The sequence below is a fragment of the Bradyrhizobium sp. YR681 genome, assembly GCF_000282615.1.
In the GTDB taxonomy this organism is placed as follows: Bacteria; Pseudomonadota; Alphaproteobacteria; order Rhizobiales; family Xanthobacteraceae; genus Bradyrhizobium.
Genome location: NZ_AKIY01000217.1, coordinates 1 through 49,876, shown reverse-complemented (window position 1 = coordinate 49,876; position 49,876 = coordinate 1). Strand labels below are relative to the sequence as shown.

Here is a 49,876-nt window from a genome sequence, read left to right as displayed (position 1 = left end):
TGTCCCGGCCATCCACGTTCTCTTCCATCAAACAAGACGTGGATGCCCGGGACAAGCCCGGCATGACGGCCTGCCGGAATGGCTATCCCCAGTTTACGTCATGGCGCGCCAGAACCTCGCGCACTTTTGAAACGAGATCGGCTTCGCTGCACGAGAACTGCGCCGGGCGCGTCTCGCGCCATTCCTGGTTGGAGGCGATCGCGGCCGCAGCCTTCGCACCCTCGATCAGGTCCTTGATCTGAAGCTCGCCGCGCGCCTTTTCATCAGAACCCTGGATGATCACGCAGGGTGAGTGGCGGCGGTCGGCATATTTGAGCTGGTTGCCCATATTCTTGGGATTGCCGAGATAGAGCTCGGCGCGGATGCCGGCGGCGCGCAAGCTTGCCACCATCTTCTGGTAGTCGGCGACGCGGTCGCGGTCGAACACGGTGACGACGACGGGGCCGAATTCGGGCCGCGTGTCGAGCTTGCCGAGCAGCGTCAGCGCGGCCTGAAGCCTGGACACGCCGATCGAGAAACCGGTCGCCGGCACCGGCTCGCCACGGAAGCGCGAGACGAGGCCATCATAACGCCCACCGCCACCGACGGAGCCGAAGCGCACAGGACGGCCCTTCTCGTCCTTGGTCTCGAGCAACAGCTCAACCTCGTAGACTGGGCCGGTGTAATATTCGAGGCCGCGCACGACGGAGGGATCGATCTTGATGCGGTCCGCGCCATAGCCTGACGCCGTCACCAGTTTTGCGATTTCTTCCAGCTCGCTCACGCCGGCCTGACCAACTTCGCTCTTAGCGAGGTAAGTCTCTGCAGCGGCAATGGCCTCTTTCCAGTCGTCGCGCGGCTTGGTGATGGCGAGAACAACGTCGGCCTCAGCCGTGCTGAGATTGGCGCCCTTCGTAAAATCGCCCTTGCCTTCTTCGCCGCCATCCCATCGTCCCGGGCCGAGCAGCTTGCGCACTTCGTCGGCTGAGAACTTGTCGAGCTTGTCGATGGCGCGCAGCACCGTCAGCCGGCGGCCTGCATTCTCGTCACCGCCGAGCCCGATGGCTTCGAGAACGCCGTCGAGCACTTTGCGATTGTTGACCTTCACGACATAGGAGCCGCGCGCGATGCCGAGCGCCTCCATCGTGTCCGCCGCCATCATGCAGATCTCGGCATCCGCCGCCGGCGTCGCCGAGCCGACCGTGTCGGCATCGAACTGCATGAACTGGCGGAAGCGGCCGGGGCCGGGCTTCTCGTTGCGGAAGACGTAGCCGACGCGGTAGCTGCGGTAGGGGAGGACCAGACCGTCGGTGCCGTAGCGCTCGCCGACATAGCGGGCGAGCGGCGCGGTCAGATCGTAGCGGAGCGAAATCCACTGCTCGTCGTCGTCCTGGAACGAGAACACGCCCTCGTTCGGGCGGTCCTGGTCGGGCAGGAACTTGCCGAGCGCGTCGGTGTATTCCATCGCCGGCGTTTCCACCGGCTCGAAACCGTAGAGCTCGTAGACGGCGCGGATCTTCTCGACCATCTCGCGCGTCGCCCGGATCGCGGCGGGATCGCGATCCTCGAGCCCGCGCGGCAGGCGCGCCTTCAGTTTCTGGGGTTTTTTGGGTTTCTCGGCCATGCGCGGCGTTTACCAGCCGACGCGGGACGCGGCAACCGCCGGCTTTTCCCCTCTCCCCCTGCGGGAGAGGGTGGCTCGCCGCGTTAGCGGCGAGACGGGTGAGGGGTTCTATCCGCGAACGCCACACTGAGTTCGGGGAGACAACCCCTCATCCGGCGCTTCGCGCCACCTTCTCCCGCAAGGGGAGAAGGAAGACAGCCCCTACGGCTGCTCCATCCGGGCCCTCAGCGCGTCCGCGTCCGCCTTGGGCAGCGACTTCAGCGTCGGCTTGATGGTCTCCCCGCCGACGATCTTGCCGTTGCGCATGAACATCCAGTCCGAGATGTCGGCTTCGCTGAACTTGACGGGATCGCCTGCCCGTTTGCCGGGCAGATCGCGCGGCTCGTTGGCGAAGACACCGGTATAGGTCCCGCCCGGCTGCTTCTTCACGTCGGCAATCCAGATGTGCTCGCCGCCCTTGCGGGTGGAAAAGCGCACTTTCAGCGAATGCCCGGCTTCGGAAGGTTTTGGCGCCTCGTAGGACGCCCAGAAGGTCGGCAGCGTACCGCGGGCGCGCGCGATCGCCGTGTTCATTTCCGGATCGGTGGTGCGCACGTCGACGACCGGCGAGTGGTCATCCGCCGAGACCTCATGCACGGGACCGATGGTCAGGATGCCGAAGACGGAGATGCCGGTGATTGCGGCGAGAACGACCCATTTCATGGGTTGGGAGAGCCTTGGTGCCATGATCGCGATGTCCGGATGCTTGATAATCTCCGGGCTTTGTCGCGGGATCATGGCGGGCCGTTCATGGCGCGCGGCTGGCTCCGTTCCCCGGATGCTGCGCAGCGCGCCGCCTCCTGGCGGCGTGGTGCGCTGCTGATCCGGGGTCAAGTGGCGGCGAGATGGGTCCCGGCTCTGCGCAGCAGCGTTTCACGCTGCAGCACGTCCGGGACACGAGACCTCAAAACACCTTTTTGATCCAGTTGTGCGGATCGTTGGTGCGGCCGTACTGGATGTCGACGAGCTGCTTGCGCAGGCCCATGGCGACCGGGCCGGCGGCGCCGCCGCTGATCTCGAAATCGCCGCTCACCGAACGGACCTTGCCGATCGGCGAGATGACGGCGGCGGTGCCACAGGCGAAGGCTTCCTTCAGCCTGCCGCTCGCTGCATCCTTGCGCCACTGGTCGAGCGAATACGGCTCCTCGCGCACGGTCTTTCCGGCATCGCGGGCGAGCGTGATGATGGAGTCGCGGGTGATGCCGGGCAGGATCGTGCCGAGCGGCGGCGTCGACAGCGAGCCGTCGTCGAACACGAAGAACACGTTCATGCCGCCGAGCTCCTCGATGTAGCGGCGCTCGATCGCGTCGAGGAAGACGACCTGGTCGCAGCCGTGCTGGATCGCCTCGGCCTGCGCGCGCAGGCTCGCGGCATAATTGCCGCCGCATTTGACGGCGCCGGTGCCGCCGACGGCTGCGCGCGTGTAATTCTCCGACACCCAGATCGAGACCGGGGCAGGCCCGCCCTTGAAATAGGAGCCGACCGGCGAGGCGATCACCGCAAAGATGTATTCGGACGACGGCTTGACGCCGAGGAAGGTCTCGCTCGCGATCATGAAGGGCCGCAGGTACAGGCTGCCCTCGCCGCCCGGCATCCAGGCGCGGTCGATGCGCACGACCTGCTCGACTGCATCGATGAAGATTTCCTCGGGGAGCTGCGCCATCGCCATGCGGTCGGCCGAGTCCCTGAAGCGGCGCGCATTGGCGTCGGGGCGGAACAGGTTCACGCCGCCGTCGTCGCGCTTGTAGGCCTTGAGGCCCTCGAAGATTTCCTGGGCGTAGTGCAGGACGGCGCCGGCCGGATCGAGCTGGAAGTTGGCGCGCGCCTCGATCTTCGCCTCGTACCAGCCGCCCTTGGCCTGGTTGTAGCGGACGATCGCCATGTGATCGCTGAAGACGCGCCCGAAACCGGGGTCCACCAGCTTGGCGACACGGTCCTTCTCTGGAGTAGGATTGGATGCGGGCTGGATGTCGAATGTCATGCTCATGTCCTTGGCTCCCGCTGCCGATGGCGGCGCTGTTCTGGCGCCTGCCGACCCTGTTTCGGGCCCGGCTGGCTTGATGTGGTTTCTGGCCGGACCACCGCCAGCCTTGTTACGGCCGGTTTCCGTGGCCAGCATGCCGCCGAGGACATGCTTTTGCGGAAGGCGGAAGTCCAGTATGTTTTGTCGAAATGCCGCTCGACAATCGCACGGTAGATCTGCTCCGGCCGTCGCCGCCTGTCCGGCTCACTCCGGCCGCCCTGCTTCGATGCCACCCGACGCGAAACGATCTAAAATTTCGTGCGGGCTGATCGTTTTGTAACATTGAACCCAAGATACGTCAATATGCCTGACATAAATTTCGCGACTCCCCCTCAAGACGCTGCCGAGCCTCGGCCGGCGGCAGGCGATGGAGGCAATTTGCGCTGGGATATCATCGAGCTGCTGTTCTTCGCCTATCGCGATTTCGTCGGCGATCCCGACCAGGAGCTGGAGGCTTTCGGCTTCGGCCGGGCCCATCACCGGGTCATGCACTTCGTCTATCGCTATCCCGGCCTCAAGGTCGCCGACCTGCTCGACGTCCTGCGCATCACCAAACAATCGCTCGGCCGGGTGCTCAAGCAGCTGCTGGACGAGGGCTACATCGTGCAGAAGACCGGCGACAATGATCGTCGCCAGCGGCTGCTCTTTGCCACGCCCAAGGGCGAGGCGCTGGTGCAGAAGCTCGCCGGTCTCCAGACCACGCGGATCACCAGGGCGCTCGCCGAGATGGCGCCGCAGGATGCCGAGACCGTCAAGCGCTTCCTGCGTGCGATGATCGACCGCGACGATCCGGACAAGGTGCTGGAGACGATCTTCGCCAACGTCAATCAAGACGGAAAGGAGTGACCGTGCCGCTCGCTGCCACGCTCGCCCGCCCGCCGGTCGAACCGGCCGACGATGCCCCGCATCTTCTCCTGGTCGACGACGACCGCCGCATCCGCGATCTGTTGTCGCGCTTCCTCGCCAGCGAAGGCTATCGGGTCACGACCGCGGCGAGCGCCGGCGATGCGCGTTCGAAGCTGCTCGGCCTGCATTTCGACCTCCTGATCCTCGACGTCATGATGCCCGGCGAGACCGGCTTCGACCTCGCCCGCTTCATCCGGACCTCGTCCTCGGTCCCGATCGTGATGCTGACGGCGCGGCACGAGGCGGAGGCCCGCATCGAGGGCCTCCAGATCGGCGCAGACGATTACGTGGCAAAACCGTTCGAGCCGCGCGAGCTTGCGCTGCGCATCAACAACATCCTCAAGCGCGCCGCCCCGCCGCCGCAGACCATCGCGGTGGAGAAGATCGCATTCGGCCCCTACATCTACCATCTCGACCGCGGCGAATTGCGCCAGGGCGAGGAGGTCATCCACCTCACCGACCGCGAGCGCGAGATGCTGCGCATCCTCTCGGAAACACCGGGCGAGACCGTGCCGCGCAGCGCGCTGACCGGCAATGGCAGCGTCAACGAGCGCGCCGTCGACGTGCAGATCAACCGCCTCAGGCGCAAGATCGAGACCGACCCCGCCAATCCGCTGTTCCTCCAGGCGGTGCGCGGCATCGGCTACCGGCTGGTGGCCTCGCCATAGATCAAGTGAAGCGCGACCGATGAGCACGATCGATACCGGCCTGACGCTGCTCAAGAGCGCGGCCGGCCGCGTCTCCGCCGCCAATGGCTGGATGGGCAACGCGTTCAAGGGCTGGATGCCGACCGGCCTCTATGCCCGCGCGCTGCTCATCATGATCGTGCCGATGGTGATCCTGCAATCGGTCGTCGCCTTCGTGTTCATGGAGCGGCACTGGAACACGGTGACGCGCCGCCTGTCGGCCGCGGTGGTGCAGGACATCGCCGCGCTGATCGACGTCTACAAGGGCTATCCGCAGGACAAGGACCGCAACGAGATCCGCCGCATCGCCCAGCAGCGGCTCGGCCTCGTCGTCGACTTCCTGCCCGCCGGCGACATGCCGCCGCCGGGACCAAAGCCGTTCTTCTCGCTGCTCGACCAGACGCTCTCGGTGCAGCTCGGCCGCCAGATCGGGCGCTCGTTCTGGATCGACACGGTCGGCCGCTCCAATCTGGTCGAGATCCGCATCCAGCTCGACGACGCCGTGATGCGCGTGTTCGCGCAGCGCAGCGCCGCCTATGCCTCGAACTCGGAAATCTTCCTGTTCTGGATGGTCGGCACGTCCTCGATCCTGCTGATCGTCGCGGTGCTGTTCCTGCGCAACCAGATCAAGCCGATCCTGCGCCTTGCGGACGCCGCCGAAAGTTTCGGCAAGGGCCGCGAAGCCCCGAACTTCCGCCCGCGCGGCGCGCGCGAGGTGCGACGCGCGTCGATTGCCTTCCTTGAAATGAAATCGCGAATCGAACGCACGATGGAGCAGCGCACCGCGATGCTCGCCGGCGTCAGCCACGATCTGCGCACCATCCTCACCCGCTTCAAGCTCGAGCTGGAGCTGATCGGCGACAGCCCCGAGCTCGAAGGCATGCGCAAGGACGTCGACGAGATGTCGATGATGCTGGAGGACTACCTCGCCTTCGCCCGCGGCGATTCCGGTGAGCAGTCGCAGCCGACCGACATGGCGCAGGCGCTCGAAGAGCTGCGCAGCGACGCCGAGCGCCACGGCCATGCCGCGACGGTGGCATTCCACGGCCTGCCCGTGGTCACCGTGAAGCCGGCCTCGTTCAAGCGCTGCCTCGCCAACCTCGTCACCAACGCGGCGCGCTACGGCAAGAGCATCGCCATCACCGGCCAGCGCGATCACCGTTATTTGACCGTCACGGTCGACGACGACGGGCCGGGGATTCCCGCGCACTTGCGCGAAGAAGTGTTCAAGCCGTTCCTGCGCCTGGACAACGCCCGCAACCAGGACGAAGGCGGTACCGGCCTTGGCCTCGCCATCGCCCGCGACATCGCCCGCTCGCATGGCGGCGATATCACCCTCGGCGACAGCCCGATGGGGGGATTACGGGCGAGCGTGCGGATTCCGGTGTAGCTGATGACGTAGCCCGGATGGAGCGCAGCGCAATCCGGGATTCTGTCTTCGCGATCGATGCAAGGCCCCGGATTTCGCTTCGCTCCATCCGGGCTACGGTCTCAAGACGATCCAACTCTACTTCGGCAGCAACGCCTTCAGCTTGTCGATGTCGCGCACGTTCATCTTGAAACCGCCGGGCATCACGATGTCGCCGGGCTTCTGCTCCGGCTTGCAGGCGCCCAGCCATTTCGCTTCGAGCTGCATCGTCGTATCGCGGCCCGCGCTGCCAGCGGCGCCGCCTTGCGCGTGCATGGTGGTCTTCACAGTATAGGCCGAGTTGAAATCGCCCGTGATCTCGGCATGCGAGGTGGTGCTGACGCCGGCGACGCTGCACTCGGAATCGGTGACATAACCGGTCGCCGTCTTCTTGATGTCCTGCTTGGCGCAGATCTGCTTGGCCATCGGGGAGACGTTGTTGTTCATCTCCTTGTCGACGGTCTCGTCGGTGCAGTGCTGCATGGTCATTTCCGGCATCTGCGAGCCGCTCCTGACCATCTTCATTTCCCACAGGCCGGCCTTGCGCACCGGCAGGTCGTCGGCGCAGGCGCTGGCTGCCGACAACACGAGGCAAACGGCCGAGCCGAGCAAAGCGAGCTTGCGCGTCATGTCAAAGGCTCCCGGCTGAGAGATTGCGGCGCTACGACAGCGCCTCAGTACAGCGTGCGGATCGGCCGGTCGGCGGCGCCATAGGGCACCCAGCGGCAGGAAAACGAGATGTAACCGCCCTCATAGGCCTGAACGCCGAGGAATTTGACGACCTTGCCGTAGCGCGCGCAGTGATCGACCGCGACCTGCCGCGCATCGACCTGGGTCGCCATCGAATAGGCGATGATGCCGCCGGTGTCGTTGCCCTTGAACGGAGGCACCGGAAGGATATCGGCGCGCGCCGACTGGCTCGCCGTCCCCCCCAGAAAAACCAGGCCGGCAAGAAGGCCCGCGGCCGCAATGATTCGCATTCCCGTCACTCCAATTGGTTGGCACCAGTTTACGGTGCCGGACTGGCCATGAAAAGAACTGAAGCCCGGTTGGCTGCGACGTCATGGTCAACTCCTGGCGAAGTGTTGCCGCGCTGCACTTGACCTCCCCCGGCCTTCGCGGCACCGTCCGCCTCTCGCAGATCATGCTGTCTGGATTGCCCATGCGCGCCCTCTTCCTCAAATCGTTCCGCTTTGCCGCCATGCTCGGCCTGATGTTCGGAGCGCTGTCGCTCGGCGAGGCCAAGGCCGCCAATCCGCTGGAGCTGAACTTCTGGCTGAGCGGACCGCGCTATGACGGCGCCGTCGCCGATTGCGACAAGGCACTGCCGACGATCGCCACCCAGTTCTGGGAAAAGGAAAGCTCGTTCTGGAATTCCTCGTTGAAGATCACCGGCTTCGCTGCCGTGCACGAGGTCGCGTTCCGGCCCTGGCAGTCCGACAACATTCCGCGCCGCTATTGCACCGGCGAGGCCATGCTGACTGACGGCAAGATGCGCAAGGTGCATTTCTCGATCATCGAGGACGGCGGCTTCGCCGGCTATGGCAATGGCGTCGAATGGTGCGTGGTCGGGCTCGACCGCAACTGGGCCTACAATCCGGCCTGCCGCGCCGCCCGGCAGTAATTCGACAGCCTTGATTCGGACTGCTCAAGCGGCCAACCGATGGCCGCCTGAAATTTGTTCTTGAAATGTTCTTATCGCCTGCTAGGCTCGATGCACAGTCTAGTTGAGGGGCGTCGCCATGTTTCATTCCAGATTGCATTCGTTCTCCCGCCTGGTGATCTCGCTGACGATCGCCGCCGGCCTGGCCGCGCTCGCCGGCGGCGCCAAGGCCCAGGACAGGCGGCAGAACGCGCCCGGCGAATTCGATTTCTATGTGCTGTCGCTGTCGTGGTCGCCCTCGTTCTGCGAGGAGGCGGCCGAGCGCGGCGGCCGCTCGCAGATCCAGTGCGGCGGCCGGCCCTATGCTTTCGTCGTGCACGGGCTGTGGCCGCAATATGAGAACGGTTTTCCGGAATATTGCCAGCGGCCGGCGCCGCGGCTGAACCGCAGCATCGTCTCCTCGATGCTCGATCTGATGCCGGCGCCGGGCCTGATCTTCAACGAATGGGACAAGCACGGCACCTGCGCGGGGCTGACCGACCGCAACTATTTCGAGACGATCCGCAAAGCGCGCGCCGCGATCAAGATTCCGGCCGAGTATCTCGACCTGTCGCAAGCCAAGACCGTGGCGCCGGCGGAGGTCGAGGAAGCCTTCATCAAGGCCAATCCGGGCCTGAGCAACGCAGCCGTCTCGGTCACGTGCAACCGGACGCGCCTTTCCGAGGTGCGCATCTGCCTCAGCAAGGACCTTCAATTCCGCGCCTGCGAGGAAACCGATCGCCGCGCCTGCCGGCGTGACCAGGTGACGATGCCGCCGATCAGGGGTGGGTAGCCGCAGCTCTCGTGCCCCTTTGCTCGGGCCGTCACGTGGCGTAGTGCTCTTCCCATGAATTACCGCCACGCCTTCCATGCCGGCAGCTTCGCCGATGTCATCAAGCACATCGTGCTGGCACGCATCATCACCTATCTCCAGGACAAGCCGGGGGCGTTCCGCGTCATCGACACCCACGCCGGCGCCGGCCTGTACGATCTGGAAAGCGACGAGGCGCAGCGTGGCGGCGAGTGGCTGACGGGGATCGCACGGCTGCTGCAGGCGCGCCTGTCGAACGACGCCATCACGCTGATAAAGCCGTATCTCGACATCGTCCGCGCCTTCAATCCGAAGGGCGAACTCAAGGCTTATCCGGGCTCGCCGCTGATCGCGCGCGGCCTGATGCGGCCGCAGGATCGCCTCGTCGCCTGCGAGCTCGAGCCGAAGGCGCGCAAGGCGCTGATCGCCGTGTTGCGCCGCGACGAACAGGCCCGCGTGGTCGATCTCGACGGCTGGGTGGCGCTGCCGGCCTTCGTGCCGCCAAAGGAGCGGCGCGGCCTCGTGCTGATCGACCCGCCCTTCGAGGCCAAGGACGAGTTCGAAAAGCTGGGCGAAGCCTTCTCGGCCGCTTTCACGAAATGGCCGACCGGTATCTACGTAATCTGGTATCCGGCCAAGAGCCGGCGCGCCACCGACACCCTGGCGCAATCAGTGGCGCGGCTCGCAGCCGCAGCAAAACCGCCGGGAAAATGTCTGCGCCTCGAATTCAGCGTCGCACCGCAAGCCGACGGCGCAGCCCTCACCTCGACCGGCCTCTTGATCGTCAATCCGCCCTACACGTTGCACGGCGAGCTCAAGACGATCCTGCCGGAGCTGGAAATGCCGCTCGGACAAGGCGGCGCTGCCAGATTCCGATTAGAGGTGCCCAAGCCTTAACACCAGGCCGTAACACTCCGGCATTCTTGGGAAAAATATGCAGGAGCGGTAGTCAATCCGCAACGAACCGTATTATGCTGTTTCCGTGACTGGCTTTACGTTCCGCTTCCGCGAATGGTTGCGGCGGAGTGAAGGCCTAAGAAAGATCCGACCGGGCCGAAAGGTCCGCCCAAGGATGGCCAGCTCCCGGGCTTCGTAATGCCCGGTCATGTCGTGACGTGAGTCTGCGTCACGACGGAGGAGCAATGAGGGGGAGTTTCCCGATGGCCATGACGGGAACGGTCAAGTTTTTCAACGGCGAGCGCGGCTACGGCTTCATCAAACCGGATGACGGTGGTCGCGATGTTTTCGTGCACATTACTGCTGTAGAGCGGGCCGGACTAAAGGACCTTGCCGAAGGACAGCGCATCACTTTTGAAGTCGAGCCGGACAAGAAGGGGAAGGGACCCAAGGCGGTCAATTTAGTCATTCTCTCCTAGCGTATTTCCAAGCGAACGCTTCGCGAAGAACACCTGGCGCAAAAAAAGTCCCGGCCGCGAGCGGCCGGGAGGTTGTTGTCCGGTATTTTCTTCTTCAGCTATCAGAAGTGATAGTTCACGCCTGCGCGCACAACGCTGGCGCTATAGCCGTTTGACACGCCCGTAATTGCGAACTGGCTCGTCGACAGATCGATGTAGAGATATTCGAGCTTCACGCTCCAGTTCGGCGCGAGGCCGAGTTCGGCACCGGCACCGATGGTCCAGCCGGCGCTGGTGTGCGACTCCGTCCAGCCGAAGGTCTGCGCACGCAGCTCACCGAAGGCAAGGCCCGCGGTGCCGTAGAACAGCACGTTGCTGAAGGCATAGCCGGCGCGGCCGCGCAGGGTGCCGAACCAGGGATTTGAGAACTTCCACGGCGCGAAGGTGTCGTCGGCGCCTGCGGCCTGGATGTCGCCCTCGACACCGAACACCCACGGACCGTTCTGGAAATTGTAGCCGGCCTGCACGCCGCCGACGAAGCCGGACGGCTTGGCGGGATTGTTGTCGACCGAGCCCCACTCGTAACCAACGTTGCCGCCGAGATACGGGCCAGCCCAGCTATAGGCGTTGAGCGGCTGGTTGACGGTGTAGGGCGCACGCCCTCCGTAATTCATATCGGCGGCCTCTGCCGAAGCTGTCCAGCCGGCAGCAACCAACGCGGCTGCGCCTACAACGAACCTCTTCATCGGTACTCTCCAACGCAACTGCCGCCCCCGCGCGTGCCCGCGCCGCCACGCAAGGCAAAACCGCATGGTTACGGAACCAAGAACTTTTCGCGTAAGATTTATCGAGAGTTTTAAGTTAAAGGCCTGTTAAGCCGGGTTACCGCGCTGTTAACAGGCTTAAGCAAGCGTTACCGGGAACCACGCCGCCATTGCTGTGCGTGCCGCACAGCCGGAACTTCAAATCGGCCCCCCCAGCGCCTAAATTCGCATCATGGCTCACGATTCCACCGACAATCCCGACGACCGCGCGCGCAAAGCGCTGCGCGGCGCTGGGGCCGACGCCCCGCCCGAGGGGCTGGCGACGCCGGACGTCGATCCCGCCACCGGCGGCGACGACGAGGACGACGCGCTGCTGCCCGATATCCTCGAAGAGAGCGGCGCCATCGGCGAGGAGCCGCTTGCGACCGGCCATGAGGCGATCGAGCGCGCGGTCCGGCTCGCCCCCACCTCGCCCGGCGTCTATCGCATGCTCAGTGCGAATGCCGACGTGCTCTATGTCGGCAAGGCCAAGAACGTCAAAAAGCGCCTGTCCAACTACGCACGACAGAGCGCGCCGCAGCCCGCGCGCATCCTGCGCATGATCGCCGCCACGGTGACCGTCGAGATCATCTCGACCAATACCGAGACCGAGGCGCTGCTGCTGGAAGCCAACCTCATCAAGCAGCTCCGGCCGCGCTTCAACGTGCAGCTGCGCGACGACAAATCGTTTCCCTACATCCTGATCACCGGCGATCATTGGGCGCCGCAGATCCTGAAGCATCGTGGCGCGCAATCGCGGCCCGGACGCTATTTCGGCCCGTTCGCCTCCGCCGGCGCCGTCAACCGCACCATCACGGCGTTGCAGCGCGCGTTCCTGATCCGCTCCTGCACCGATTCCTTTTTCGAGAGCCGAAGCCGGCCCTGCCTGCTCTACCAGATCCGCCGCTGCGCCGGCCCCTGCACCCGCGAAATCGATTTCCCCGGCTATACGACGCTGGTGCGCGAGGCGACCGACTTCCTGTCCGGCAAGAGCCATGCGGTGAAGCAGGAGCTCGCCGGCGAGATGGAGAAAGCCTCCGGCGAGCTCGAATTCGAGACCGCCGCGCTCTACCGCGACCGCCTCGCCGCGCTCTCCGCGATCCAGTCGCAGCAGGGCATCAATCCGCGCACGGTGGAGGAAGCCGACGTGTTCGCGGTGCACCAGGAGGGCGGCTTCTTCTGCGTCGAAGTGTTCTTCTTCCGCACCGGGCAGAACTGGGGCAACCGCGCCTATTTCCCGCGGGCGGAAAAGACCTATACGCCGGAAGAAGTGCTGGGGTCCTTCCTCGCCCAGTTCTACGACGACAAGCCGCCGCCGAAGAACATCCTGCTCTCCCACGAGATCGAGGAGAGCGAGCTGCTCGCCAATGCGCTGTCGATCAAGGCCGGCCACAAGATCGAGGTCACCACGCCCAAGCGCGGCGAGAAGAAGGAGCTCGTCGCCCACGCGCTGACCAATGCGCGCGAGGCGCTCGGCCGCAAGCTCGCGGACACCGCGACGCAGAGCCGGTTGCTGGACGCCATCGCCACGACGCTGAGCCTGCCCCACGCGCCCAAGCGCATCGAGGTCTACGACAACAGCCACATCCAGGGCACCAACGCGGTCGGCGCCATGATCGTCGCCGGGCCCGATGGCTTCGTCAAAAACCAGTACCGCAAGTTCAACATCAAATCGGAAGGGATCACGCCGGGCGACGACTTCGCCATGATGCGCGAGGTGCTGGAGCGCCGCTTCAAGCGCCTGATCAACCCGCCCGAAGAGGGCGCGGCCAAAACCAAGGACGACGATTTCCCGCAATGGCCCGACCTCGTCATCATCGACGGCGGCCGCGGCCAGCTCAATGCGGTCAGGGAAATCTTTGCAAATCTCGGCCTGACCCAGGTATCGCTGATGTCGGTCGCCAAGGGGCCGGACCGGGATGCGGGCCGCGAGACCCTGTTCATGCCGGAGCGCGAGGCGATCAAGCTGGAGCCGCGCGACCCCGTGCTCTATTTCATCCAGCGGCTGCGGGACGAGGCCCACCGCTTCGTCATCGGCTCGCACCGCAAGCTGCGCAAGAAAGACATCCGCGAGGCCGGTTTGCAGGAGATTCCGGGCATCGGCCCGTCACGCAAACGTGCCTTGCTGCATCATTTCGGAACCCTGAAGGAGATCGAACGGGCCTCGATCGCCGATCTCGGCAAGGTTCCGGGGGTGAGCGCCGAGAGCGCCCGCAGGATTTTCGACTATTTCCATCCCCAGCCGGGGTGAACTAAAGGGGGCTCAAAGGGAGCCCGGTCATATGGTCGTCGCATGCCGCACCCCATTTGGGGAGCGGGACGGTTGACCTTCAGGCACGAGCGGTATTGGTAGGACGGATGAACATCGCCACGACACGAGGGACGACCAGCCGCGCGATGTCCCTCCCGAACATCCTGACCTACGGCCGGATCGCCGCGATTCCGGTCGTGGTCGGGTGCATCTATGCGCAGTCGATCATGGACTACCCGCTGTGGCTGCGCTGGGTCGCGGTCGCGATCTTCATCGGCGCGGCGGTCACGGATTATCTCGACGGCTATTACGCCCGGATCTGGAATCAGCAATCGGCTTTCGGCCGGATGCTCGACCCGATCGCCGACAAGCTGCTGGTCGCCTCGTGCCTCCTCATGCTGGCCGCCGACGGCATCATCCATGGCTGGTCGCTGTGGGCCGCCATCGTGATCCTGTGCCGCGAGATCCTGGTCTCGGGCCTGCGCGAGTATCTCGCCGCCCTCCGCGTCAGCGTGCCCGTGACCAAGCTCGCCAAATGGAAGACCACCGTTCAGCTCGTCGCCATCGGCTTCCTGCTCGCGGGCGAGGCCGGCGACCAGGTGGTGCCTGTCGTGACCCAGATCGGGCTGCTGCTGCTGTGGGCCTCGGCGATCCTGACCATGTACACCGGCTACGATTATTTCCGCTCCGGCATCCATCACCTCATCAAGGAGGATGAGGCATGAAGGTGAAGTATTTTGCCTGGGTGCGCGAGCGCGTCGGCAAGGCCGAGGAGACGATCGAGCCGCCGGCGACCGTGCGCACCGTCGAGGAACTGATCGCCTGGCTGTCCGGCCGGAGCGAGGCCTATGCCTATGCGTTCGAAAAGCCGAAGGTGATCCGGACCGCGATCGACCACACCCACGTCAAGTCGGACACCGCTATCGCGGGAGCCCGCGAGATCGCGTTCTTCCCGCCGATGACCGGCGGCTAGGCCATGATCTGCCCTGTCGCCATCCGTATCCAGACGGACGATTTCGACATCGCGCGCGAGATCGCGGTCCTGACCAGGAGCCGGACCGACATCGGCGCGGTCGTGAGCTTCTCCGGCATCTGCCGCGCCGACGAGGACAGTGCGAACGTTTCGGCCCTCACGCTCGAACATTATCCCGGCATGGCGGAAGGCGAGATCAAGCGCCATGCCGACGAGGCCGTGTCGCGCTGGCCGCTCAACGGCGTCACCGTCATCCACCGCGTCGGGCGGTTCGTGCCAGGTCAGAACATCGTGCTGGTGCTCACAGCCTCGCAGCACCGCAAGGCGGCCTTCGAGGCTGCCGAGTTTCTGATGGATTACCTCAAGACCAGCGCCCCCTTCTGGAAGAAGGAAGAGAGCGCCACCGGCTCCGGCTGGGTCGAGGCCCATGCCCGTGACGACGAGGCCGCCGCACGCTGGACGAAATCGTGATGGCAAAGGCCTCGAAAAAGACCACGCGCGGCCGCGCCGCGCCAAAATTCGCCAAAGTCGGCCCCGGCGAACTTGTCACGCTGCTCGATTTCGTCCGCTATGCCGTGAGCCGCTTCCTCGAAGCACAGCTCGCCTTTGCCCATGGCACGACCGACCCGGTCGCGGAAGCCGCCTTCCTGGTTTGCGAGGCCCTGCACCTCAATCCCGACCAGTTCGAGGCCTTCGCCCACGCCCGCGTCACGGTTGCGGAAGGCAAGACCATCCTCGATCTCATCCATCGGCGCGTCACCACGCGCAAACCGGCCGCCTATCTCGTCAACAAGATCTACATGCGCGGCCTGCCCTTCTATGTCGACGAGCGCGTCATCGTTCCCCGCTCCTTCATCGGCGAGCTGCTGGAGTCGCATTTCGGCGGCGAGGATGAGGCCGGCTCGCTGATCGACGATCCCGCCGCCGTCGCGCGCGTGCTCGATCTCTGCACCGGATCGGGATGCCTCGCGATTCTCGCCGCGTATCATTTCCAGAATGCCACGGTCGATGCGGTCGACATCTCCAAGGGCGCGATCGAAGTCGCCGCGCGCAATGTCGGCGAGCACGGCCTCGATGAGCGGATCACGCTCCATCGCGGCGACCTGTTCGCCCCGCTCGGTGACAGCAGATACGACCTGATCATCACCAACCCGCCTTACGTCGATGCCGAGGGCATGGCCGCGCTGCCGCCGGAATGCCGGGCCGAGCCGAAACTCGCCTTCGACGGTGGGGCCGACGGTCTCGACGTGGTGCGCCGCATCCTGCGCGATGCGCCCGATCATCTCACGCCGGATGGCGGATTGATCTGCGAGATCGGCCGCGGCCGCGAACTGGTCGACGAGGCCTTCCCCGAGCTGCCGCTGCTCTGGCTCGACACCGAGGAGTCCGAGGGCGAGGTGTTCTGGATCGCGGCCGCCGATCTGGCCTGATCCGGCCCGGCAACACACGGTCCGGCGGAACTAGTCAAATCCCGTCACGTTCATCCCCCGACGACTTTTCTCGTTCCTGGAGGATGTCCGCATGCTCGCGCCATCGGGCGAATTGCTGCGCGCCGGCATGGCGCTGAAACTCAACCATCTCAAGCGCGCCGCCCAGTCCTACCTGCGCGACCGCACCAATCAGGCTACCGGACACGTGACCTCTTATGCGGTCGCCGCGGGATTGTTTGCGGCGGCCGGGCTGTTTGTGGTCGCGACTTTCTTCGTCGGCCTGATCGCTCTCTACCGCTGGGTCGCCATGACCTACGGACAATTCTGGGGTTTTGGCGCGGTCGCACTCGTGCTCCTGGTGCTGGCAGGAACCTGTGCCGGGGCAGCAATGGCGCAGATGAACCGCAAGACCAGGCCGATCGTGCCACTTGCCAGCCGCATGCGCGTCGCGATCGCGACCCCGCGCATCCCGCGCGGAACCGTCAAGCAGGCGGTCAAGGAAGTCGCGACGGCGATCCCGCTGGCGCCGCTCGCGCCGGGCGAACGGAGCCATGAACAGAGCTTTGGCGGCAATACATCGTCAGCCAGGACCAACCGACCCGTGCAGCTTGGCCTGATGCTCGCGGCCGTCGGGCTGTTGGGGTTCACGGTGGCACGCCGGAGGCACCAACGCCCCGGATTGGACGCCTGAAATGCCGGTGCGGCGCCCCGAGCAGCTCGACAGCTGGCTGCTGGTTGCCGCCACCGCCGTCCTGGTGTTGACCGCGGAACGCTACTTTCAGGAGTCCGGCCTGATCCCGTCGGGGACTCCGCATGACCACCGCAGCAGCGCGGTGAACGCGCCGGAAACGAGCCCGGCAGGCGCCGCCGCGCAGCCTGGCCATGGCCGCCGCGCGACAGGCCCGTTCGCGATCCCCTGGACCGGCTGGAAGGACATTTTCCGGCGCACGTATCAGCGCATCGACGACGATCGTCTGCTCGCAACCGCCGGCGGCGTCGTCTTTTTCGGATTGCTCGCGATCTTCCCGGCCGTGACCGCGCTGGTCTCGTCCTACGGACTGTTCGCCGATCCCGCGACCATCAGCGGCAATCTGCGGACGCTGGCGATGATGCTGCCCGCGGGCACATTCCAGATCGTCGAGGACCAAGTCGCGCGCGTGGTGTCGAACGGCAATACGGCCCTCGGCGCCGCCTTCCTGTTCGGCCTCGTGCTCGCAATCTGGAGCGCTAATGCCGGCGTCAAAGCCATCTTCGACGCCCTCAACGTCGCCTATGAGGCGCGCGAGAAGCGCGGCTTCATCAAGCTGAACCTGATTTCCCTGACCTTCACGGTCGGCGCCATCGCCGCGCTCCTGCTGATGGTCAGCGCGGTGGTCGCCTTCCCGCTCGCACTCGACCATCTCGGCCTCGCACCGGAGAGCAGGCTTATCGTGGCGCTCGCACGCTGGCCGTTGCTGCTCGTCATCCTGCTGGCCGCGCTCGCCATCCTCTATCGCTTCGCGCCCAGCCGCGATGCGCCGCGCTGGCAATGGCTGAGCGTCGGCGCGGTGACGGCCGCCCTGCTCTGGATCGCCGGCTCGTCGCTGCTGTCCTGGTATCTTTCGGCCTTCGCCAATTACAACGCAACCTACGGCTCGCTCGGCGCGGCGATCGGCCTGATGACGTGGATGTGGATGTCGGCGATCGTCATCATGTTCGGCGCCGAGCTGAACTCGGAGATCGAACGGCAAGCGGTGCGGGACAGTCAGGCCGGATCTCGTCCGGCCTGACCCAAGCTTCGCCTCAACGCCTGGTGATCACGGCCTCCAAATATTCGCTGTGCACGACGATCGTGCCGTCGTCGGCATGGTTGAACTCACCGAGCAGCGCCAGGAGATCGCGCTTCAGCGCCGCCTGACCGCTCTCGTCGAGCGCGGCGAATGCCTTCAGCGTTGGCCCGTAGAAGGTCTTGAAGACATCGAGCCAGTGATCCGGCGAGCGGTAGCGGAACACGAACATGCGCGGCTCGGCCACGATCTCGGAGGCCTGGCTGCCGAACATTTCCTCGAGCCGCGCGGGCGTGCCCCAGAGCGCTGGCGACTTCACGCCGGCCGGCGGCGGCAAATGCCTGCCGATGGTCTTGAAGAGCTGACCGATGAAGCCTTGCGGCGTCCAGTTGGCGAGGCCGATCTTGCCGCCTGATTTGCAGACCCGCGCGAGCTCGGAGGCCGCCTTGTCCTGATCCGGCGTGAACATCACGCCGAAGGTCGAGACGACGACATCGTAGCTCGCGTCTGCAAACGGCAGCGCCTCGGCGTCCGCCTCGCGGAACTCGACCGTCAGATGGTCGGCAGCCGCGCGCTCCTGCCCGCGCTTGAGCAACGCCGGAACATAATCGGTGGATGTGACGTCACACCAGCGCCGTGCCGCGGCCAGCGTCGCGTTGCCGTTGCCGGCCGCGACGTCCAGCACCTTGCTGCCGGCGCGCAGGTCGAGTGCCTCGCAGAGCTGCTCGCCGACGATCTGCAAGGTGGTGCCGACCACGGCATAGTCGCCGGACGACCAGGCGCCGTGCTGGCGCTGCTTGACGGCGGCAAGATCGGGTTGAGCGAGGGCCGGCTTGAGCGCGGCGGATGTCGACATGGCAATTCTCCTGCGGTTGAAAACACCGGGACGATAGGGCGCATGTGCATCGCTGGCCTTGAGAGCGGCGTTATTTTACGCTGAGAGCACCTTGATTTCCCAAGCGAAGCCGAGGCGCAGCGTGACATTTCATTTCGAGGATTTCGTGCTCGATCCCGAGCGCCGCGAATTGCGGCGGGCGGAGACGCTGATCCCGCTCGAGCCCCAGGTGTTCGATCTCATGCTTCATCTCGTCCGCAATCGCGAGCGCGTGGTGACGCGGGACAATCTGCTCGACGCGGTCTGGAACGGCCGCGTCGTCTCGGAATCGACGCTGACGAGCCGGATCAACGCCGCAAGGCGCGCGCTGAACGACAATGGCGAGGAGCAGCGGCTGATCCGCACCATTGCGCGCAAGGGCATCCGCTTCGTCGGCGAGGTGACAGAACTTTCCTCAGGCGCCGTGCCGGACAAGGCGGCCGCACCGGCTGGCTTGCCACTGCCGGACCGCCCCGCCATCGCCGTTCTGCCCTTCACCAACATGAGCGGCGAGGCCGGGCAGGATTATTTTTCCGACGGCATCAGCGAGGACATCATCACCGCGCTGTCCAAACTGCGCTGGTTCTTCGTGATCGCACGCAACTCCTCCTTCATCTACAAGGGCCGCCCGGTTCATCTGCGACAGGTCGCCGAGGAGCTCGGCGTGCGCTACGTCGTCGAGGGCAGCGTCCGCAAGGACGGCGACCGGGTCCGCATCACCGCCCAGCTCAACGACGTCGCCACCGGCAGTCATCTCTGGGCCGAACGCTACGACCGGGAGCTTGCCGACGTCTTCGCCGTCCAGGACGAGATCACCGAAGCCATCGTCGCCGCGATCGAGCCGCAGCTCTACGCGGCGGAGAACTTTCGCGCCCAGCGCAAGCCGCCCGACAGCATGGACGCCTGGGATCTGGTGATGCGCGCGCTGTCGCACTATTGGCGTGTGACACGGCAGGATCACCTCGCGGCCCAAGCCCTGCTCGAAAAGGCCATCGCGCTCGACCCCAACTACGGCAAGGCGCTCGGCCTGCTCGGCACCAGCTACATGTTCACGGCGCATATGGGCTGGATGGAGATGGCGAGCGCCATTTCCGCCGCCGAGCCCGCGGCGCGGGCCGCGATCCGTTCCGACGACGAGGATGCCTGGGCGCACAATGCGCTCGGCCACGTCAATCTGTTTGTGCGGCGGTTCGACGATTCGCTCGCCGAATTCGAGACCGCGCTGCAACTCAATCCGAACTTCGCGCTCGCACAGGGCTATTACGGGCTGGCGCTGGGCTATTGCGGCCGCTGGCAGGACGCCGACGCGGCGGCGCGGCGGGCGATCCGGCTCAGCCCGCGCGATCCCTACACCCCCGTCTATTTCGGCATCGCCGCCTATGCCCGCTTCCTCGGCGGCGACGATTCAGAGGCGATCCGGCTCGCCCAGGAAGCCCTGCGCCAGCGCAGCGATTTCGTCGGCGCGCATCGGGTGCTGACCGCAGCCGCCGGCATGGCCGGGCATACGGAGATCGCCCGCGCAGCCCTGAAAGAACTCCGCCGCGCCCAGCCGAACGTCTCGCTCGCCTGGATCGCCGAGTTCATGCCGGTCAAGCTCGCCGCCGACCGCGAGCGCTACCTCGAAGGCTTTCGCCGGGCCGGCCTGACTTAGGTCGTTTGAGCATGATCTTTTCGGAAAACCGCTGCACACTTTTCCGGATCATGCTCCGAAGCCGCAACGAGGCCGCTATCCCCTCGAATCAACAATGATGTTAGGGTCATGCGGCCAAAGGGGGAGCATGAGGCGCGACGGGGTCGCACAACGGCCCGTGTTTTCCCGGGTGAGGCAGTAGCTCTTTGAGGCGTAACGCGCGGCATGATTCGCATTTCGACGATCTTCATCGCCATCTGCATGGTTCTGGTCGCGGCCTCGCTCGGGCTTGTCCTCTACTCGGTCGCCGGCATCAGCGGAACCGAATCCGCCATCGTGGCGCTGACCGCGCTGACCTTCCTGATCCTCTACAACGCAGTGTCGATGCGGCTGCGCGACCGCAGCGACGTCGGCGGCCAGATCGCCGACCTCTCCCGCGGCACCGCCGACCTCGCCCGCCAGGTGGCCGAGTTCGGCCGCCGGTTGGCCGCGATCGAGGGACGCATCGCCTCGTCCAATTCGACCAACGCCGACCGCATCCAGTCGGTGGTCGGCGAGATCAACGAGCTCGGCGGCCTGGTCAGGCAGCTTGCCACCACCGTATCGACCCATGAGGATCTGCTGGCCGGCAACGCGCCGACGCCGGCCCCCGCGCCGACCGCCAGGCCGGAGCCCGAGGCGCCGATCGACCTGATTGCAATGCCTGAGGAGCGGCCGGTTGCCCCTCCCCCGATCCCGGCAGCGCCGCCGCGGCCGGCGCCGGCAGCGCCGCCGCGGCCGGCGCCGGCGGTTCAGACCGCCCATGCAGCTCAGACGGTCAACGGCCGCAACCAGACCCAGCTGCTGGCGACGCTGCGCAACGCGATCGACGAGAACCGCATCGACATCTTCCTGCAGCCGATGGTGACGCTGCCGCAGCGCAAGGTGCGGTTCTACGAGGCCGTGACCCGGGCGCGCGACGAGCGCGATCAGCTGCTCGCCGCCGAGGAATTCATCAGCATTGCGGAAGCCTCCGGGCTGATCGGGCGCATCGACAACATGGTGATGCTGCGCTGTGTGCAGGTGTTGCGCCGCCTGATGGTGCGCAACAAGGATGTCGGCGTGTTCTGCAACGTCGCGGCTTCCACGCTCGGTAATTCCACCAGTTTCGCGCAGTGCCTCGACTTCCTCGAAGCCAACCGGGCGCTGGCACCCTCGCTGGTGCTGGAGTTCAAGCAGGCAACCTTCCGCAATCTCGGCCCGGCCGAGACCGAGAACCTCGCGGCGCTGGCCCAGCGCGGCTTCCGCTTCTCGATGGACCATGTCACGGATCTGCGCATCGAGCCGCGCGAGCTCGCCGACCGCGGCGTACGCTTCATCAAGGTGCCGGCCTCGCTCCTGCTCGATCCGAGACAGGCGTCGACCTCGGACATCCATCCCTCCGACCTCTCCGACCTGCTCGGCCGCTTCGGCATCGACCTGATCGCCGAACGGATCGAGGGCGAGCGCGCAGTCGTCGATCTGCTCGACTATGACGTGCGGTTCGGCCAGGGGTTCCTGTTCGCGCCGCCCCGGCCATTGCGGCCGGAAGGGGCATCTGCTACCGGCGGGGCCTCGCCGAACCAGGCGCAGGATATTCAGGGATCAAATGGCTCCGCTTCCCCCAGCCAAGGCACCACATCTGGCGCGACGTCAGCTGCGCCTCCAGCCCAACGCATCACCGGCAACGCTGCGCTCGCGCGCCGCATCTGATCGGCCCCGCGCGTCATGACCACGCTGCATTTCGCCGAAAGCCTGCGCGAGCTCGTGGGCGGGGTCGACGTCGTGCTCAGCGACATCTGGGGCGTGGTCCATAACGGCCTGGAATCCTTCCCCGAGGCCTGCGAGGCGCTGCACACCTATCGCAGCCGCGGCGGTACGGTGATCCTGATCACCAACGCGCCGCGTCCGGCCGACTCCGTGCAGCGGCAATTGCGCAAGCTCGGCGTCGCCGACGAGACCTATGACGCGATCGTCTCCTCGGGCGATTTGACCCGGCTCTATGTCGCCGAGCATCCCGGCCGCAAGATGTTCTGGCTCGGGCCCGAGCGCGACAACTCGATCTATCGCGGCCTCGATGCGACGACCGCGCCGCTCGAAGAGGCCGACTACATCGTCTGCACCGGCCTCTATGACGACGAGACCGAGACCGCGGAAGACTATCGCGGCATGATGCTGAAGGCGCGCGAGCGCAAGCTGACGCTGGTCTGTGCCAATCCCGATATCGTGGTCGAGCGCGGCGACCGGCTGATCTATTGCGCCGGCGCGATCGCGGAACTCTATCGCGAACTGGGCGGCGAGGTCATCTTCTACGGCAAGCCGCACCGGCCGATCTATGAGCGCGCGATGCGGCTGGCCGGGGAACGCCAGGGCCACCCGATCGACCGGAAAAAGGTGCTGGCGATCGGCGATTCCGTCCGCACCGACCTCACCGGCGCGCGGGAATTCGGCATCGACTGCCTGTTCGTCACCCGCGGCATCCATGCCGAGGAGTTCGAGGGCCTCGACCAGCTCGACCCGAATTCGGTGATGGAATTGTTCGGCCACCCGCCGAAGGCGCTGATGCGCGAATTGAAGTGGTGATCTCCGCCGTTCCGAAAGGACGACGCAGCGACACAGAAAGCCCGGGACAACCGCCCGGGCCTTCCGAAATCAACCGATGGCTTCGATTGCGCGCTTACGCGCTCGCCATGTCCGGGAAGACCGCTTCGATCTTGGTCTTCAGCGTCGCCGCGTTGAACGGCTTGACGATGTAGTTGTTCACGCCGGCCTTCTTGGCCGCGATCACGTTCTCGGTCTTGGATTCCGCCGTGATCATGATGAAGGGCGTGGTGGCGAGGTTCGGATCCGCACGCACTTCGCGCAGCAGGTCGTAACCCGTCATCGGCTCCATGTTCCAGTCGGAAATCACGAGCCCGTACTTCTTGCCGCGCATCTTGTTCAGCGCTGCCGAACCGTCGCTGGCATCATCGATATTCTCGAAGCCAAGCTGCTTCAGCAGATTCCTGATGATACGGATCATGGTGCTGTAGTCATCAACCACCAGAACCGACATCGACAAATCAACCGCCATCTCGACTCCCCCAACGCAAACCCAGGAATGTTACAATCGGACCTGCCGGGACTCTGGCCCTGCAGTTCCACATTCCAAGCACTAGCACCAAGGCGTTAAACAGCGCGTTAATCGCGGGCGCCCCGGAAGGATTGAATCACGTTCAATCCGCCCCGCGCCCCTGCCGCTTGACTTCATCCGGCCGGTCAAGCCACGGTCCGAACCGGTCCTGCCGCTTCGAGAATTCCCCTGATGGCCCCGCATTTTACCGTTATCCGCGACGCAACGCCGGATTCCGCGATTTTAAGGGGTGCCGTGGTCGCCATGGGCAATTTCGACGGGGTTCATCTTGGCCACCGGGCGGTGATCGCGGCGGCCCTGGAGATGGGCCGGCTGCATGGCCGCCCTGCATTGGCGCTGACCTTCGAGCCGCATCCAAGGCGGTTTTTCAGCCCGAACACCCCGCAATTCCGCCTGACGGACGAGCGGGCCAAGCTGCGGCTCCTGGCCGGCACCGGGCTTGCCGGCGCCGTGGTCATGACCTTCGACAAGGCCCGTGCCGGCACCAGTGCGCAAGACTTCATTCACCATGACCTGATCGGACGCCTCGGCGTCAGCGGAATTGCGGTCGGCTACGACTTCCATTTCGGCAAGGGACGGGTCGGGTCGCCGAGCCTGCTGGTCAACGAGGCACCCCGGCTCGGCATCGAGGTCGACGTCCAGCCGCATATCGACATCGACGAGCGGCCGGTTTCCTCCAGCGCGATCCGGATCGCGCTCGCCGAAGGCCTCATCGACGAGGCCACCACCATGCTGGGCGCCCCCTGGTTCATCACCGGCGAGGTGATCCATGGCGAGAAGCGCGGCCGCGACCTCGGCTATCCCACCGCCAACATCCGCCTGGATGCCAATTGCGGCCTCAAGCATGGCATCTACGCGGTGCGGGTCGGCCGCGGCACCGAGCGGCTCAACGGGGTTGCAAGCTTCGGCCGCCGCCCGACCTTTGATAATGGCGCGCCGCTGCTGGAAATCTTCCTGTTCGACTTCAAGGGCGACCTCTACGGGCAGGCGCTCGACTGCGCCTTCGTCGGCTTCATCCGCGAGGAGCTGAAATTCGACAGCCTGGAAGCCCTGATCCGGCAGATGGACGACGATTCCGCCCGCGCCCGCGCCATGCTGGCCGCCGCCCCGGACGCGTTTCCGCGGCTTGGCGCCGTCGATTGATCGAACATCAGGCGAGCAGGCGCGGATCGAATGGCGCCTGGATCACTTCAGCCACGCTGACGCGCGCGGCATCGAGATGCGTAGGGTTGAGGAGAAAATTGGCTCCCCTGACACTGATCGCGGACGGCACCTGCAAGAGCGCACTCGCTGACCGGTCGAGCCAACGGTCTCCGATATCGCGGCAGACCATCGTCTGGGTCCGCCAATCTTGCGGCAATTCCGGCCCGATGGCTTCAACGACAATGTCGTCAGGGACCGCGACGCGCAGCAATTGGTAGGTCGGCGGGATGAGATCCCGATCCATGTGGACCAGCATCTCCAGCAACGCGCTTGATGGATGATCGGCGAGATAGACGATCCGCCGGCCCTACGAATGCCATCGGCCTGCGGCCCTCAAGCCGCCTACCCCGGAAAGATCGACGTAGTTGGAAATTCGCCAGAGCACCATCTTGCGGGCTCAGGCAAAAATTCCGTGATCGATCTGCTCCAGCATCTCACGCACGACCGAGGCGCCGAGTTCATCCTTTACCAGGTCGAGCGGTCTCTGACCGGAGAGTGAAGCATTCGGGCGGGTCAGCCAGGCTTCAGCCCTTTCCGCGCCACCGAAAACGCGGGTCGCAAGCGTGCTGATATCGAGCAGCCGAACCAGCGCCTCACGCCCCGGAGCGCCCACGGCAGAAGCCATCTCAACCGAAAAAACGCGCAGACGCTGCTCGGCCTTGGAGAGCACGTCGCTATCGGCTCCCCCGTGCCTTCGAAGCTCCTTCAGCTCTTCCAACACCTCGGCTAGCGGCGCGGCGTTCATGGAATTCTCTCCTCGCTTCAATAAATTAGCCTCTTTGAAGAAAACCGCAACCGCCCCTTGTCCGGCATCTCACCCTTTGCGCTTCCCCCGCCCGGCTGCTATGGAGGGCCCATGTTTGCGCGGCGCATCATAGGGATTAGCGGCCCGGCTTCCGCCTGAGCTTTCGGCTCGGCGCAAGACCGGGATTTCGCCGTTTCACCCCGCGATTCCGCATCGCCATCCGTTCCCGCGCCATTCCGAGCCAGTCAGCCCCATGTCCGAAAAGCCGCAGAAGTCCCAAAATTCTGAAGTCAAAGACTATTCGAAAACCCTGTTCCTGCCGCAGACCGAATTCCCGATGCGCGCCGGCCTGCCGCAGCGCGAGCCGGAAATCCTGAAATACTGGAACGACATCGGCCTGTACGACAAGCTGCGCAAGGAAGCCGAGGGCCGCGCCAAATTCGTGCTGCATGACGGCCCGCCCTATGCCAACGGCAACATCCATATCGGGCACGCGCTGAACAAGATCCTCAAGGACGTCGTGACCAAGAGCCAGCAGATGCTCGGCTTCGACTCCAATTACGTGCCCGGCTGGGACTGCCACGGCCTGCCGATCGAATGGAAGATCGAGGAGGAGAACTATCGCAAGAAGGGCAAGCAGAAGCCGGACTTCCGCGACTCCGCCGCGATGGTGGCATTCCGGAAAGAATGCCGCGCCTATGCGACGCACTGGATCAACGTGCAGCGCGAGGAGTTCAAGCGGCTCGGTATCATCGGCGACTGGGATCATCCCTATCAGACCATGAGCTATCCGGCCGAGGCGCAGATCGCCCGCGAGCTGATGAAGTTCGCCGCCAACGGTACCCTGTATCGCGGCTCCAAGCCCGTCATGTGGAGCGTGGTCGAGAAGACCGCGCTTGCGGAGGCCGAGGTCGAGTATGAGGATCACACCTCCGACACGGTGTGGGTGAAGTTTCCCGTCACGTCGCCGGCACACGGCGCGCTGGCCTCCGCCAGTGTCGTGATCTGGACCACCACGCCATGGACGCTGCCCGGCAACCGCGCCATCTCGTTCTCGCCGAAGATCGCCTACGGCCTCTATGAGGTCACCGACGCGCCTGCGGATAACTGGGCCAAAAACGGCGATCTCCTGATCCTGGCGGATGCGCTGGCCGAAAGCGTGTTCAAGCAGGCCCGTGTCACCACCTACAAGAAGGTGCGCGACATCCCGGCCGACACGCTCGATGCGGTGGAATGCGCCCATCCGCTGAAAGGCGTCGGCGGCGGTTACGAATTCACGGTCCCGCTGCTTCCCGGCGATCACGTCACCGACGATACCGGCACCGGCTTCGTGCACACCGCGCCCGGCCATGGTCGCGAGGACTTCGACGTCTGGATGACCAATGTGCGCGAGCTCGATGCGCGCGGCATCAACACCACCATCCCCTATACCGTCGACGAAAATGGCGCGCTCACCGATCACGCACCCGGCTTCACCGGCAAGCGCGTGCTCAACGACAAGGGCGAGAAGGGCGACGCCAACGAGGCCGTGATCAAGGCGCTGATCGAGGCCGGCAAGCTGCTCGCGCGCGGCCGCCTCAAGCACCAATATCCGCACTCCTGGCGCTCGAAGAAGCCGGTGATCTTCCGCAACACGCCGCAATGGTTCATCGCGATGGACAAGGACATCAGCGAGAACGGCCATGCGAAGAAGGGCGACACGCTGCGCGCCCGCGCGCTGCATGCGATCTCGGTCACGCAATGGGTGCCGCCGTCGGGCGAGAACCGCATCAACGGCATGATCGCCAACCGTCCGGACTGGGTGATCTCGCGCCAGCGCGCCTGGGGCGTGCCGATCGCCGTGTTCGTGCGCGAGAAGAGCGACGGCTCGGCCGAGATCCTGCAGGACGAGATCGTCAACCAGCGCATCGGCGAAGCCTTCATGGAGGAAGGCGCCGACGCCTGGTACATGGACGGCGCCCGCGAACGCTTCCTCGGATCTCGCTCAGCTGAAGACTGGAAGAAGGTCGACGACATCTGCGACGTCTGGTTCGATTCCGGCTCCACGCACGCCTTCGTGCTCGAGGACCGGCAGAACTTCCCGCAGCTCGGCAACATCGTCCGCAAGGTCGACGGCGGCCAGGACACCGTGATGTATCTGGAAGGCAGCGACCAGCATCGCGGCTGGTTTCATTCCTCGCTGCTGGAAAGCGCCGGCACCCGCGGCCGCGCGCCCTACGATTTCGTGCTGACCCACGGCTTCACGCTCGACGAGAACGGCCGCAAGATGTCGAAGTCGATCGGCAACACCATCGAGCCGCAGAAGGTGATCAAGGATTCGGGCGCGGACATCCTACGCCTGTGGGTCTGCGCCACCGACTATGCCGACGACCAGCGCATCGGCCCGGAGATCCTGAAGAACACCATCGAGACCTATCGCAAGCTGCGCAACACCATCCGCTGGATGCTTGGAACGCTGCATCACTTCAAGGCGAGCGAGAAGGTCGCCTACGCCGAGATGCCCGAGCTCGAGCGGTTGATGCTGCACGAGCTGGCCGGCCACGCCGAAACCATCCGCAAGGCCTATGCCGCGTTCGACTACAAGACCGTGGTCGCAAGCCTATCGGCCTTCATGAACTCCGAGCTGTCGGCGTTCTACTTCGACATCCGCAAGGACACGCTGTATTGCGATCCGCCGTCCTCGGTGGCGCGCAAGGCCGCGCTCACCGCGATCGAGCTGCTGTGCGATGCCCTGCTGAAATGGCTCGCACCGATCCTGAGCTTCACCACCGACGAAGCCTGGCGGATGTTCCGCCCCGGTGCGGAGCCGTCGGTCCATTTGACGCTGTTCCCCACCGATATCGAGCAGCTCCGCGACGACAAGCTCGCCGCGAAATGGGAGACCATCCGCAACGTCCGCCGCGTCGTCACCGGCGCGCTGGAGCTCGAACGCGCCGCCAAGAACATCGGCTCGTCGCTGGAGGCCTCGCCGGTGATCTATTTGGCCGACCGCGACATGCTGGCGACGCTGTTCGACACCGATCTCGCCGAAGTCTGCATCACCTCGAACTACGAGGTGCGCGAGGGCGAGGCGCCGGCCAACGCGTTCCGTCTCGATGCGGTGCCCGGTGTCGCGGTCGTCGTCGAGAAGGCGGTCGGCACCAAATGCGCCCGGTCCTGGAAGATCTCGCCGACGGTCGGCGAAGATGCCGAATACCCCGACGTCACCCCGCGCGACGCCCAGGCGCTACGCGAATGGAAGGCGCTGGGGGTGGGGGTTTGATCCCCGGCCATGGCCCCGCTCCGCGCCGGCATCTTCACGGCCGTCATCACGCTCCTGGCCGACCAGGCCTCGAAGCTGTGGCTGCTGAACGTGTTCGACCTCGCCCGTAAGGGCGTGGTGCAGGTGACACCGTTCTTCGACCTGGTGCTGGCCTGGAATATCGGCATCAGCTTCGGCTGGCTCCAGAACGACAGCCAGGCAGCGCAGATCGCGCTGATGGCGGTCAAGGCCATCGCCGTGGTCGCGCTGGCGATCTGGATGGCCCGGTCGCACACCCGCCTGGCGACCGTCGCCCTCGGCCTGATCATCGGCGGCGCCATCGGCAACGGCATCGACCGCTTCGCCTATGGCGCGGTGGTCGATTTCGCCCTGTTCCATATCGAGATCGGCGGAAATACTTTTAATTGGTACGTGTTCAACCTCGCGGACGTGGCCATCGTTGCCGGGGTGGCGGGGCTATTGTATGATTCCTTCCTGGGGGTACCCGCCGCAAAAGCGCCCTGATCCCGGCCGATACGGGCTGGCAGGCGGAACCTTGCTTTTTGCGAGGATTGGCCGCGTATGAGCGGCAAAGAGCAGCAATCTGCCACAATATGGAACAGGTACAGTGATGCGCAGCTCGGAGACCAGCGGTTCGATGGTTCGAGACCCCAAATCGGGGTTCTGGCGGGCGTTGAAATTGTCCGCTGTCGCGCTCGGCATCGGCCTCGTCATGACGGCCGGCCCGGTCCGTGCCGGTGACGACGGCGACGATGATGACGACATGACCTTCGAAGAGAAGCTTATCGACAATCTGATGTCCGGCATCGGTGCCAAAAGCATGGAAAAGAGAGGCATCGAGTACCGCGAGCGGTCGCCGCTGGTGGTGCCGCCCAAGCTCGACCTGCCGCCTCCCGCCGGCACCGAAGCCAAGAACGCGCCGAACTGGCCCAAGGACCCCGACGAACGGCGCCGCAAGGAGGCCATCGCCCAGCGGAAAAAGGCCGTCAAGGCGACCGAGAACTGGCAGGCCGCCCAGCCCCTGACGCCCGCCGAGATGAGAGCCGGCACGGCAGCTGCCCCAGAGCGCACCAGCAACGATCCGATCCAGCCGGGCACCAACGGCAACCCCTCGCTCAGCCCCGCCGAGCTCGGGTTCACCGGCGGCCTGTGGAACATGGTGAAGGGCGTCGGCGGCAAGGGCGAGACCAAGCAGTTCACCAGCGAGCCGCCGCGCCAGTCGCTGACCGAGCCGCCGCCGGGCTATCAGACGCCTTCGTCGAGCTATGCCTATGGCGCCGGCGAGGACAAGTCGCGGCGGACCTATTTCGACATCATGTCGGGCAAGGACAAGGAACAGTAACGTTCCTGTCCACCGCGACATCCTGACAGGCGCGAACCTGGTGCCGGCGTTTTATGCACGCCGGACACGGCGCCTAAATTGCCTATCAGTAACTTGCCTACGCGTTGAGTTCTCTGCTTCGTGATGCGAAGCCTCAGCCGCACGGCGTACCATGCCGTGCCTCCGAGCCGGACATCCGGACTCGGCCTTTCACCAGGGATCATGATGTCCGCGAACCGATCGGTTGCCTGCCTCCTTGCCGCGCTGCTTTCGACCAGTGTCCTCTCAGCCGGCGCCGCCCTCGCCCAGACCACGGTGACATCGGCCCCGCCGGCCAGCTTCACGCTTCCCAACGGCCTCCAGGTCGTGGTGATCCCCGATCATCGCACGCCCGTGGTCACCGAGATGATCTGGTACAAGGTCGGCTCCGCCGACGAGACGCCGGGCAAGTCCGGCCTCGCGCACTTCCTCGAGCACCTGATGTTCAAGGGCACGTCGAAGCATCCGGTCGGCGAATTCTCCCAGACCGTGCTCCGCGTCGGCGGCAACGAGAACGCCTCGACCTCGGTCGACTACACCAACTACTACCAGCGCGTGCCGAAAGAGCAGCTGCCGACCATGATGGAGTTCGAGGCCGACCGCATGACCGGCCTCATCCTGAAGGACGAGAACGTGCTTCCGGAGCGCGACGTCGTGCTCGAAGAGTACAACATGCGCGTCGCCAACAATCCGGAGGCGCGGCTCAGCGAGCAGGTCATGGCCGCGCTCTATCTCAACCATCCCTATGGCCGGCCGGTGATCGGCTGGCATCAGGAGATCGAGAAGCTCGACCGCGAGGATGCGCTCGCCTTCTACCGCCGCTTCTATGCGCCGAACAACGCGATCCTGGTGATCGCGGGCGACGTCGAGGCCGCGGATATCCGTCCGCTGGTCGAACGGAATTTCGGCTCGATCCCGGCCCAGCCCGCAATCCCTGAACGCCGCATCCGTCCACAGGAGCCGGCGCCCGCGGCGCCGCGTACCGTCACCCTGGCCGACCCGCGCGTCGAGCAGCCCAGCGTGCGGCGCTATTATCTCGTGCCCTCCGCAACGACCGCCGCGGCCGGCGAGAGCGCGGCCCTCGACGTGCTCGCGCAATTGATGGGCAGCGGCAGCAACTCCTATCTCTACCGCGCGCTCGTCGTCGACAAGCCGCTCGCGGTCTCCGCCAGCGCCAGCTATTCCAGCATCTCGCTCGACCCGACGCAGTTCGCGGTGGCGGCCTCGCCGAAGCCGGGCGTCAGCTTCGCCGACGTCGAGCAGGTGATCGACGGCGTCATCGCCGACGTCGCACAGAACCCGATCCGCGCCGAGGACCTTGAGCGCGTGAAGACCCAGCTGATTGCGGAAGCGATCTACGCTCAGGACAATCAGGCGGTGCTGGCGCGCTGGTATGGCGGGGCATTGACCACGGGCCTGTCGGTCGAGGACATCAGGAGCTGGCCCGACCGCATTCGCGCCGTCACCGCCGATCAGGTGCGCGCCGTGGCGCAAAAATGGCTCGAGAAGAAGCGTTCCGTGACGGGCTATCTGATCAAGGACACCACCGCGACCAAGCGCGAGGAGAAGCGTTCGTGACCTATTCCTTCCTTCGCACGCGTCACTTCGCGCTGTCCCTTGCCACCGGCGCGGCGCTGGCGCTCGCTTCCATCTCGCCCTCACAGGCGGCCGCAAAGATCCAGCGCCTGGTCTCCCCCGGCGGCATCGAGGCCTGGTTCGTCCAGGACGCAACCGTGCCGCTGATCGCCATGGAATATTCCTTTGCCGGCGGCTCGGCCCAGGACCCCAAGGACAAGTCGGGCGTCGCCAACCTCGTCGGAGATCTCCTCGACGAGGGCTCCGGCGATCTCGACTCCAAGACCTTCCATGAGCGGCTCGATCGCCGCGCCATCGAGCTCTCCTTCAGCGCCAGCCGCGATACCTTCCGCGGCAGCCTGCGCATGCTGCGCGACAACAAGGACGAGGCCTTCGACCTGCTGCGGACGGCTTTGACCTCGCCACATTTCGACACCGCGGATGTCGAACGCATCCGCTCGCAGGTGATCTCGGGCCTGCGCCGCGAGACCACCAACCCGTCGTCACTGGCCAGCCGCAAGTTCCTCGAGGTCGCCTTCGGCGATCATCCCTATGGCCGGCAGACCAACGGCACGCTCGACAGCGTGCCGACCATCACGGTCGCCGACATGAAGGATTATGTCGGCCGCGTGCTCGCCAAGGACACTTTGAAGGTGGCGGTGGTCGGCGATGTCGATCCGGAGACTCTCGGCAAGCTGCTCGACCACACCTTCGGCAGCCTGCCCGCAAAGGCCAATCTCACGCCGATCGCCGATATCGAGGCGGCAAAACCGCCGCAGCGCGCCTTCGTGCCGCTCGACGTGCCGCAGACCGTCATCACCTTCGGCGGCCCCGGCGTGAAGCGCAGCGACCCGACCTTCATGGCGGCCTATGTCGTCAACCACATCCTCGGCGGCGGCGGACTGTCCTCACGGCTCTATCGCGAGGTCCGCGAAAAGCGCGGCCTGGCTTATTCGGTGTTCGAATCGCTGCTCTGGATGCAGCATTCGGCGGTCTTCATCGGCAACACCGGCACCCGTGCCGATCGCGCCGGCGACACCATCGACGCCATCGAGAAGGAAGTGCGCCGCATTGCCGAGGAAGGTCCGACGCAGAAGGAGCTCGACGAGGCCAAGTCCTACCTCAAGGGCTCGCAGATGCTGGCGCTGGACACCTCCTCGAAGCTGGCGCAGGCGCTGCTGCAATATCAGCAGGACAAGCTGCCGATCGACTATATCGAGAAGCGCAACGCCATCGTCGATGCGGTGACGCTGGACGACGCCAAGGTTGCCGCCAGGCGGCTCTGGGGCCAGGGCCTGCTGACCGTCGTCGTCGGCCGCGCCCCGCAGGCCGCAGCCCAACCGGCGGCGACACCCGCGACGAAGTCGAACTGATCCGCGGTCCCGCGGGCGCTCCAGCGCCCGCGAGCGTCCGCATCACAACGCAGGGTGTACAACAGCACTGCGCGCGCGGCGTGATTGACTCCGGAAATGAGGCTGAATATCGTCCTCCGCGGGGAGCTGGGGAGCGTTCGCGACAGGCTGATTGCTGTCGCCAGAGAATCTATGTGCGGCTCCGGAAGCAGGAGCCGTCATGCCCGTCGACAACGATATCCTCTCGATCACCGGAACGGTACAGACGGCGCGGTGGAATACCGACGCGCCGCTCGGCACGGCGGTCGTCGTCACCTTCAGCTTCAACTCCGCCCGTGCGTCCTACGACACCGTCGCCCGGCCGGGCTTCTCGGCGTTTTCCGACGCACAGAAGGACGATATTCGCCAGGCCCTGAGCGTATGGGCGGCGGCCAGCGGGATTTCGTTCATCGAAGTCCCCGAAGCGGTCGGCGGGCAGGTCCGCTTCAACATGTACGACATGACCGGACAGCTCGCCTCCAACGGGCAGCAGGCCGCCGGCTTCGGATATTTCCCGCAGTATCAGACCACCAATGCGGGCGGCACAACGCTCTACACCCCCGCCTACAACAATCTCGGCGGCGACGTTTTCCTGAACGCCAATTTCTACGCCGGCAATGATGCCATCATGGCGCCCGGCCGTGGCGGTTACTCGGTCACGCTTCATGAGATCGGGCACGCGCTCGGCTTCAAGCATCCGTTCGAGGGCACGCCGACGATCGACCCCGCGCATGACAATGCCAGCTACACGGTAATGTCATATAACCGTCCGAGCACGACGGTTTCGCTGGGGACGGTGGATGTCGCTGCGTCTCAATACTATTACGGCACGAGCGACGTCAGCCACAGCTTCAACGCCGCGACGCTGACGGTCACCTTCACCGGCACCGGCGCGGGAGAATGGATTCTCGGCACCGAGCTGACCGATGTGATCTACGCCGGCGGCGGCGACGATTATCTGCGGGGCGAGGTCGGCAACGATATCCTGGCCGGAGGCGTCGGCACCGACATGCTGACCGGCGGCGTCGACAACGACTTTTTCGTGTTCAACCCCGGCGACGGCTTCGACACCATCACCGATTTCGTCGCCGGCGCGCATACCGATGACCGGATCGACCTGACCGCCTTCCATACGGATCTCGCCCATGCCCTGGGACAGGCGGCCCAGATCGGCGCCAACACCGTGTTCAGCTTCGCCAACGGCGACACCCTGACGCTTCAGAACGTCACGAAGGCCAATCTGAACCTCGACGATTTCGTCGGCGTGCCGAACAAGGCGGTGAACGATTTCAACGGCGACGCCAGGAGCGACATGCTGTTGATCAACAATACCGCCCACACCGTCTACCAGTGGCAGATGAACGGCACGCAGATGTCGGCCAATCTGCTGGTCGGCACCATCAACGGCGCCGCCGGCTGGGACTACATCGGCAATGCCGACTTCAACGGCGATGGCAGGGCCGACATGCTGTTCATCAACTCTTCGACCCACGGCATCGCCGAATGGCAGATGGACGGCAACAACATCGTCGCGGGACCGCAGATCGGAATCTACAATGCCGCGGGCGGGTGGGCCTACACCGGCACTGGCGACTTCAACGGCGACGGCAAGAGCGACCTGCTGTTTCTGAACGCGACCACCAAAGGCGTCGCAATCTGGCAGATCGACGGCGCCCAGATCACGGCGGCACCGCAGATCGGCATCGCGGCGGCCGGCTGGGCCTATACCAGCACCGGTGATTTCAATGGCGACGGCAAGACCGACCTGCTGTTCTCGAACGCATCGACCCACGGCCTCATGATCTGGCAGATGAACGGCACCCAGATCGCGGACAATTCGCAGATCGGCACCGTCAACGCCGCCGCCGGCTGGCACTTCACCACGACGGGCGATTTCAACGGCGACGGAAAGACCGATCTGCTGTTCCTCAACGACACCACCCACGGCGTCGCGATCTGGCAGATGGACGGCAACCGGATCACCGACGCGCCCCAGATCGGCGTCGTCAACGCCGCCGGCGGCTGGCACTTCCAGGATACCGGCGACTTCAACGGCGACGGCAAGACCGACCTGCTCTTCCTCAACGACACCACCCACGGCGTCGCGATCTGGCAGATGAACGGCACCCAGGTCACGGCGAGCTCGCAGATCGGCATCATCAACGCCGCCGGCGGCTGGCACTTCGACGCGGTGCGCGACCTCAGCGGCGACGGAAAATCCGACCTCGTGTTCGAGAACAGCTCCACCCAGGGCGTCGCATCATGGGTGATGAACGGCACCCAGATCGCAACCAGCGGGCAGTTCGTGAGCTATGACTCCGCGGGGTGGCATTTGTATATGTGAGGGAGGTGGAGGGACGATAGCGCCGTCGACCACGCGCACACGGCATTGCGGCAATCAGCCGGTTTGCGATGCCTGATGTCTATTCTCTCGCCGAAACGCTCCGCGAACTTACTTAAACTAAAAGTTGCTTTTTTGATTGACCTATACATTTTGATGTTATTTATTTCAAATTATTTCTAATGCGACACGCAAGCTCCGTTTTGGAGAATTGCGCTCGCAGCCTCGCCATCAGTACTTTTTTCTTTTCAGGGGGTAGCATTGGCAAACACCCAGGTCACGATTGTTCCGGAGCCGGCAACTCCAGCAAGCGCACAGGGATATTCCATCAAAGTCACGCGGATGGATCAGGGCCAAGCCTACTTCGAATTTTTCGATGGCACAGGCAAGCTCCTAAAATCAGCTCAGGGCGGTTGGGACGACGACGTACCTTGGGCTGCACAAGCGGGGATGAAGCTGACGTTCATGGGCAACCTCGTCAGTGGCAAGCCGACTTGGCACTTGTCGCCCGACCCGGATGGAGGCGACCGCACAGGTATCGAGCTTCATTTTGCCACCGACCATCCCGGCGACCAGATTTGGTCTCGTGGCTCGCAAGGCTGCTTGACCAGCACGACCGATTTCTTGAACTTCGTTGAGGAAAAGACTCGTGACGCAAACTTTGCAAAGAACCAAAAGCACGACACCATAAATGTCGTCTTTGATGACAGCCACGCCAACCTGAAGCCAGGCTTCAAGCTATCCGTGGTCGGCAATCAAGCCGAATGCCTGGAGGGAGCCGATCTTCATCTAAATCTGTCAGTCACGGGAGATAGCACAGGCTTCTCAAAAACCTGCTATGTTCGGATCGAGGCCTCAGGAGCCGCCGGTCTCGACACCGATTTCTCATTTCAGGGACCGAATGTTGTTCAATACAACGGCGGTTACTGGGTCAAATTGGATGGTGGCCTTCAAACCGGCCAGATCAACGCCGACATTACGGTAAAGGCTATAGCAGACTCAATAAAGGAGAACCCCGAGTCGGTAACCTTCAAGCTGACCGATTACCTGTTTGATTATAAACCATCGACGCCGGCGATCGATGAGTACGCAGATGACGTGAAAACTCTTCTTGCGAAGAACAGTATTTCGGCAAACTTGGCGGCTACAATCACAATCAAGGACGCGCCGCTAGCATCGGATCTAAATCTGAGCGCGAGTGGTGGTAGTAGCGGCTTTCCCGCGACTCCTTATGCGGTCGTGGCAGGCGAAAAGCTATTTGTCAGCTTTAATGCGTACACCATTCCCGACCAATTGCGGATTTGGGATGATTCCGATCCCACGAATCCGCTTTATGTGACGCCGGGACTCGTGTCCGGTGTGTGGAACAACAATGGCAATCCTATCATTGTTCCCGAGACGACGGCCGGCACGATTCATGTGCAGGTCATCGCCAACTCAGATGCCGGGACTGCATGGGATCTCAGCCTGCACGGAACGGTGAACGGCAATGCACCGGGGCCAGACGATAACTTTATTGTAGCTTCCACGGGCGCAATCGAAGGCGAATCTGAAAATGCTGCCCAGGTAATAGCAGCCGTTCAGCCAGCTACGCTCGCCATCGGAAGCAGCATAACCGACAGCATACCTTCATCCGGAGCCGAGGATACCTACATCACCTCGCTCGTCGCCGGGAAGGACTACGCCGCAGTCGTTTGGACGACCGCGGGATCCTCGACCGCTCTCAACGACCCGTATATCCGTTTGCTTGACTCAAATGGTGCCGAAATCACGCGACGCAACGACGGAGCTGGGAACAATCCCTATATTCAATTTCATGCGGGGGCGAACGAAACAATCAAGCTCGCCGTCGGCTCTGAGAAGAGCGGCACGGGTAGTTTTTCCGTACGCATTTATGAGATCACCGGCGGATTGCAGACACTCTACGCCGCAACTACCGACGACCCTTCCATTTCAGAATCCACACCGGACGATCAAGACCAAGCCGTCATTACCGTGACGCGTCTAGGCAACGTGTCGCAGGCGGGATCAGTCCGTTGGAGCGTCGCTGGCACGGGCGCAAGCGCGGCCGATTTTGGCGGTGCATTCCCTGGCGGACAGATAGACTTCGCACCCGGCGAATTCAAGAAAGACATCGTTGTAACGGCCGTTGCGGACGGCTTGGTGGAGGGCAAGGAAGGATTCCAGGTTGTCCTGTCGAATCCGACCAATGGCGCCCTGGCGACACCTGACACAGCTGGCGCCTCCTCTGTGGTAAACTTCACTATCAATGACAACGACACAATCCCCGGCTTCTCCCGAACGGGTTCTGCCGGGCCGGACGATCTCTGGGGCGGTGCTGGAAACGACACACTCGTCGGCGGTGGATCCCCGGATAGCTTGCACGGTCAAGATGGAAACGACAGCCTCGACGGCGGGACCGGAGCCGACATTCTTACCGGCGGTCGTGGCAACGACTCTCTGACGGGAGGCGCCAACGACGACCGATTCGTATTCGCGTCAGGCGACGGCACCGACACCATCAGAGACTTCGTTGCCGGCGCGAATACTGATGACAAGATTGATCTCACTCCGTTCCACTTCACACTTGCCGCGCTTCTTGCTCGCGCGACACAGTCAGGCAATGATACGATCATCAACCTCGGCGCCGGCGATACCATCACGCTTCAGAACGTGAGCAAAGCCAATCTGAACACGGATGATTTTGTCGGTGTAATCAACAAGACGCCAGGCGACTTTAGCGGTGACGCCAAATCAGATCTGTTGTTCATCAACTCGACCACCAACGGGATCGCGGAGTGGCAACTGGACGGCACCCGGATTGCAGCCGGACCGCAGATTGCAACCATCAACACTGCTGCTGGTTGGCACTTTCAGGACAAAGGCGACTTCAACGGTGACGGCAAGGTTGATCTGCTGTTCGTCAACAGCTCGACCCAAGGCGTCGCTGTCTGGCAAATGGACGGCACCCGGATCGCTACCAGCGCACAGGTCGGCACCATCAGCGCGGGATCGCACTTCCAGACCAAGGGCGATTTCAACGGCGACGGCAAGACCGATCTGCTCATGCTCAACGACACCACACACGCCCTCTCGATCTGGCAGATGAACGGCACCCAGGCCAGCGCAAATGCACAGATCGGCACCATCAACGCGGCAGCCGGATGGCGCTTCCAGACCACCGGCGACTTTAACGGCGACGGCAAGACCGATCTGCTCATGCTCAACGACACCACGCACGGCGTCGCCGTCTGGCAGATGAACGGCAGCCAGATCACGGCCAGTCCGCAGATCGGCTCGATCAACGCAGCCGCCGGATGGCATTTCCAGACCACCGGCGACTTCAACGGCGATAGCAAGACCGACCTGCTTTTCATCAACGACGTCACGCACGGCGTCGCGATCTGGCAGATGAACGGCACCCAGATTGCGGCAAGCCCGCAGGTCGGCTCGATCAACGCTGCCGCCGGATGGCACTTCCAGGATACCGGCGACTTTAACGGAGACGGCAAGACCGATCTTCTGTTCATGAACGACACCACGCATGGCGTGGCAATCTGGCAGATGAACGGCACTCAGATTGCGGCAAGTCCCCAGATCGGCAGCATCAATGCAGCCGGCGGGTGGCGATACGATGCGACCGGCGACTACAACGGAGATAACAAGACCGACCTGCTGTTCGAGAACACGACGACACACGCGCTCGCCGTGTGGCTGCTGGACGGCCAAAATATCCTGGACGGCCCGCAAATCGGCACCATCAACGCCGCAGGCGGCTGGCACCTGACTGTTTAGGGGGCCGGCCATCGCCAGCAAGGCACAGGCAAACTGCGGGACGATCGGCTAAATTGGCGCCCGTCTGATTCCCTGTAAGCCGACACCGGTGCCCACATGCTGCGGATATCCCGCGATCTCGTCATCGACGAGGACGATATCGAGATCGGCTTTGTCCGCGCCTCCGGCCCGGGCGGGCAGAACGTCAACAAGGTCGCGACCTCGGCCCAGCTGCGCTTCGACACGCGCAAGCTGACCCTGCCGGAGGATGCGGCGATCCGGCTCGCCCGCATCGCCGGCCAGCGCATGACCAAGGACGGCGTCATCGTGATCCAGGCGCAACGCTTCCGCACCCAGGAGCGCAACCGGCAGGACGCCATCGACCGGCTCGTCGAGATCCTGACCGAGGCGATGATACGGCCAAAGCCGCGCCGCGCGACCCGGCCGACCTTTGGCTCCAAGCAGCGCCGACTTGAGGGCAAGAAGCGGCGTAGCGACGTCAAGGCCGGACGCGGCGGACGCTTCGACGACTAGCAGACACAGCAAAAGAACTCCGGCCGCCGGGCGACCGGAGTTCTGCCGTTTCACTGCATCGGCTAGTAGCGCTTGCCCGTGGCTGCACCGCCCGTCGCGGCATCGTCGGCGGTCCCTTTGTGCGCAGCACTGCCTGTGGTGCCGACCGTGCCCCTGGTGCCCTTCGTCGGCTTCATGCCCGTCGTCTCGCCGGCCGCGCCCGGCTGGGCGTTCATCTCCTCGTCGCCGCTGCCCATCGTGCTGCCTTGCACGGGTTTGCTTTGCACAGTGCCGCCAGGCTTGGCGCCAGACGACGTCCCTTGCGCGAGAACCGGTGTCGCAATGAGGGCAGAGACGGCGCATGCGATTGCAGAGGTCTTCACCAACTTCATCCATTTCTCCTGGATCTTCGCGATGATCGGTTCGGCGGCTTGATGCGCCGTCCGCCTGAGCCGGACCAGTTCATCGCGTTGAGAGCTCGAACGGCGCGATCGCGATGCAAACTGCTTCGTGTGGTGATCGTTTTGGGATTTCGAGGCGGTTTCGCGGAATTGTCCTCCGCATATGCGGCAGCGCGGAACAACGCACCCCGCGAGCAAGCGAAACAGCCCGCTACTACCACCGCCTGTTTGGCGGCGCCTAGAGTTTGCGCGCTGAACTTGAAGTGGATGGGCGGACTTTTGGCGATGCGTGCGATCGTGCTGGGATTGTGCACCGCGATGGTGCTGTTGGTGCGGGTTGCCGATGCGCAGATGCCGTTGCCAGCCGCAAAACCGCCGGATGGCGCGACGCTGTTCAAGCAGCAATGCGCCGTGTGCCACACCTTGAGCCTGTCGGAACCGACGCGGCAGGGACCACCGCTGGTGAAGATCGTGGGACGCCCCGCCGGCAAGGTCGAAGGCTTTCGCTATTCCGAGAACCTCGCAAAGGCTGACTTCGCCTGGGACGAGGGCAGGCTCGACGCCTGGCTGACCAATCCGCAGGCCGTCATTCCCGGCGTGACCATGGTGTACCGGCAGGCGAAGCCGGAGACGCGCGCCGCCATCATCGCTTATCTGAAGGAGCAGAACTGAATGGCAAAGCCGGTTCATTCCATGATCCGGGTGCTCGACGAGGCCCGCTCGCTCGACTTCTACAGGCGCGCCTTCGGCCTGGAAGTCGCCGACCATCTGAAGTTTCCCGACTTCGCCCTGATCTATCTGCGTCATCCCTCCTCGCCTTTCGAGGTGGAGCTGACGGTCAATTTCGATCGCAAGGAGCCGTACCAGCTCGGCGACGGCTACGGCCATCTGGCCGTGGTGGTCGAGGATCTCGATGCCGAGCATGCCCGCTTCGCACGCGAGAAGCTCGCGCCGGGACCCTTACGCGACTTCAAGCACGACGGCAAAACGCTGGCGCGCTTCTTCTTCGTCAGCGATCCCGACGGTTACAAGATCGAGGTGATCCAGCGGGGCGGACGTTTCAACTAGACAAAATCACAAAATCAAAAATCCAAGGAGGAATGCCATGAGAGAAGTCGATCGTCGAAGCAAGCACAGCCGCCGTGTCTTTCTCAAGGGCGCGGCGACCGCCGTACCGGTCGTCGCTGTCGCGGCCAGCGTCGCCGTCGGCATCGAGGACGCCTGGGCCGATGAGGCCAGCACGCTGTCGCCTGCGACCATGAAGACGCTGCTGAAGGTCGCGCGCGACATCTATCCGCACGATGTGCTCGGCGACAGCTACTACATCACTGCGATCAAGCCGTGGGACGGCAAGGCGGCCAAGGACCCTGCCGTCAAATCGCTGATCAGCGACGGCATCGCGCGGCTCGATCAGAACGCGCGAGATCGCCACAAGGCTCCTTATGCAGAAGTGCCCTGGGAAGCCGACCGCGTCGTGCTGCTGAAGGAGATCGAGGGAAGCGACTTCTTCCAGAAGGTGCGTGGCGACCTCATCGTCTCCCTCTACAACCAGAAAGAGGTCTGGCCGCGGTTCGGCTACGAGGGCTCCTCAGCCGAGCATGGCGGCTACATCAACCGCGGCTTTGCCGACATCGACTGGCTGCCGAAGGCTTAAGCCCACCCCAACGGTTCAGGAGAACGCATATGGCAAAATTCGATCTGAACGATTCCAGCGTTGTGGTGATCGTCGGCTCCGGCGCCGGCGGTGGCACGCTGGGCAACGAGCTCGCGCAGAAGGGCGTCAAGGTGGTGATCCTCGAAGCAGGTCCCCGCATCGAGAACCAGGACTTCGTCAACGACGAGTGGGAGAGTTTCTCCCAGCTGGCCTGGACCGACGCCCGTACCACGTCGGGGACATGGCGCGTCGCTAAAGACTTCTCGGGCCTTCCGGCCTGGATCGTCAAGGCGGTCGGCGGCTCGACCACGCACTGGGCCGGCGCGTCGCTGCGCTTCGACGAGCACGAGTTCAGGGTGAAAACCGCTTATGGCAACATTCCCGGCGCGAATCTGCTGGACTGGCCGGTGACCCTCGCGGAGATCGAGCCGTGGTACGCCAAGGCCGAGAACAAGATGGGCGTGACCCGCACCAACGGCATTCCCGGACTGCCCGGCAACAACAATTTCAAGGTGCTGGAGGCCGGCGCGAAGAAGCTCGGCTACAAAACCGTGCACACCGGCAACATGGCGATCAACAGCCAGCCGCGCGACGGCCGCGGCGCCTGCCAGCAGATCGGCTTCTGCTTCCAGGGCTGCAAATCCGGCGCGAAATGGTCGACGCTCTACACCGAGATCCCCAAGGGCGAGGCGACCGGCAATCTCGAAGTGCGGCCGGGCAGCATGGCGGTCAAGATCGAGCACGATGCTAGCGGCAAAGTTACCGGCGTCGTCTACGCCGACGAAACCGGCGCGATGCAGCGCCAGAAGGCGCGCATCGTCGCGGTCGCCGGCAATTCGATCGAAAGTCCGCGGCTGCTGCTCAACAGCGCCTCGACCATGTTCCCCGACGGCTTGGCGAATTCATCGGGCCAGGTCGGCCGCAACTACATGCGGCACATGACCGGCAGCGTCTACGCCGTGTTCGAGAAGTCGGTGCACATGTATCGCGGCACCACCATGGCCGGCATCATCCGCGACGAAGCCGCCAACAATCCGAAGCGCGGCTTCGTCGGCGGCTATGAGATGGAGACCCTCTCGATCGGCCTGCCCTTCATGGCGGCGTTCCTCAATCCCGGCGCCTGGGGCCGTCCGTTCACCGCGGCGCTCGACGGTTATCCCAGGATGGCCGGCATGTGGCTGGTCGGCGAGGACATGCCGCAGGAGACCAACCGCATCACGCTCGACCCCGTCGTCAAGGACAAGTTCGGCCAGCCGGTCGCGAGCGTGCATTTCGACGATCATCCCAACGACGTCGCGATGCGGGCCCACGCCTACAAGCAAGGAGCTGCGGTCTATGACGCCGTCGGCGCCACCGTGACCTATCCGACGCCGCCCTACCCGAGCACGCACAATCTCGGTACCAACAGGATGAGCGAGAAGCCGCGCGACGGTGTGGTCAACAAGTTCGGGCAGAGCCACGACGTCAAGAACCTGTTCGTCTCCGACGGCAGCCAGTTCACCAGCGGCGCGGCCTGCAATCCGACGCTTACCATCGTCGCGCTGGCGATCCGGCAGGCGGACTACATTGCGGGTGCGATGCAGAAGAAGGAGATTTGAGACGGCAAACCGCTCTCTCCCCCGTCATTGCGAGCGAAGCGAAGCAATCCAGAATGCCTCTGCGGAAAGACTCTGGATTGCTTCGTCGCAAGGGCTCCTCGCAATGACGGCGGGTCTATTCCGCCGCGTCGAGAATGGGCGCCACCGTGGCCTTGAACTCCTGCACCGACGCCGTCGACTTCGACCGATAGATCAGGCACGAACAGCGCAGCAGCGAGGCGAAATTGTTGACCTCGCCGTGGTGGTCGAGCACCTCGTTGTAGAGCGTGGTCAGGAATTTTCCGACGCTCATGTTCTCCTTGGCCGCGATCTCCTCCAGCGTGTCCCAGAACGCCATCTCCAGCCGGATCGAGGTGCAGTGCCCGCCAATCCGCAAGCTACGGGTCTGGGATTCGTAGTCGCGTTGGGGCTGGTGCGCGAAGAGATGGCACATGGCGTCCTCCCGTCCTGTTGCCATTTTTTCACGATGCTACACCGCGGCCGGTGCCCCCACAATCAGGACGGCAGGAGAAGATCGGCCTCGGGCCGCCACGCGATTTTTATCGAACGCCCAATGTCTTCAATGTGATAGACCGCCCTCTTCCCCAGGGCCCCACACAGCTGTTGCCCAACACATGCTTTTGACGCAACACGGCCTAGAATAACGCCGTCAGCGAATCCAGATCGTAAGCCCAAGTCCGAGCCCATGCCCGTCCGCCAATTGCCCGAACAGGTCGTCAACCGCATCGCCGCCGGCGAGGTGGTCGAGCGCCCGGCGAGCGTGGTCAAGGAACTGGTCGAGAACGCCATCGATGCCGGTGCGAGCCGGATCGACGTCTTCACCGACGGCGGCGGCCGGCGGCGGATCGGCATCACCGACGACGGCAGCGGGATGACAGCGAAGGATCTCGCGCTCGCGGTCGAGCGCCATGCCACCTCCAAGCTCGACGACGAGGATTTGCTCCAGATCCGCACCCTCGGGTTCCGCGGCGAGGCGCTGCCCTCGATCGGATCGGTGGCGCGTCTGTCGATCACGACGCGCCACGCCAGCGAGCCGCATGCCTGGGCGCTCAATGTCGAGGGCGGCGAGAAGTCCGAGATCATGCCGGCGGCACTGGCCCACGGCACCCGCGTCGAGGTTGGCGACCTCTTCTACGCGACGCCGGCACGGCTGAAGTTTTTGAAGACCGACCGCACCGAGGCGGAAGCCATCCGCGAGGTCGTCAGGCGCCTCGCGATGGCGCGGCCGGACGTCGCCTTCACGCTCGCGGGCGAGGAACGCGCGCCTGTCACCTGGGCTGCTGCCCTGCCCGGCGCCGCCGGACGGCTGACGCGGCTCGGCGACATTCTGGGCGCAGAATTCCGCAGCCATGCCTTCGAGGTCCATGCCGAACGCGAGGGCGTCGTCGTCTCCGGCTACGCCGCAGCGCCGGCGCTGACCAAGGCCAACGCGCTCGGGCAATATCTCTTCGTCAACGGCCGACCGGTGCGCGACAAGCTGATCCTCGGCGCCGTGCGCGGGGCCTATGCCGATTATCTGCCGCGCGACCGTCATCCGGTGCTGGCGCTGTTCGTCACGCTCGACCCGCGCGAGGTCGACGCCAACGTGCATCCCGCCAAGACCGAGGTGCGTTTCCGCAACGCCGGCCTCGTGCGTGCGCTGATCGTGCACGGGCTGAAGGAAGGGCTCGCGCGTGAGGGCCGGCGCACCGCTGCCAACAGCGGCGAGAGCGCGCTGTCATCGTTCCGGCCGGCCTTCACGCCGCCGCGTCCGGCAAGCTGGGACTGGCGCGCCTCGCCATCGGCACCGGTCGCGCCGATGCCGTCATTCGACGGATCGGCGGCGCCCGCCTTCGCCGAGCGCGCGCAGGCTGCGTTCGATGTCGGCGCACCCAGCGCGGATGTGCGGATCGAATCCCAACCGGCCAGCGACCTCGTCGACCGTCCCCTCGGCGCGGCGCGCACCCAGATCCACGAGACCTATATCGTCTCGCAGACCCGCGACGGATTGATCATCGTCGACCAGCACGCCGCGCATGAGCGCATCGTCTATGAGCGGCTGAAGGCCTCGCTGGCCGAAAACGGCGTGCAGCGGCAGATCCTGCTGATCCCCGAGATCGTCGAGATGGACGAGGCCATTGTGGAGCGCCTGCTCGATCGCAGCGAGGAGCTCGCATCGTTTGGGCTGGCGATCGAATCCTTCGGCCCCGGCGCGGTCGCGGTGCGCGAGACGCCGTCTCTGCTCGGCAAGACCAATGCGGGCGGCCTGCTGCGCGATCTCTCCGAGCACATGGCCGAGTGGGACGAGGCTCTTCCTCTCGAACGGCGCCTGATGCACGTCGCTGCCACCATGGCCTGCCACGGCTCGGTGCGCGCCGGCCGCCGCTTGCGGCCCGAAGAGATGAACGCCCTGCTCCGCGAGATGGAGGAGACGCCGAACTCCGGCCAGTGCAACCACGGCAGGCCGACCTATGTCGAGCTGAAGCTGAGCGACGTGGAGAAGCTGTTCGGGCGGCGGTGATTTCGTAGGGTGGATTAGCCGAAGGCGTAATCCACCTCTTCTATCTCTGCGGAAATAGGCAATGGCGGATTACGCTACGCTAATCCGCCCTACGCAAAAACACGAACTCCGTGTCGTCATACGCCCGCCGCTCCAATTCCTCGTAACCTTCGGGCGCCGCGAACTGCGCGGCCTTCGCCTCCTCCACCACGAGCAGCGCACCCGGCGCCAGCCAGCCGCCATCGCGCAAGGAGGCGAGCGCCTTCTCCGCAAAACCCTTGCCGTAGGGCGGATCGAGGAACACCAGCGAGAACGGCTCGACCGGATGCGCGGGGCCAAGATCGGTCGCATCGCGGCGATAAACCTTGGTCACACCGCCAAGACCAAGCGTCTCGACATTGTTGCGCAACAGCGCCCGCGCCTCCGCGCCATTGTCCACGAACAGCACGAACTTCGCGCCGCGCGACGATGCCTCGATGCCGAGCGCTCCGGTGCCGGCAAAGAGATCGAGCACGCGTGCATCCGGAATCGGATCGTCATAGGCGTGCACGAGGATGTTGAACACGGACTCGCGCAGGCGATCCGCCGTCGGGCGGATATCGCGCGAAGACGGCGAGGCGAGATTACGCCCCTTCAAGCGACCGCCGACGACGCGCAACTAGTCCTCCTTCGGCGTCAAATCGCGCTTGCCGTGATAGCCGCGCTTGGGGCGGCGCGGCGGACCGTAGCCGCTCGCCTCCGCCTCGTTGCGCTCGCGCGCTTCCTCGCTGCCGGTGCGCTGCACCAGCACGCGACGGCCCTTGCGGTCGTTGATCACGGCGCGCTTGCTGACGGGCTTCGCTTCGCGCGGTGCATCGTCGTCGCCCGACGATGATTTCTTCGGCACGTCGAACTGCGCGCCCGACTTCTCGATGATCTTGTCGCCGAGCTGGTCGCGCAGCACGCGCGACTTGATCTCCTCGACCTGGCCTTCGGGGACTTCGCCGAGCTGGAACGGGCCGTAGGACACGCGGATCAGCCGGTTCACCTCGAGCCCGAGATGGGCGCAGACGTTGCGCACCTCGCGGTTCTTGCCTTCGCGGATCGCGAACACCAGCCAGACATTGGCGCCCTGGTCGCGTTCCAGCGTCGCGTCGATCGGACCGTATTTGACGCCCTCGACCTCGATGCCGTTCTTGAGCTCGTCGAGCTGCGCCTGCGTGACGTCGCCATGAGCGCGGACGCGGTAGCGGCGCAGCCAGCCGGTGTCCGGCAGTTCCAGCGTGCGCGCGAGGCCGCCGTCATTGGTGAGCAGCAACAGGCCTTCGGTGTTGAAGTCGAGCCGGCCGATCGAGATCAGCCGCGGCAGGCCTTCGGGCAGATTGTCGAACACGGTCGGACGGCCCTCGGGGTCGTCATGCGTCGTCATCAGGCCGCGCGGCTTGTGATACAGGAACAGCCGCGTGCGCTCACGCTCCGGCAACGGCTTGCCGTCGACGGTGACGACGTCGTTCGAGGTGATGTCGAGCGCCGGCGAATTGATGACGCGGCCGTTGACGGCGACGCGGCCCTGCGTGACCATCTCCTCCGCGTCGCGCCGCGAGGCAAGGCCCGCGCGCGAAAGCACTTTTGCGATGCGTTCGCCGGCCTTCTTCGGCTTCGGCTCTTCCTCGCGCCGCGGCCGGCGATCGAAATCGCGGTCGCGCTCGCGATAAGCGCCGCGGCCGCCGAAGGCCGGACGCTTCTCGAAGATCCGGCTCTCATCCTCGTTTTCACGGCGCGGGCGATCGCGGAAACCGCCTTCACTGCGCGGATGCTCGTGCCAGTCGGAGCGCCCCTCGGAGCGCTCACGCGGACGATTGAATTTCGGGCGGTCGTCACCGCGTCCACCGCGTTCGCCATCGCCGTCACGGCGAGGCCGGTCGAATTTGGGACGGTCATCGCGCGGACGATCGAACTTGGGCCGCTCGCGGAACGGGCGATCGCCCGACGGACGATCGTCGCGCGAACGCGAGAAACGCGGACGGTCATCGCCGCCGCCTTCGCGCTTCTGCCAGGGCTTGTCCTGGCCGCGATCACGGCCGCCGAAATCCTTGCGCGGACCGCGATCCGGTGCGCCCCGTGAAAACTTTCGCTCGCCGTCGAACTTGCGCTCCGGGCGCTCGCCCCGCGGCGCGCGATCACCGCGATCGAAATTCGGACGGTCTCCACGCGGCTTGAAGCTGCGCTCGCCACGATCCTCACGCGGCCCACCCCGCGAAAACTTCCGCTCGCCGTCGAACTTGCGCTCCGGACGGTCGCCGCGCGGCGCGTAAGGCTTCTTGTCGCCAAACTTTCTGTCACTGCTCCGGCCGGCGGGACGGGAATCGTCGCGATCCCGGCGCGGCGGACGATCGTCGCGGCCAAAGGACGGCCGATCACCGCGCGGCTTGAACGGCCGCTTCTCGCCATCGCGCGAGGAGCGATCGGAGAACGGGCGGTCGCCGCGCGGCTTGAAGCTGCGCTCGCCGCGCCCCTCACCACCGCGGTTGTCGCGATTGAATTTCGGACGGTCGCCGCGGTCGGCGCGAGGCGGACGGCTGTCGCGGTCGCCACGGGGCGGGCGGGCGTCGCTCCTGCCCTCGGGGCCGCGCTTGGCGAATTTCTTCTCGGGTCCGCGCGGCTTGCCGGAGCGGCCCTTGGGCGGGCCGCTTCTGGCCGGGCCTCGCCGGCCGCGGGAATCGTTGTCTTTGTCGCTGTCGCGAGGCATGAATGATCTCACTCAGGGGATGGCCGGAAAGCATTGCGCGCGCTCGTTGCGAGCCGCATGCTCAGGCAAAATCGATAAGCACTTCTGCTGAAGGCGCAGCTACTAGCAGGTTTCTTCGGATGATACGAGGCTTGAAAGCCCCCTCTTTCATGGATTTGGCGCTCAAAACGGCCGAAAATGCCGGAAAGGCGGGCGAAGTTCCGATCGGATGCGTGGTGGTCCGCAATTACGAGGTCATTGCCACCGCCGCCAACCGGACACTGACCGATTACGACCCCACCGCCCATGCCGAGATCGTTGCGCTGCGCGAGGCGGCCAAAAAGATCGGCAGCGAGCGCCTGGTCGACTGCGACCTCTACGTGACGCTGGAGCCCTGTACCATGTGTGCGGGCGCCATCTCCTTTGCAAGGGTCAGGCGGCTCTATTACGGCGCCGCCGACCCCAAGGGTGGCGCGGTGGAATCGGGCGTGCGGTTCTTCACTTCGCCGACCTGCCACCACACGCCGGATGTCTATTCCGGTGTCGGCGAGAGCGAGTCGGCGCGGCTGCTCAAGGAGTTCTTTCGGGAGCGGCGATAGGGACTCTCCCCGTCATTGCGAGGAGCGAAGCGACGAAGCAATCCAGACTGTCGCCGTGGAAAAAGTCTGGATTGCTTCGCTTCGCTCGCAATGACGATGGGGCTTAAGCCGAGAAAAACTCCCGCAGCGCATTCGCGGTGACGTCCGGGTTCTCCTCGGTGAGGAAGTGGCCGGAATCCACCGGCATGCCCTCCACGTTGGTCGCCCATTGCTTCCAGGTGTCGAGCGGCGTCGCGGCGGCCTGGGCCACGCCGGCATTGCCCCACAGCGCCAGCATCGGGATCGTGATCTTCTTGCCGGCTTCGAAATCGGCCTTGTCGAGGTCGTAGTCGAAATATGCGCCGGCGCGGTAGTCCTCGCACATCGCGTGGATGCGGGCGGGATCGCGGAACGGGGCGATGTAGTGCTCGAGCGCGCGCTTGTCGATCGCATCCAGCGTCTTCGACCTGGTCTGGCTCGCCATCTTGAAGCGCAGGAAGAACTCGCCCTGGCCCGAGATCAGCGTCTCCGGCAGCGGGGCGGGCTGGGCCAAAAACGTCCAGTGATAGATCTTCAGGGCATAGGCGCGGTTCATCCGCTCCCAGTAATTATAGGTCGGCAGGATATCGAGCACGGCGAGCTTCGACAGCCGGCCGGGATGGTCGAGCGCCAATCGATACGACACGCGGCCGCCGCGGTCGTGGCCGGCCAGCGCGAAGTGGACGTGACCGAGCTGCTCCATCACCTCCACCATGGCTTTCGCCATCGCGCGCTTGCTGTAGGGGATGTGCAGCGCATCGGTCTCGGGCATGTCGGACCAGCCATAGCCCGGCAGGTCGGCGATGATCAGCGTGAAGGCGTCGGCCAGCTCAGGCGCCACGCGGTGCCACATCACGTGGGTCTCGGAGAAGCCGTGCAACAGCAGCAGCGGCGGGCCGCTGCCG

47 protein-coding genes are annotated in these 49,876 nt (G+C 64.7%); 32 read left to right on the top strand and 15 right to left on the bottom strand.

Annotated features, from left to right (window positions below; genetic code table 11):
• Nucleotides 1-82: 82 nt before the first annotated feature.
• The 3 genes from hisS to PMI42_RS22795 all read right to left on the bottom strand — a co-directional run bounded on the left by hisS (nt 83) and on the right by PMI42_RS22795 (nt 3,629).
• A complete protein-coding gene (gene hisS / locus PMI42_RS22805; RefSeq protein ID WP_008138395.1) occupies nt 83-1,603 on the bottom strand; it encodes a histidine--tRNA ligase in 1,521 nt (506 codons plus the stop codon).
• A 201-nt stretch (nt 1,604-1,804) separates the two neighbouring features.
• The gene (locus PMI42_RS22800) at nt 1,805-2,329 is read right to left on the bottom strand and encodes a YegJ family protein (protein WP_035966380.1); all 525 of its coding nucleotides are present in this window, start codon (nt 2,327-2,329) and stop codon (nt 1,805-1,807) included.
• Between the two features lie 217 nt (nt 2,330-2,546).
• Nucleotides 2,547-3,629 (bottom strand): branched-chain amino acid aminotransferase, encoded by a 1,083-nt coding sequence (locus tag PMI42_RS22795; protein WP_008138393.1) that lies wholly within the window; start codon nt 3,627-3,629, stop codon nt 2,547-2,549.
• Between the two features lie 339 nt (nt 3,630-3,968).
• On the opposite strand from PMI42_RS22795, the gene PMI42_RS22790 reads away from it, so the two are divergent.
• From PMI42_RS22790 to PMI42_RS22780, 3 genes are read left to right on the top strand one after another with little or no spacing between them, the layout of a single operon-like run.
• Nucleotides 3,969-4,511: a MarR family winged helix-turn-helix transcriptional regulator gene (locus PMI42_RS22790; RefSeq protein WP_050994406.1), complete on the top strand. Its 543-nt coding sequence runs from the start codon at nt 3,969-3,971 to the stop codon at nt 4,509-4,511.
• Complete coding sequence (locus tag PMI42_RS22785) at nt 4,508-5,239, top strand: response regulator (protein ID WP_035966372.1); 732 nt, start codon at nt 4,508-4,510, stop codon at nt 5,237-5,239. The genes PMI42_RS22790 and PMI42_RS22785 overlap by 4 nt, the downstream gene beginning before the upstream one ends.
• A 19-nt stretch (nt 5,240-5,258) precedes the next feature.
• The gene (locus PMI42_RS22780) at nt 5,259-6,647 is read left to right on the top strand and encodes an ATP-binding protein (RefSeq protein WP_008138389.1); all 1,389 of its coding nucleotides are present in this window, start codon (nt 5,259-5,261) and stop codon (nt 6,645-6,647) included.
• A gap of 117 nt (nt 6,648-6,764) precedes the next feature.
• Here the strand turns inward: PMI42_RS22780 and PMI42_RS22775 are convergent, their stop codons facing one another.
• Both PMI42_RS22775 and PMI42_RS22770 read right to left on the bottom strand, forming a co-directional pair.
• Nucleotides 6,765-7,295 carry a DUF3617 domain-containing protein gene (locus PMI42_RS22775; protein WP_008138387.1) on the bottom strand — a complete coding sequence of 177 codons (531 nt, stop codon included), beginning with the start codon at nt 7,293-7,295 and terminating at the stop codon, nt 6,765-6,767.
• A 44-nt stretch (nt 7,296-7,339) separates the two neighbouring features.
• Nucleotides 7,340-7,645: a hypothetical protein gene (locus PMI42_RS22770; protein ID WP_008138385.1), complete on the bottom strand. Its 306-nt coding sequence runs from the start codon at nt 7,643-7,645 to the stop codon at nt 7,340-7,342.
• Nucleotides 7,646-7,827: 182 nt separating this feature from the next.
• On the opposite strand from PMI42_RS22770, the gene PMI42_RS22765 reads away from it, so the two are divergent.
• From PMI42_RS22765 to PMI42_RS22750, 4 genes are all read left to right on the top strand, one after another.
• The gene (locus PMI42_RS22765; RefSeq protein WP_035966379.1) at nt 7,828-8,289 is read left to right on the top strand and encodes a hypothetical protein; all 462 of its coding nucleotides are present in this window, start codon (nt 7,828-7,830) and stop codon (nt 8,287-8,289) included.
• 118 nt (nt 8,290-8,407) lie between these two features.
• The gene (locus PMI42_RS22760) at nt 8,408-9,100 is read left to right on the top strand and encodes a ribonuclease T2 family protein (protein WP_008138381.1); all 693 of its coding nucleotides are present in this window, start codon (nt 8,408-8,410) and stop codon (nt 9,098-9,100) included.
• A gap of 54 nt (nt 9,101-9,154) precedes the next feature.
• Nucleotides 9,155-10,015 carry a 23S rRNA (adenine(2030)-N(6))-methyltransferase RlmJ gene (locus tag PMI42_RS22755; protein ID WP_008138379.1) on the top strand — a complete coding sequence of 287 codons (861 nt, stop codon included), beginning with the start codon at nt 9,155-9,157 and terminating at the stop codon, nt 10,013-10,015.
• A 263-nt stretch (nt 10,016-10,278) separates the two neighbouring features.
• Nucleotides 10,279-10,494 carry a cold-shock protein gene (locus PMI42_RS22750; RefSeq protein WP_008544396.1) on the top strand — a complete coding sequence of 72 codons (216 nt, stop codon included), beginning with the start codon at nt 10,279-10,281 and terminating at the stop codon, nt 10,492-10,494.
• Nucleotides 10,495-10,595: 101 nt separating this feature from the next.
• On the opposite strand, the gene PMI42_RS22745 is transcribed toward PMI42_RS22750, so the two are convergent.
• On the bottom strand, nt 10,596-11,219 hold the full coding sequence (locus PMI42_RS22745) for an outer membrane protein (protein ID WP_035966368.1): 624 nt from the start codon (nt 11,217-11,219) through the stop codon (nt 10,596-10,598).
• 250 nt (nt 11,220-11,469) lie between these two features.
• Between PMI42_RS22745 and uvrC the strand changes: the two genes are divergently transcribed.
• The 7 genes from uvrC to PMI42_RS22710 all read left to right on the top strand — a co-directional run bounded on the left by uvrC (nt 11,470) and on the right by PMI42_RS22710 (nt 17,699).
• Nucleotides 11,470-13,527 (top strand): excinuclease ABC subunit UvrC, encoded by a 2,058-nt coding sequence (uvrC, locus tag PMI42_RS22740; RefSeq protein WP_008138374.1) that lies wholly within the window; start codon nt 11,470-11,472, stop codon nt 13,525-13,527.
• Nucleotides 13,528-13,634: 107 nt separating this feature from the next.
• The gene (gene pgsA / locus PMI42_RS22735; RefSeq protein WP_008138372.1) at nt 13,635-14,252 is read left to right on the top strand and encodes a CDP-diacylglycerol--glycerol-3-phosphate 3-phosphatidyltransferase; all 618 of its coding nucleotides are present in this window, start codon (nt 13,635-13,637) and stop codon (nt 14,250-14,252) included.
• Entirely contained in the window at nt 14,249-14,500 is a 252-nt protein-coding gene (gene moaD, locus PMI42_RS22730) for a molybdopterin converting factor subunit 1 (protein WP_008138370.1), read from the top strand. The genes pgsA and moaD overlap by 4 nt, the downstream gene beginning before the upstream one ends.
• 3 nt (nt 14,501-14,503) lie before the next feature.
• Complete coding sequence (locus PMI42_RS22725; protein ID WP_008138368.1) at nt 14,504-14,971, top strand: molybdenum cofactor biosynthesis protein MoaE; 468 nt, start codon at nt 14,504-14,506, stop codon at nt 14,969-14,971.
• Nucleotides 14,971-15,930: a 50S ribosomal protein L3 N(5)-glutamine methyltransferase gene (gene prmB / locus PMI42_RS22720; RefSeq protein WP_008138366.1), complete on the top strand. Its 960-nt coding sequence runs from the start codon at nt 14,971-14,973 to the stop codon at nt 15,928-15,930. The genes PMI42_RS22725 and prmB overlap by 1 nt, the downstream gene beginning before the upstream one ends.
• Nucleotides 15,931-16,021: 91 nt before the next feature.
• Complete coding sequence (locus tag PMI42_RS22715) at nt 16,022-16,621, top strand: hypothetical protein (RefSeq protein WP_008138365.1); 600 nt, start codon at nt 16,022-16,024, stop codon at nt 16,619-16,621.
• 1 nt (nt 16,622) lies between these two features.
• Nucleotides 16,623-17,699, top strand: a complete 1,077-nt coding sequence (locus PMI42_RS22710; protein ID WP_008138363.1) for a YihY/virulence factor BrkB family protein — start codon at nt 16,623-16,625, stop codon at nt 17,697-17,699.
• Between the two features lie 13 nt (nt 17,700-17,712).
• Here the strand turns inward: PMI42_RS22710 and PMI42_RS22705 are convergent, their stop codons facing one another.
• Complete coding sequence (locus PMI42_RS22705; RefSeq protein ID WP_008138361.1) at nt 17,713-18,552, bottom strand: class I SAM-dependent methyltransferase; 840 nt, start codon at nt 18,550-18,552, stop codon at nt 17,713-17,715.
• Between the two features lie 121 nt (nt 18,553-18,673).
• Here PMI42_RS22705 and PMI42_RS22700 point away from each other — a divergent pair, with 121 nt between their 5' ends.
• The 3 genes from PMI42_RS22700 (at nt 18,674) to PMI42_RS22690 (ending at nt 22,801) form a co-directional block, all read left to right on the top strand.
• Nucleotides 18,674-20,221 (top strand): winged helix-turn-helix domain-containing protein, encoded by a 1,548-nt coding sequence (locus tag PMI42_RS22700; protein ID WP_008138359.1) that lies wholly within the window; start codon nt 18,674-18,676, stop codon nt 20,219-20,221.
• Nucleotides 20,222-20,425: 204 nt separating this feature from the next.
• Nucleotides 20,426-21,931: an EAL domain-containing protein gene (locus PMI42_RS22695; protein WP_008138357.1), complete on the top strand. Its 1,506-nt coding sequence runs from the start codon at nt 20,426-20,428 to the stop codon at nt 21,929-21,931.
• Nucleotides 21,932-21,946: 15 nt separating this feature from the next.
• Nucleotides 21,947-22,801, top strand: a complete 855-nt coding sequence (locus PMI42_RS22690) for a TIGR01459 family HAD-type hydrolase (RefSeq protein WP_008138355.1) — start codon at nt 21,947-21,949, stop codon at nt 22,799-22,801.
• A gap of 94 nt (nt 22,802-22,895) precedes the next feature.
• On the opposite strand, the gene PMI42_RS22685 is transcribed toward PMI42_RS22690, so the two are convergent.
• Nucleotides 22,896-23,291, bottom strand: coding sequence for a response regulator (locus PMI42_RS22685; protein WP_007596883.1), 396 nt, complete (start codon nt 23,289-23,291; stop codon nt 22,896-22,898).
• A gap of 231 nt (nt 23,292-23,522) precedes the next feature.
• On the opposite strand from PMI42_RS22685, the gene PMI42_RS22680 reads away from it, so the two are divergent.
• Nucleotides 23,523-24,494 carry a bifunctional riboflavin kinase/FAD synthetase gene (locus PMI42_RS22680; RefSeq protein ID WP_008138353.1) on the top strand — a complete coding sequence of 324 codons (972 nt, stop codon included), beginning with the start codon at nt 23,523-23,525 and terminating at the stop codon, nt 24,492-24,494.
• A gap of 7 nt (nt 24,495-24,501) precedes the next feature.
• Here PMI42_RS22680 and PMI42_RS22675 read toward each other — a convergent pair whose 3' ends face one another.
• Nucleotides 24,502-24,852 (bottom strand): RES family NAD+ phosphorylase, encoded by a 351-nt coding sequence (locus PMI42_RS22675; protein ID WP_283805801.1) that lies wholly within the window; start codon nt 24,850-24,852, stop codon nt 24,502-24,504.
• Between the two features lie 99 nt (nt 24,853-24,951).
• A complete protein-coding gene (locus PMI42_RS22670; protein WP_008138349.1) occupies nt 24,952-25,299 on the bottom strand; it encodes an MbcA/ParS/Xre antitoxin family protein in 348 nt (115 codons plus the stop codon).
• Nucleotides 25,300-25,552: 253 nt separating this feature from the next.
• Between PMI42_RS22670 and ileS the strand changes: the two genes are divergently transcribed.
• The 8 genes from ileS to arfB all read left to right on the top strand — a co-directional run bounded on the left by ileS (nt 25,553) and on the right by arfB (nt 39,536).
• Nucleotides 25,553-28,561, top strand: a complete 3,009-nt coding sequence (gene ileS / locus PMI42_RS22665; RefSeq protein ID WP_008138348.1) for an isoleucine--tRNA ligase — start codon at nt 25,553-25,555, stop codon at nt 28,559-28,561.
• Between the two features lie 9 nt (nt 28,562-28,570).
• Nucleotides 28,571-29,065, top strand: a complete 495-nt coding sequence (gene lspA, locus PMI42_RS22660; RefSeq protein WP_008138345.1) for a signal peptidase II — start codon at nt 28,571-28,573, stop codon at nt 29,063-29,065.
• Nucleotides 29,066-29,171: 106 nt separating this feature from the next.
• Nucleotides 29,172-29,903 carry a hypothetical protein gene (locus tag PMI42_RS22655; protein WP_008138343.1) on the top strand — a complete coding sequence of 244 codons (732 nt, stop codon included), beginning with the start codon at nt 29,172-29,174 and terminating at the stop codon, nt 29,901-29,903.
• A gap of 204 nt (nt 29,904-30,107) precedes the next feature.
• Entirely contained in the window at nt 30,108-31,499 is a 1,392-nt protein-coding gene (locus PMI42_RS22650) for a M16 family metallopeptidase (RefSeq protein WP_008138342.1), read from the top strand.
• Nucleotides 31,496-32,869: a M16 family metallopeptidase gene (locus PMI42_RS22645; RefSeq protein WP_008138340.1), complete on the top strand. Its 1,374-nt coding sequence runs from the start codon at nt 31,496-31,498 to the stop codon at nt 32,867-32,869. Before PMI42_RS22650 ends, PMI42_RS22645 begins: the two co-directional genes overlap by 4 nt.
• A 199-nt stretch (nt 32,870-33,068) precedes the next feature.
• On the top strand, nt 33,069-35,231 hold the full coding sequence (locus PMI42_RS22640) for an FG-GAP-like repeat-containing protein (RefSeq protein ID WP_008138339.1): 2,163 nt from the start codon (nt 33,069-33,071) through the stop codon (nt 35,229-35,231).
• Nucleotides 35,232-35,489: 258 nt separating this feature from the next.
• On the top strand, nt 35,490-39,023 hold the full coding sequence (locus tag PMI42_RS38065) for a calcium-binding protein (protein ID WP_008138338.1): 3,534 nt from the start codon (nt 35,490-35,492) through the stop codon (nt 39,021-39,023).
• Nucleotides 39,024-39,119: 96 nt separating this feature from the next.
• Nucleotides 39,120-39,536 carry an alternative ribosome rescue aminoacyl-tRNA hydrolase ArfB gene (gene arfB, locus PMI42_RS22630; RefSeq protein ID WP_008138336.1) on the top strand — a complete coding sequence of 139 codons (417 nt, stop codon included), beginning with the start codon at nt 39,120-39,122 and terminating at the stop codon, nt 39,534-39,536.
• 62 nt (nt 39,537-39,598) lie between these two features.
• On the opposite strand, the gene PMI42_RS22625 is transcribed toward arfB, so the two are convergent.
• Nucleotides 39,599-39,907 (bottom strand): hypothetical protein, encoded by a 309-nt coding sequence (locus PMI42_RS22625; RefSeq protein WP_008138334.1) that lies wholly within the window; start codon nt 39,905-39,907, stop codon nt 39,599-39,601.
• Nucleotides 39,908-40,201: 294 nt separating this feature from the next.
• Here PMI42_RS22625 and PMI42_RS22620 point away from each other — a divergent pair, with 294 nt between their 5' ends.
• From PMI42_RS22620 to PMI42_RS22605, 4 genes are read left to right on the top strand one after another with little or no spacing between them, the layout of a single operon-like run.
• Nucleotides 40,202-40,588 (top strand): c-type cytochrome, encoded by a 387-nt coding sequence (locus PMI42_RS22620; protein WP_008138333.1) that lies wholly within the window; start codon nt 40,202-40,204, stop codon nt 40,586-40,588.
• Entirely contained in the window at nt 40,589-40,984 is a 396-nt protein-coding gene (locus PMI42_RS22615) for a VOC family protein (protein ID WP_008138332.1), read from the top strand.
• A gap of 37 nt (nt 40,985-41,021) precedes the next feature.
• Nucleotides 41,022-41,570 carry a hypothetical protein gene (locus tag PMI42_RS22610; RefSeq protein ID WP_008138331.1) on the top strand — a complete coding sequence of 183 codons (549 nt, stop codon included), beginning with the start codon at nt 41,022-41,024 and terminating at the stop codon, nt 41,568-41,570.
• A 29-nt stretch (nt 41,571-41,599) separates the two neighbouring features.
• Nucleotides 41,600-43,168 (top strand): GMC family oxidoreductase, encoded by a 1,569-nt coding sequence (locus PMI42_RS22605; RefSeq protein WP_008138330.1) that lies wholly within the window; start codon nt 41,600-41,602, stop codon nt 43,166-43,168.
• Nucleotides 43,169-43,283: 115 nt separating this feature from the next.
• Here PMI42_RS22605 and PMI42_RS22600 read toward each other — a convergent pair whose 3' ends face one another.
• Nucleotides 43,284-43,601, bottom strand: a complete 318-nt coding sequence (locus PMI42_RS22600) for a ribbon-helix-helix domain-containing protein (protein ID WP_008138329.1) — start codon at nt 43,599-43,601, stop codon at nt 43,284-43,286.
• 252 nt (nt 43,602-43,853) lie between these two features.
• On the opposite strand from PMI42_RS22600, the gene mutL reads away from it, so the two are divergent.
• Nucleotides 43,854-45,668 (top strand): DNA mismatch repair endonuclease MutL, encoded by a 1,815-nt coding sequence (mutL, locus tag PMI42_RS22595; protein WP_008138327.1) that lies wholly within the window; start codon nt 43,854-43,856, stop codon nt 45,666-45,668.
• A gap of 79 nt (nt 45,669-45,747) precedes the next feature.
• Here mutL and rsmD read toward each other — a convergent pair whose 3' ends face one another.
• Nucleotides 45,748-46,305: a 16S rRNA (guanine(966)-N(2))-methyltransferase RsmD gene (gene rsmD / locus PMI42_RS22590; protein WP_008138325.1), complete on the bottom strand. Its 558-nt coding sequence runs from the start codon at nt 46,303-46,305 to the stop codon at nt 45,748-45,750.
• Nucleotides 46,306-48,375: a pseudouridine synthase gene (locus PMI42_RS22585; RefSeq protein ID WP_008138323.1), complete on the bottom strand. Its 2,070-nt coding sequence runs from the start codon at nt 48,373-48,375 to the stop codon at nt 46,306-46,308.
• A 119-nt stretch (nt 48,376-48,494) separates the two neighbouring features.
• Between PMI42_RS22585 and PMI42_RS22580 the strand changes: the two genes are divergently transcribed.
• Nucleotides 48,495-48,953 (top strand): nucleoside deaminase, encoded by a 459-nt coding sequence (locus tag PMI42_RS22580; RefSeq protein ID WP_008138321.1) that lies wholly within the window; start codon nt 48,495-48,497, stop codon nt 48,951-48,953.
• A 103-nt stretch (nt 48,954-49,056) separates the two neighbouring features.
• Here PMI42_RS22580 and PMI42_RS22575 read toward each other — a convergent pair.
• Nucleotides 49,057-49,876 (bottom strand): alpha/beta fold hydrolase (locus tag PMI42_RS22575; RefSeq protein ID WP_008138319.1); only part of this gene is annotated, 820 nt, incomplete at its 5' end.

Coding starts and splice junctions, on each gene's coding strand:
- prmB (WP_008138366.1), top strand. CDS start 14,971: ATGGCAAAGGCCTCGAAAAAGACCACGCGCGGCCGCGCCGCGCCAAAA.
- pgsA (WP_008138372.1), top strand. CDS start 13,635: ATGAACATCGCCACGACACGAGGGACGACCAGCCGCGCGATGTCCCTC.
- PMI42_RS22765 (WP_035966379.1), top strand. CDS start 7,828: ATGCGCGCCCTCTTCCTCAAATCGTTCCGCTTTGCCGCCATGCTCGGC.
- PMI42_RS22775 (WP_008138387.1), bottom strand. CDS start 7,295: ATGACGCGCAAGCTCGCTTTGCTCGGCTCGGCCGTTTGCCTCGTGTTG.
- PMI42_RS22800 (WP_035966380.1), bottom strand. CDS start 2,329: ATGGCACCAAGGCTCTCCCAACCCATGAAATGGGTCGTTCTCGCCGCA.
- PMI42_RS22610 (WP_008138331.1), top strand. CDS start 41,022: ATGAGAGAAGTCGATCGTCGAAGCAAGCACAGCCGCCGTGTCTTTCTC.
- ileS (WP_008138348.1), top strand. CDS start 25,553: ATGTCCGAAAAGCCGCAGAAGTCCCAAAATTCTGAAGTCAAAGACTAT.
- PMI42_RS22625 (WP_008138334.1), bottom strand. CDS start 39,907: ATGAAGTTGGTGAAGACCTCTGCAATCGCATGCGCCGTCTCTGCCCTC.
- PMI42_RS22620 (WP_008138333.1), top strand. CDS start 40,202: ATGCGTGCGATCGTGCTGGGATTGTGCACCGCGATGGTGCTGTTGGTG.
- PMI42_RS22760 (WP_008138381.1), top strand. CDS start 8,408: ATGTTTCATTCCAGATTGCATTCGTTCTCCCGCCTGGTGATCTCGCTG.
- lspA (WP_008138345.1), top strand. CDS start 28,571: ATGGCCCCGCTCCGCGCCGGCATCTTCACGGCCGTCATCACGCTCCTG.
- uvrC (WP_008138374.1), top strand. CDS start 11,470: ATGGCTCACGATTCCACCGACAATCCCGACGACCGCGCGCGCAAAGCG.
- moaD (WP_008138370.1), top strand. CDS start 14,249: ATGAAGGTGAAGTATTTTGCCTGGGTGCGCGAGCGCGTCGGCAAGGCC.
- PMI42_RS22650 (WP_008138342.1), top strand. CDS start 30,108: ATGTCCGCGAACCGATCGGTTGCCTGCCTCCTTGCCGCGCTGCTTTCG.
- PMI42_RS22670 (WP_008138349.1), bottom strand. CDS start 25,299: ATGAACGCCGCGCCGCTAGCCGAGGTGTTGGAAGAGCTGAAGGAGCTT.
- PMI42_RS22690 (WP_008138355.1), top strand. CDS start 21,947: ATGACCACGCTGCATTTCGCCGAAAGCCTGCGCGAGCTCGTGGGCGGG.
- PMI42_RS22780 (WP_008138389.1), top strand. CDS start 5,259: ATGAGCACGATCGATACCGGCCTGACGCTGCTCAAGAGCGCGGCCGGC.
- mutL (WP_008138327.1), top strand. CDS start 43,854: ATGCCCGTCCGCCAATTGCCCGAACAGGTCGTCAACCGCATCGCCGCC.
- PMI42_RS22605 (WP_008138330.1), top strand. CDS start 41,600: ATGGCAAAATTCGATCTGAACGATTCCAGCGTTGTGGTGATCGTCGGC.
- PMI42_RS22695 (WP_008138357.1), top strand. CDS start 20,426: ATGATTCGCATTTCGACGATCTTCATCGCCATCTGCATGGTTCTGGTC.
- PMI42_RS22640 (WP_008138339.1), top strand. CDS start 33,069: ATGCCCGTCGACAACGATATCCTCTCGATCACCGGAACGGTACAGACG.
- PMI42_RS22615 (WP_008138332.1), top strand. CDS start 40,589: ATGGCAAAGCCGGTTCATTCCATGATCCGGGTGCTCGACGAGGCCCGC.
- PMI42_RS22725 (WP_008138368.1), top strand. CDS start 14,504: ATGATCTGCCCTGTCGCCATCCGTATCCAGACGGACGATTTCGACATC.
- PMI42_RS22755 (WP_008138379.1), top strand. CDS start 9,155: ATGAATTACCGCCACGCCTTCCATGCCGGCAGCTTCGCCGATGTCATC.
- PMI42_RS22790 (WP_050994406.1), top strand. CDS start 3,969: ATGCCTGACATAAATTTCGCGACTCCCCCTCAAGACGCTGCCGAGCCT.
- PMI42_RS22795 (WP_008138393.1), bottom strand. CDS start 3,629: ATGAGCATGACATTCGACATCCAGCCCGCATCCAATCCTACTCCAGAG.
- PMI42_RS22655 (WP_008138343.1), top strand. CDS start 29,172: ATGCGCAGCTCGGAGACCAGCGGTTCGATGGTTCGAGACCCCAAATCG.
- arfB (WP_008138336.1), top strand. CDS start 39,120: ATGCTGCGGATATCCCGCGATCTCGTCATCGACGAGGACGATATCGAG.
- PMI42_RS22600 (WP_008138329.1), bottom strand. CDS start 43,601: ATGTGCCATCTCTTCGCGCACCAGCCCCAACGCGACTACGAATCCCAG.
- PMI42_RS22715 (WP_008138365.1), top strand. CDS start 16,022: ATGCTCGCGCCATCGGGCGAATTGCTGCGCGCCGGCATGGCGCTGAAA.
- PMI42_RS22585 (WP_008138323.1), bottom strand. CDS start 48,375: ATGCCTCGCGACAGCGACAAAGACAACGATTCCCGCGGCCGGCGAGGC.
- PMI42_RS22770 (WP_008138385.1), bottom strand. CDS start 7,645: ATGCGAATCATTGCGGCCGCGGGCCTTCTTGCCGGCCTGGTTTTTCTG.
- PMI42_RS22685 (WP_007596883.1), bottom strand. CDS start 23,291: ATGGCGGTTGATTTGTCGATGTCGGTTCTGGTGGTTGATGACTACAGC.
- hisS (WP_008138395.1), bottom strand. CDS start 1,603: ATGGCCGAGAAACCCAAAAAACCCCAGAAACTGAAGGCGCGCCTGCCG.
- PMI42_RS22710 (WP_008138363.1), top strand. CDS start 16,623: ATGCCGGTGCGGCGCCCCGAGCAGCTCGACAGCTGGCTGCTGGTTGCC.
- PMI42_RS22750 (WP_008544396.1), top strand. CDS start 10,279: ATGGCCATGACGGGAACGGTCAAGTTTTTCAACGGCGAGCGCGGCTAC.
- PMI42_RS22705 (WP_008138361.1), bottom strand. CDS start 18,552: ATGTCGACATCCGCCGCGCTCAAGCCGGCCCTCGCTCAACCCGATCTT.
- PMI42_RS22580 (WP_008138321.1), top strand. CDS start 48,495: ATGATACGAGGCTTGAAAGCCCCCTCTTTCATGGATTTGGCGCTCAAA.
- PMI42_RS22745 (WP_035966368.1), bottom strand. CDS start 11,219: ATGAAGAGGTTCGTTGTAGGCGCAGCCGCGTTGGTTGCTGCCGGCTGG.
- PMI42_RS22680 (WP_008138353.1), top strand. CDS start 23,523: ATGGCCCCGCATTTTACCGTTATCCGCGACGCAACGCCGGATTCCGCG.